50 protein-coding genes (2 of these 50 running past the window's edge) are annotated in these 57,671 nt (G+C 37.3%); 20 read left to right on the forward strand and 30 right to left on the reverse strand.

Annotated elements, in window-relative coordinates; genetic code table 11:
- A protein-coding gene (locus V0410_RS16235) for a TAT-variant-translocated molybdopterin oxidoreductase (RefSeq protein ID WP_330744877.1) crosses the window boundary here: on the reverse strand, nt 1-2,233 show its 5' portion. The gene continues 830 nt to the left of window position 1, outside the view; 2,233 of the gene's 3,063 nt are visible here — the first part of the coding sequence; its start codon is at nt 2,231-2,233; the stop codon falls past the left edge of the window.
- Between the two features lie 23 nt (nt 2,234-2,256).
- Complete coding sequence (locus V0410_RS16240; RefSeq protein WP_110009111.1) at nt 2,257-3,615, reverse strand: c-type cytochrome; 1,359 nt, start codon at nt 3,613-3,615, stop codon at nt 2,257-2,259.
- A 184-nt stretch (nt 3,616-3,799) separates the two neighbouring features.
- On the opposite strand from V0410_RS16240, the gene V0410_RS16245 reads away from it, so the two are divergent.
- Entirely contained in the window at nt 3,800-4,357 is a 558-nt protein-coding gene (locus V0410_RS16245; RefSeq protein WP_330744878.1) for an SPOR domain-containing protein, read from the forward strand.
- A 55-nt stretch (nt 4,358-4,412) separates the two neighbouring features.
- Here V0410_RS16245 and V0410_RS16250 read toward each other — a convergent pair whose 3' ends face one another.
- The 6 genes from V0410_RS16250 to V0410_RS16275 form a co-directional block, all read right to left on the reverse strand.
- A complete protein-coding gene (locus tag V0410_RS16250) occupies nt 4,413-5,690 on the reverse strand; it encodes a DUF6080 domain-containing protein (protein ID WP_330744879.1) in 1,278 nt (425 codons plus the stop codon).
- Between the two features lie 74 nt (nt 5,691-5,764).
- The gene (locus tag V0410_RS16255) at nt 5,765-6,580 is read right to left on the reverse strand and encodes a T9SS type A sorting domain-containing protein (protein WP_330744880.1); all 816 of its coding nucleotides are present in this window, start codon (nt 6,578-6,580) and stop codon (nt 5,765-5,767) included.
- An 86-nt stretch (nt 6,581-6,666) separates the two neighbouring features.
- Nucleotides 6,667-8,208: a protein adenylyltransferase SelO gene (locus tag V0410_RS16260; RefSeq protein WP_330744881.1), complete on the reverse strand. Its 1,542-nt coding sequence runs from the start codon at nt 8,206-8,208 to the stop codon at nt 6,667-6,669.
- Between the two features lie 75 nt (nt 8,209-8,283).
- Complete coding sequence (locus V0410_RS16265; RefSeq protein WP_330744882.1) at nt 8,284-10,662, reverse strand: transglycosylase domain-containing protein; 2,379 nt, start codon at nt 10,660-10,662, stop codon at nt 8,284-8,286.
- Nucleotides 10,663-10,668: 6 nt separating this feature from the next.
- Nucleotides 10,669-11,133: a gliding motility lipoprotein GldH gene (locus V0410_RS16270; RefSeq protein WP_047426948.1), complete on the reverse strand. Its 465-nt coding sequence runs from the start codon at nt 11,131-11,133 to the stop codon at nt 10,669-10,671.
- Nucleotides 11,126-12,520: a PSP1 domain-containing protein gene (locus V0410_RS16275; protein ID WP_330744883.1), complete on the reverse strand. Its 1,395-nt coding sequence runs from the start codon at nt 12,518-12,520 to the stop codon at nt 11,126-11,128. The genes V0410_RS16270 and V0410_RS16275 overlap by 8 nt, the downstream gene beginning before the upstream one ends.
- 462 nt (nt 12,521-12,982) lie before the next feature.
- Here V0410_RS16275 and V0410_RS16280 point away from each other — a divergent pair, with 462 nt between their 5' ends.
- From V0410_RS16280 to V0410_RS16300, 5 genes are all read left to right on the forward strand, one after another.
- Entirely contained in the window at nt 12,983-14,221 is a 1,239-nt protein-coding gene (locus tag V0410_RS16280; RefSeq protein ID WP_330744884.1) for an OmpP1/FadL family transporter, read from the forward strand.
- Between the two features lie 12 nt (nt 14,222-14,233).
- The gene (locus V0410_RS16285; RefSeq protein ID WP_330744885.1) at nt 14,234-15,694 is read left to right on the forward strand and encodes a G-D-S-L family lipolytic protein; all 1,461 of its coding nucleotides are present in this window, start codon (nt 14,234-14,236) and stop codon (nt 15,692-15,694) included.
- An 85-nt stretch (nt 15,695-15,779) separates the two neighbouring features.
- Nucleotides 15,780-16,718 (forward strand): ribose-phosphate pyrophosphokinase, encoded by a 939-nt coding sequence (locus V0410_RS16290; protein ID WP_110009120.1) that lies wholly within the window; start codon nt 15,780-15,782, stop codon nt 16,716-16,718.
- Nucleotides 16,719-16,774: 56 nt separating this feature from the next.
- Nucleotides 16,775-17,422 (forward strand): 50S ribosomal protein L25/general stress protein Ctc, encoded by a 648-nt coding sequence (locus tag V0410_RS16295; RefSeq protein WP_110009121.1) that lies wholly within the window; start codon nt 16,775-16,777, stop codon nt 17,420-17,422.
- 284 nt (nt 17,423-17,706) lie between these two features.
- Nucleotides 17,707-18,927: an aminotransferase class V-fold PLP-dependent enzyme gene (locus V0410_RS16300; protein ID WP_330744887.1), complete on the forward strand. Its 1,221-nt coding sequence runs from the start codon at nt 17,707-17,709 to the stop codon at nt 18,925-18,927.
- A 56-nt stretch (nt 18,928-18,983) separates the two neighbouring features.
- Here the strand turns inward: V0410_RS16300 and V0410_RS16305 are convergent, their stop codons facing one another.
- On the reverse strand, nt 18,984-19,109 hold the full coding sequence (locus V0410_RS16305; RefSeq protein ID WP_330744888.1) for a GNAT family acetyltransferase: 126 nt from the start codon (nt 19,107-19,109) through the stop codon (nt 18,984-18,986).
- Nucleotides 19,110-19,245: 136 nt separating this feature from the next.
- On the opposite strand from V0410_RS16305, the gene V0410_RS16310 reads away from it, so the two are divergent.
- Nucleotides 19,246-20,067, forward strand: a complete 822-nt coding sequence (locus V0410_RS16310) for a T9SS-dependent choice-of-anchor J family protein (protein WP_330744889.1) — start codon at nt 19,246-19,248, stop codon at nt 20,065-20,067.
- 77 nt (nt 20,068-20,144) lie between these two features.
- Here the strand turns inward: V0410_RS16310 and hemE are convergent, their stop codons facing one another.
- The 4 genes from hemE to hemA all read right to left on the reverse strand — a co-directional run bounded on the left by hemE (nt 20,145) and on the right by hemA (nt 24,135).
- Nucleotides 20,145-21,176 (reverse strand): uroporphyrinogen decarboxylase, encoded by a 1,032-nt coding sequence (gene hemE / locus V0410_RS16315; protein WP_330744890.1) that lies wholly within the window; start codon nt 21,174-21,176, stop codon nt 20,145-20,147.
- A gap of 41 nt (nt 21,177-21,217) precedes the next feature.
- Nucleotides 21,218-21,901, reverse strand: a complete 684-nt coding sequence (locus tag V0410_RS16320) for a uroporphyrinogen-III synthase (RefSeq protein ID WP_202841884.1) — start codon at nt 21,899-21,901, stop codon at nt 21,218-21,220.
- Nucleotides 21,902-21,965: 64 nt separating this feature from the next.
- Nucleotides 21,966-22,874, reverse strand: coding sequence for a hydroxymethylbilane synthase (gene hemC, locus V0410_RS16325; protein ID WP_110009127.1), 909 nt, complete (start codon nt 22,872-22,874; stop codon nt 21,966-21,968).
- Nucleotides 22,861-24,135, reverse strand: a complete 1,275-nt coding sequence (gene hemA, locus V0410_RS16330) for a glutamyl-tRNA reductase (protein WP_110009152.1) — start codon at nt 24,133-24,135, stop codon at nt 22,861-22,863. The genes hemC and hemA overlap by 14 nt, the downstream gene beginning before the upstream one ends.
- Nucleotides 24,136-24,527: 392 nt before the next feature.
- Between hemA and V0410_RS16335 the strand changes: the two genes are divergently transcribed.
- From V0410_RS16335 to V0410_RS16360, 6 genes are all read left to right on the forward strand, one after another.
- Nucleotides 24,528-25,553, forward strand: a complete 1,026-nt coding sequence (locus tag V0410_RS16335) for a rod shape-determining protein (RefSeq protein WP_002982450.1) — start codon at nt 24,528-24,530, stop codon at nt 25,551-25,553.
- Between the two features lie 28 nt (nt 25,554-25,581).
- Entirely contained in the window at nt 25,582-26,436 is an 855-nt protein-coding gene (gene mreC / locus V0410_RS16340; protein ID WP_330744891.1) for a rod shape-determining protein MreC, read from the forward strand.
- The gene (locus tag V0410_RS16345) at nt 26,429-26,935 is read left to right on the forward strand and encodes a hypothetical protein (RefSeq protein ID WP_002982456.1); all 507 of its coding nucleotides are present in this window, start codon (nt 26,429-26,431) and stop codon (nt 26,933-26,935) included. Before mreC ends, V0410_RS16345 begins: the two co-directional genes overlap by 8 nt.
- Nucleotides 26,932-28,977 (forward strand): peptidoglycan D,D-transpeptidase FtsI family protein, encoded by a 2,046-nt coding sequence (locus V0410_RS16350; protein WP_330744892.1) that lies wholly within the window; start codon nt 26,932-26,934, stop codon nt 28,975-28,977. The genes V0410_RS16345 and V0410_RS16350 overlap by 4 nt, the downstream gene beginning before the upstream one ends.
- Nucleotides 28,974-30,203: a rod shape-determining protein RodA gene (gene rodA, locus V0410_RS16355; protein WP_330744893.1), complete on the forward strand. Its 1,230-nt coding sequence runs from the start codon at nt 28,974-28,976 to the stop codon at nt 30,201-30,203. Before V0410_RS16350 ends, rodA begins: the two co-directional genes overlap by 4 nt.
- A gap of 87 nt (nt 30,204-30,290) precedes the next feature.
- Nucleotides 30,291-30,872 carry a pentapeptide repeat-containing protein gene (locus V0410_RS16360; RefSeq protein ID WP_330744894.1) on the forward strand — a complete coding sequence of 194 codons (582 nt, stop codon included), beginning with the start codon at nt 30,291-30,293 and terminating at the stop codon, nt 30,870-30,872.
- A gap of 185 nt (nt 30,873-31,057) precedes the next feature.
- Here the strand turns inward: V0410_RS16360 and V0410_RS16365 are convergent, their stop codons facing one another.
- Nucleotides 31,058-31,768, reverse strand: a complete 711-nt coding sequence (locus tag V0410_RS16365; RefSeq protein ID WP_202841871.1) for a C40 family peptidase — start codon at nt 31,766-31,768, stop codon at nt 31,058-31,060.
- 338 nt (nt 31,769-32,106) lie between these two features.
- Entirely contained in the window at nt 32,107-34,302 is a 2,196-nt protein-coding gene (locus tag V0410_RS16370) for a glutamine synthetase III family protein (RefSeq protein ID WP_137904454.1), read from the reverse strand.
- Nucleotides 34,303-34,606: 304 nt separating this feature from the next.
- On the opposite strand from V0410_RS16370, the gene V0410_RS16375 reads away from it, so the two are divergent.
- The 4 genes from V0410_RS16375 to V0410_RS16390 all read left to right on the forward strand — a co-directional run bounded on the left by V0410_RS16375 (nt 34,607) and on the right by V0410_RS16390 (nt 39,310).
- Entirely contained in the window at nt 34,607-36,298 is a 1,692-nt protein-coding gene (locus V0410_RS16375) for a DUF6909 family protein (protein WP_330744895.1), read from the forward strand.
- Nucleotides 36,299-36,344: 46 nt separating this feature from the next.
- A complete protein-coding gene (locus V0410_RS16380; protein ID WP_330744896.1) occupies nt 36,345-36,824 on the forward strand; it encodes a cysteine peptidase family C39 domain-containing protein in 480 nt (159 codons plus the stop codon).
- Between the two features lie 4 nt (nt 36,825-36,828).
- Nucleotides 36,829-37,299 carry a DUF1572 domain-containing protein gene (locus V0410_RS16385; protein ID WP_330744897.1) on the forward strand — a complete coding sequence of 157 codons (471 nt, stop codon included), beginning with the start codon at nt 36,829-36,831 and terminating at the stop codon, nt 37,297-37,299.
- Between the two features lie 172 nt (nt 37,300-37,471).
- The gene (locus V0410_RS16390) at nt 37,472-39,310 is read left to right on the forward strand and encodes a M1 family metallopeptidase (protein WP_330744898.1); all 1,839 of its coding nucleotides are present in this window, start codon (nt 37,472-37,474) and stop codon (nt 39,308-39,310) included.
- A gap of 46 nt (nt 39,311-39,356) precedes the next feature.
- Here the strand turns inward: V0410_RS16390 and V0410_RS16395 are convergent, their stop codons facing one another.
- Nucleotides 39,357-39,959, reverse strand: coding sequence for a hypothetical protein (locus V0410_RS16395; RefSeq protein ID WP_330744899.1), 603 nt, complete (start codon nt 39,957-39,959; stop codon nt 39,357-39,359).
- A 189-nt stretch (nt 39,960-40,148) separates the two neighbouring features.
- On the opposite strand from V0410_RS16395, the gene V0410_RS16400 reads away from it, so the two are divergent.
- Complete coding sequence (locus tag V0410_RS16400; protein WP_110009141.1) at nt 40,149-40,907, forward strand: type III pantothenate kinase; 759 nt, start codon at nt 40,149-40,151, stop codon at nt 40,905-40,907.
- Nucleotides 40,908-40,975: 68 nt separating this feature from the next.
- On the forward strand, nt 40,976-41,503 hold the full coding sequence (locus V0410_RS16405) for a GNAT family N-acetyltransferase (RefSeq protein WP_330744900.1): 528 nt from the start codon (nt 40,976-40,978) through the stop codon (nt 41,501-41,503).
- A 68-nt stretch (nt 41,504-41,571) separates the two neighbouring features.
- On the opposite strand, the gene V0410_RS16410 is transcribed toward V0410_RS16405, so the two are convergent.
- The 14 genes from V0410_RS16410 to V0410_RS16475 form a co-directional block, all read right to left on the reverse strand.
- Nucleotides 41,572-42,003, reverse strand: a complete 432-nt coding sequence (locus V0410_RS16410; RefSeq protein WP_330744901.1) for a nucleoside deaminase — start codon at nt 42,001-42,003, stop codon at nt 41,572-41,574.
- Nucleotides 42,003-42,620: a hypothetical protein gene (locus V0410_RS16415; RefSeq protein WP_330744902.1), complete on the reverse strand. Its 618-nt coding sequence runs from the start codon at nt 42,618-42,620 to the stop codon at nt 42,003-42,005. The genes V0410_RS16410 and V0410_RS16415 overlap by 1 nt, the downstream gene beginning before the upstream one ends.
- 53 nt (nt 42,621-42,673) lie before the next feature.
- Nucleotides 42,674-43,594, reverse strand: a complete 921-nt coding sequence (locus V0410_RS16420; RefSeq protein ID WP_137904446.1) for a helix-turn-helix transcriptional regulator — start codon at nt 43,592-43,594, stop codon at nt 42,674-42,676.
- Between the two features lie 117 nt (nt 43,595-43,711).
- A complete protein-coding gene (locus V0410_RS16425; protein WP_330744903.1) occupies nt 43,712-44,005 on the reverse strand; it encodes a hypothetical protein in 294 nt (97 codons plus the stop codon).
- A 188-nt stretch (nt 44,006-44,193) separates the two neighbouring features.
- Nucleotides 44,194-44,952 (reverse strand): hypothetical protein, encoded by a 759-nt coding sequence (locus tag V0410_RS16430; protein ID WP_330744904.1) that lies wholly within the window; start codon nt 44,950-44,952, stop codon nt 44,194-44,196.
- The gene (locus tag V0410_RS16435; RefSeq protein WP_330744905.1) at nt 44,949-46,826 is read right to left on the reverse strand and encodes a hypothetical protein; all 1,878 of its coding nucleotides are present in this window, start codon (nt 46,824-46,826) and stop codon (nt 44,949-44,951) included. Before V0410_RS16435 ends, V0410_RS16430 begins: the two co-directional genes overlap by 4 nt.
- A 71-nt stretch (nt 46,827-46,897) precedes the next feature.
- Nucleotides 46,898-50,719: a hypothetical protein gene (locus V0410_RS16440; protein ID WP_330744906.1), complete on the reverse strand. Its 3,822-nt coding sequence runs from the start codon at nt 50,717-50,719 to the stop codon at nt 46,898-46,900.
- Nucleotides 50,720-50,725: 6 nt separating this feature from the next.
- Nucleotides 50,726-52,909 (reverse strand): hypothetical protein, encoded by a 2,184-nt coding sequence (locus tag V0410_RS16445; protein ID WP_330744907.1) that lies wholly within the window; start codon nt 52,907-52,909, stop codon nt 50,726-50,728.
- Nucleotides 52,910-52,935: 26 nt separating this feature from the next.
- Nucleotides 52,936-53,553: a leucine-rich repeat domain-containing protein gene (locus tag V0410_RS16450; RefSeq protein WP_330744908.1), complete on the reverse strand. Its 618-nt coding sequence runs from the start codon at nt 53,551-53,553 to the stop codon at nt 52,936-52,938.
- 13 nt (nt 53,554-53,566) lie between these two features.
- Nucleotides 53,567-54,325 carry a leucine-rich repeat domain-containing protein gene (locus tag V0410_RS16455; RefSeq protein ID WP_330744909.1) on the reverse strand — a complete coding sequence of 253 codons (759 nt, stop codon included), beginning with the start codon at nt 54,323-54,325 and terminating at the stop codon, nt 53,567-53,569.
- Nucleotides 54,326-54,333: 8 nt separating this feature from the next.
- Nucleotides 54,334-54,975: a leucine-rich repeat domain-containing protein gene (locus V0410_RS16460; protein ID WP_330744910.1), complete on the reverse strand. Its 642-nt coding sequence runs from the start codon at nt 54,973-54,975 to the stop codon at nt 54,334-54,336.
- 227 nt (nt 54,976-55,202) lie between these two features.
- Nucleotides 55,203-55,373: a hypothetical protein gene (locus V0410_RS16465; RefSeq protein WP_167497887.1), complete on the reverse strand. Its 171-nt coding sequence runs from the start codon at nt 55,371-55,373 to the stop codon at nt 55,203-55,205.
- Nucleotides 55,374-55,608: 235 nt separating this feature from the next.
- Nucleotides 55,609-56,646 carry a patatin-like phospholipase family protein gene (locus tag V0410_RS16470; protein WP_110008331.1) on the reverse strand — a complete coding sequence of 346 codons (1,038 nt, stop codon included), beginning with the start codon at nt 56,644-56,646 and terminating at the stop codon, nt 55,609-55,611.
- Between the two features lie 190 nt (nt 56,647-56,836).
- Nucleotides 56,837-57,337, reverse strand: coding sequence for a M15 family metallopeptidase (locus V0410_RS16475; RefSeq protein WP_110008332.1), 501 nt, complete (start codon nt 57,335-57,337; stop codon nt 56,837-56,839).
- A 225-nt stretch (nt 57,338-57,562) separates the two neighbouring features.
- Between V0410_RS16475 and V0410_RS16480 the strand changes: the two genes are divergently transcribed.
- Nucleotides 57,563-57,671 carry the start of a Na+/H+ antiporter gene (locus V0410_RS16480; RefSeq protein ID WP_330744911.1) on the forward strand. 1,244 nt of this gene lie beyond the right edge of the window, so only the first 109 of its 1,353 coding nucleotides appear in the window; it begins with the start codon at nt 57,563-57,565; the stop codon falls past the right edge of the window.

Consider the following 57,671-nt stretch of genomic DNA (forward strand, 5'->3'; position numbering starts at 1 on the left):
TATCATCAAAAGCATCCCAAAGGTCTATTTTTCTCGCTGGAAGTGCTCCGCTGATCGTGTGGTATTCCAAAGGTTTGTTCCATCCTTTGTGTTCGTCATCGAAAGCTACGTTGATGAAATCTGCCAAAGGAACTTCCTTCGCGATTTCATAACGACCCATCAATGTATTTTGAAGCTGGATACCTGCGAATTCGTGATCTTCTCCTGTTTTCTCAATTTTAACACCTGAAAGCACAAGGTTAGAACCGTCAAATAAAGGATAAGCATTTACACCGGTATCAGCAGTTGCTCCTGAGTTTTTCTTACCATAACCAAGTGCAAGACCTACAGATCCTTCAGCTTGTCCTGGTTGTACGAATACAGGAACATCTTTTATTGTTACTCCGTTTACAGTAAGGTTTACAATAGAACCATCCAGCTGCATTCTAGCGTTAAGATCGTTATCAATTCCGAACTTTTCTGCGTCTTTTGGAGAAATTGTCAGATAGTTATCCCAAGACATTCTTGTGATTGGGTCAGGTAACTCTTGTAACCAAGGGTTGTTTGCCTGAGTACCATCTCCCATTGAAGTCTTAGTGTATAATACTAATTCTAATTCAGAAGCTTTAAAGTTTCCTAGTTCAGCAACAGCCTGAGCAGCGTTTCCACCTGCATAAGCTAAAGTAGTTGCGTTGGTAGAAGCGTTGATCCCGTTATACAATGCTTTGTTGAAAGAAGTACCACCTAGAAGAGAAGCAGAGTTTGCTTTTAAATAATCGTAGTAGTTGTTTGCTGCATTGTTTTTTCCATTCTTCCATACCAATAGAGATTCTTCAATCTGTCTTGATTTGTAGATTTTCTGGATCGTAGGCTGCATTAATGAATATACTCCTGTCTGTGGTTCGATATCTCCCCAAGACTCCAGCCAGTTGGCTACAGGAATTACAGCTTTCGCTGCTTTGTACATTTCATTTTTCTTATCTGCTACAGCAATTACGTAAGGAACTTTAGATAAAGATTTTTTGAAATCTTCTCCTTTTGGATGAGAATAGATAGGGTCTACGTTGTTGGTAACCAATACACCAACTTGTCCACCGTTTACCCATCCTAGGAATTCCTGGTATCTTGCTCCGTCAAATTCTTTAAGGAAGTTTGCTTTACCTGTGAAAGCTACTGAACCTAATTTCTGGTTGATTAAGTGTGCTAAAACCTGTGCTCCTTTAGAACCGTCAGCAAAAACAACAGCTTTGCTGCCTTTTGCTTTCAATTCGTTAGCAATTTTAGTTGCAGTCTTATCAGAAGTACCGCCACCTACGATTGCGTTGTAAACTTCAACTAAAGTTTTGTTTACAGCACTTGGTTTTAATCTGTATCTTGAGTCAGCATTAGCACCGGTTAAAGACATGTTAGATTCCACCTGAATGTGTCTCAACATGTTTGGTCCTGGCTTTCTAGCTGCTGCATAAGAAGTTTCTAAGCTTGAAGCGTTATAGTCTCCTAAGAAATCAGCCTGGAAAGAAACTACCAATTCAGAACCTTTAAGGTCATAAACAGGTAATGCTCTTTGTCCGAATACTTCCTGAGCTGCATCTAATCCTGCAGAGTAAGGGAAAGCATCATACGTTACTAATTCAGCTGTAGGATATTTAGCTTTGAATTCAGCGAATAACTTTTTGAAAGTTGGTGAAGCAAAAGAGTGTGATAAAACCACAATCTTTTTGCCAGACGCTTTAGCTTCTTCCAAACCTTTAATAACAAAACTGTCTACTTTATCGAAAGTTTCATCTTTACCATCCAGTTTAGGCTGCTTTACTTTATCATTATCATAAAGAGAAAGTACACTTGCCTGAGCTCTTGCGTTAGTTTTACCTAAATCGCCGCCAGCTGGGTTTGGTTCAATTTTGATAGGTCTACCTTCACGGGTTTTTACTAAAACACTAGCAAAGTCGAAACCGTCAAAATAGGTTGAAGCGTAATAATTAGGGATTCCCGGAATAATATCATGCGGTTTTACCACGTAAGGAATCGTTTTGATTACCGGAGCTTCGCAGGCAGCTAAGGTAACTGCTGCTGTAGAGAATCCTAGTAATTTAAGGAAATCTCTTCTTGAAGTACTTGATCCGTTTTTCTCAGCATCTCCAAGGAAATCTTCTACCGGAATTTCTTCCTGAAACTCTTTCTGAGCCAGCTTATTATTCAAAGCCGGATCTTTAAGTTCATGAATACTTCTGAATTGTATTTTGTTTGAAGCCATTTATACTTCTAATTTTTTAGTTATTAATAATGACATTTACCACACTCAAGACCTCCAATTGCATCTACAGTGATCTTACCTCCATCTTGTGGATATTGTTTTTTCAACTTGTCATGTAGATTTTTGAAGTACTCTTTATTATAACCGTTGTTCATATCAACTTCAGTCGTTCTGTGGCACTCGATACACCATCCCATAGTAAAGTCGTTAGCCATCTGAACAACATTCATTGTATCAATTTTACCGTGACAAGCTTTACATACAACATCAATTTTGTTGTTAGGATTCTTTTTGTTGAAAGAATTGATGATCGCCTGTTCCCCAGCAATTACGTGCTGAGAGTGGTTGAAGTAAACGAAGTCTGGCATGTTGTGGATTCTTGTCCATTCAACCGGTTGTGTTTTTCCTGTGTACTGTTGTTTTGCAGGATCCCAACCTGTTGCTGCGTAGATCTTCTGGATTTCACCGTCATAGAATGCCTTGTCTTTTCCAGGCTCCATGTAGTGATCTGCGTTGTATTCAGAAATTGTTCTGTGACAGTTCATACAAACGTTCATAGAAGGAATCTCTGATACTTTTCCGTATTTAGCACTGGAGTGACATAACTGACAGTCAATTTTCTGTTCTCCGGCGTGGATTTTGTGAGAGAAGTAGATAGGCTGTTCAGGTTTGTACCCTTTGTAAACACCGATCCACATTAGCCAGTTCCATACTCCGTAAGCAGCCAAAATAGCAAGGATTGCCAATAGACCTTTACCAATGAAGTGGAACTTCTCATACATTTCACTGAAAGAACGAACTCTTGTTTCATTAAGTCCCGCTAAATCTTCAGACTGACCCAGTTTTACCAATTGTCTTAGTTTAACCAAGATCCAAACCAGTAAACCTGCGATCGCTAAAAGTGAAATGATGACAACGTTTGTTGTAGTTTTGTCTGCAGGTGCTGCCGCAGCAGCGTCAGTTGCAGGAGTTGCTTCCGGCTTTTTCTCCTCCGGAGCAGGAGGGTTAGTTGTGAAAGCTAAAATGTCGTCAATATCCTTATCTGTAAGATTTGGAAAGACCTGCATTTCAGTCTTATTAAACTTTTCAAAAATCTCATTAGCGTATTTATCCCCAGAAGCTCTCAGAGCTTTGTTGTCTTTGATCCACTTGTGAAGCCAATCTTTGTCTACACCACCTTCTGTCTTTACTCGTTCTACAACCCCTTTTAATGGTGGTCCTACAACTTGTTTGTCCAGCGCGTGACATGCAGTACAATTCGCTTTGAAAAGTTTCTCTCCGTTTTTAGGATCGCCGTCTTGCCCGTAAAATGAAGCACTGGTTGATAGCAATAAGCCTATCGCGATCAACGTTTTTTTATAATGCTTTCTCCAACTAATCATTTAAATTATCTTATGTTAGTAAATTATTGAACATTCAATCAATTCCGCAAAAATAATATTTTTAACAGGAATTTAACGGTATATCGAAAAGGGAAAATATCATTTACGTTTAATTTGTATTGATTCTAAATAACCAGTTTGGTATAGTTTTTTAATTTGTATAAATTTGCGGAAACAAGTTTAAATGAGAAATCTAATCAAAATATTTTCGATATTATCATTATTTGGATTTTATAATATTGAAGCACAGCAAGTTGTTAAAAAGGATACCCTGTCAGGAACAGAGCTTGTAATGACAATGGATTCCAAAATAAATGCTGCTTTGGAAGGAATTGAAGGGAAATGTGCTAAAGCTGCGCCAACAAATTCTTCCAGAGATTTCAGTAATAATGATAGTGGAATTTCTACAGGAATAAGTACAAAACCACCTAAGATCTTTGTGCCAAGCAGAGAACTTACCAATGCTGAAATCTGTAAGAAAAATCCTAGAATTTTAGGGTTTAAAATTCAGATTACAACAGTGAAAAGTAATGAAGAAGCCAATGAGGTGAAGTCTTATTTCAGAAAAAGATTTCCCAACCTGAAAGTGGAAACAGATGCGTCTTTAAGACCCAACTATAAGATTTTGGCCGGAAGTTATTTCACAAAACAAAGTGCTGCCAGTGATCTTTCCAGAATCAGAGAATACTTTAAATCTGCAGTAGCAGTACAGTATAGAATTTTCTGTGCCGAAGCAAAATAAAAGAATTTATTTCAACATAAAAAACAAAAAGCTGAGAAAACATTCTCAGCTTTTTTTATTGGTAATAATGTTCCATAAACCAGAAAAATTCTGTCATTCTGAAAATATTACAGGCGAGCAGATAAATGAATAACACTACAACCGTTAACGTTAGCAATGACATGATTTTAGGTGATGATCTGTAAGCAAAAAAGAGCCATCCTAAAAGCAAAGGATATACAAAAACAAAATGTCCTCCGTAAATGTAGGAAGTATGAAGACCAAACCTCATCACACAGTGGATCGCAATGTCAATGAAAAATGAAATGGCAATCACCTGAACCCATTTATTTTTGAAATTTTTACAATAACTCCAAATGATCAGAATCAACAGCAGGATTACAAAAAAGTAAGGAAACACTGACGAATAAAGGTCCATGTAAAGGCCTTTGAAATTAAAGCCTTTCATATTATGCTTGTCTGACATAATAAATCCGGGGAAAAGAATATTACCTCCGAAAAAGAACGAAAGGATCATATCCCATGCCGGCATCGACTTTACATTGGAGAACTTTTCATATTGCTGGTTGGTTTTTGAAAAAATATTCTGATATTTAAAATCAATTCTGTTCAAATAAAGAAGTACAAAACAGATCATAGAGACTGTTACTCTAAGCGCTGCATTTCCGAATTTTTTCCAGTTTCTGAAAAGTCCTTTTTCAAACAAAAGTGGGATGAAAACTTTTACAATGTTTGTAATGGTAAGCCCTCCGATAGTAATCCCAGCCAGTGATAAGGCTGTTGCGGGGATTTTCTCTTCCTTCTTTAGTTTTATTGCTGCATAGTGGTTGTATAATGAGAGTAAAAATAAAGTGTAGGTAAAATTTTCCGGGGTGAATGACAAGATGATATTAGTGGAAAAAGCTCCAAAGAATAGGATGATTAAAAGGCATAACCATAAAGGAAGCTGAATGATATTCTTTACATATTTAAATACCTGAACAATATTCAATGTGATGATGATATTGCTGAGCCATGCCAGCGTGAGTCTGAAGCTGGCATCCATTTTTCCTCCTGAAATAAATAATGAAAATTCTCTTACCCAGTTAAAAAAGTAGTAGGACAGAGGGTGTCTTTCAAAGCTGCCTCCTGTCATAAGGATCGATTTATTATCAAAACTGAAATAAGCGTCCCATGGAATTCTGCTGTCAAAAATAATTCTGTAATGCAGGGCTATATAAGACCCTAATATTCCATAACAGATCATGAAAAACAGAAATATTGCCAGTTCGGTATAGGTGGATGGGAAAACCAGTTTTAAAAAATGGATAAATTTTGTTTTGATATAAGACACGTGTCAAATTTTTTGCAAAAGTAAAATAAAAAAACCACCAAAATTGGTGGTTGTAAAAGTTTGTATAAACGTTCTTACTGTTTGATTACTTTCTCGGTTTTGGATGTTCCATCAGAGAAGTCTACTTTTAGTAAGTAAGTTCCTTTTGGAAGTGACGAAATATCTAATCTTTCTGAAGCGTTATTGAGTAGGGATTTTCCGCTCGCATCAATCACTGTGGCAGATTTGATTTTTTTATCAGCTCTGATGTTGATTTCTCCTTTTGTCGGATTCGGATAGATGCTGGTAATGTCTTTTACTTTGGCATTTGTTTCCTGAGTAGATAATGTGCCATTTGCCAAAACCTGTACATCATCTATTGAAAGACTATCCGCGTCATTAGCTACATAATGGAATCTGAATTTGACATTGGCTTGTCCTGCATAAGGAGTTAAACTCACCGTAATTGCCAATGTTTCATAATCGATAAATAATCCATAATTTTCTTCAACCCATACCTGGTTCCATGTGGTTCCTCCGTCAGTGGACACTTCTACTTTTAAATCTCCATTAGGATTAGGATCAACCATGTATTCGTATCCTATTTTCGCGTTAAACTTTAGGACCGGGTTTGTTGTTCCCACTAAACTGAAAGAAGGACTTGTTAAGTGAGCATCCTGTGCCTGGGCAATCCATCCGATACCTGCAGATTTTCCATCTGTGATATTAAATGTTGCTTGTCCAGTTGCATTGAAGATTGTGGTGGTGAATCCCCAAGGTCTTGAAGCTACATTTGTTCCCGTTGTCCATCCTGTTGGAGGAAATGTCGTGCCCTGAAAAGTCTCTGAGAGAATCTGCGCATTTCCCAATAAAGAAGAGACTAAGAAGATGAATAGTAATTTTGTTTTCATTTGGTTTACGTTTAAAGTTGATAGTAAATGTAATAAAAAAATGAAAATAATTACATGTTTTTTAATTTTTTATGAATAATAATCAATTACGAACTGCATGAAAGTGTGGAACATCCCGCTGTATCATCATATCCCGACGGTCTTCTGACGGAGAATTCAGGGTAGATTTCCTGATATGGATTTTCAAGAGCTTTGGTAAGCTTTTCCAACATTTCCTTTTTACCGTTGCTGATCTCATCGATGCATTCGTAAAGAAGATAATTTCGAAGGATGAATTTTGGGTTTGTTTTTTCCATCATGGCTAAAGATTCTTCTTTGGAAATAGAGTTTAATTCTAATCTTGACCTATAACTTTTGATGAAATTATTAAGTTTTGCCAGCTTTTCTTCGTCCAAAATAATATAAGAGACCTCTTTAAAGTGCTCTGATATATTGGTTTCTTGAGTTGTTTTTACCAGTTGATTGAAAAACAGAGTATAATCCAGCTGAAGCTCTTGCATAAGACCTTGCCAGTTGGTGAAGAAATCCTCATCTTCTTTTCGCAGCTGATCAAATCCGAATTTTCTGCAAAGCATCTGGTCGTGGGCTTCCCAAAAATAGGTGCCAAAAGTATTTAAAGTATCTTCCAAAAACTTTTCATCTTTGATTAATGGATGAAGAGCATTGGCCAGCTGCCAGAGATTCCACTGAGCGATCTGTCCCTGTTTTCCGAAAGCATATCTTCTTCCGGGAAGATCTGTAGTGTTAGGAGTGAAATTCAAATCATATTCATCCATCATGGAATAGGGGCCGTAATCAATCGTTAATCCGAGAACAGACATGTTGTCTGTATTCATCACTCCGTGTACAAAGCCTACTCTGAACCATTCAACCATCAAGTCGGCAGTCCGGGTACATATTTTTTCAAAGAAGTCTCTGTATTTTTTGTCGTCAGTTGATGTAATTTCCGGATAATAGTTTTCAATGGTAAAGTCGGCAAGTTCCTGAAGATTGTTGTATTCTCTTTGGGCAGACATGAGTTCAAAATGTCCGAAACGTAAAAAACTTTCAGCAGTTCTGATAACCACTGCACCTTTTTCCGGTTTTGGATTTCCGTTATACATGATGTCACGCATTACATCTTCACCTGTGAAAGCCAGGCTAAGCGCTCTGGTTGTAGGAATGCCCAGATGATACATGGCCTCACTCATCAGGTATTCACGTACAGAAGATCTTAACACAGCTCTTCCATCGGCATGTCTGGAGTAGGGTGTTGCTCCGGCTCCTTTCCATTGAATCTCGGTCTTTTTTCCTGCCTCATTGATAATTTCACCGGCAAGAATGGCTCTTCCGTCTCCAAGTTGTCCTGCCCAGTTTCCGAACTGATGTCCTGCATAAGCCGTGGCATAGGTTCGGACGTTTTCCGGAAGGTTATTCCCCACCAGAAAGTCCAGGTCTTTATCTTCATATTTTCCCAAGCCTATTTCCTCTGATAATGCTTCGTTAAAAGCTATCAGTTCAGGTTTATCAAAGCCTGCAGGTTTAATGGTTGCAAATAAAACCTTTGGAGTGTTTCTCTGCATAGGGTTGTTGGAAAAATCACCGGGAAAAGTTTCAATAAATGGCTGTCTGATGCGTTCGATATTCATGCTTCAAAGGTATTAATTATAAAAGAAAAGACCTTCCAGATTATTGAAAGGTCTTGTATATTTCTAAAAGAGAATTTATTTATTGAAATCTACTTCATCATTAGAATGAAGGTTTTCATTGATATTATCCTCTTTCTTTTCTGTTGGTTTTTTAGGCGTTGGATCTACTGGCCTTGGATTTTTGATCTCATCAATGGTTTGAAGGCTTCCTTCGTCTCCATATCCTCCGCTTAATCCTTTAAGGTTTGAACATCCGTCTTTCCAGTCTGAAGGTTTTACGAACTTGTCATCAGGAGTTACTCCCAAGCTCTTATCAGCCCATACTTTCTTCATGAAAATTGCCCAGATCGGTAATGCCATTCTTGCCCCCTGACCTTCTCCTGTTCCAAAGAAGTGGGTGGCTCTGTCTTCCCATCCAACCCATGCTCCGGTTGCCAGTTTTGGAGTAATTCCCATAAACCATCCATCAGAGTTGTTCTGAGTTGTTCCTGTTTTGGCAGCAATTTCTACAGCCTTTGAAATTCCTCTTCTTCCCAGCTCTCCGGAAGCGGTTCCGTATTGTGCAACACCCTTCATCAGTTCAATCATGGTGTAAGCATACATTGGGTTCATTACTTCCTTAGGCTCCACGTTTACTTCTTTGATCACCCTACCGTTGGCATCTTCAATTCTCCAGATCATTTCTGGTTTGTTATAGTTACCATAGTTGGCAAAAGTACTGTAAGCACCAAGCATTTCGTAAATTGTAATGTCTGATGAACCTAAAGCAATTGTATTGTTTCTTGGAATATCTTCTGTTACTCCCAGATCTCTTGCCGTCTGGATTACAGCGTCCACTCCTGTCATTTCAATAAGTCTTGCGGCAACAGGGTTTTGAGAATGTGCCAATGCGTCTTTTAAAGTTAGCATTCCGCCTCTTCCCGGTACATGCCATCCGTTATGATCATAAGTTCCGTTAGAAACAGCTGAACAAGGGGTCATTCCCAGTTTCATAATCGCAGTGGCATATACGAAAGGCTTGAATGTAGATCCCACCTGTCTTTTACCTTGCTTGATGTGATCATATTGGAAGTGCTGCCAGTCTATACCTCCTACCCAGGCTTTGATCTCTCCGGTTCCCGGAACCATAGACATCAGACCTGCCTGTGCAATTTGTTTGTGATATCTGATAGAATCCCATGGAGACATTTCCACTTCTTCTTCTCCATTCCATGTGAATCGTGAAGTTTTGATTGGTTTCTTGAACTCCATCATAATAGAATCTTCAGGCATTCCGTCAGCTTTCAGTAATTTGTAACGGCCGGTTCTTTTCATTGCCTGAACCATCACATCATTGATTTGTTTGTCGTTCAGATAGTAGAAAGGTCTGTTCTTTCTTCCTCGCTGTTCTGCATCAAATCTTTTTTGAAGATCTGTTAAATGTTCTTTAATTGATTCTTCCGCGTATTTCTGCATTTTAGAATCAAGGGTCACATATATTTTTAAACCGTCTTTATAAAGGTTAAGTTTTTTACCGGTTTCTTTTTCATGAGCCTCAAGATATTTATCAATCTCTTTTCTCAGATAAAATTTGTAATAAGCAGAATATCCGTCAGTGATACTTTTAATAGGGTGGAAATCCACTTCTATCGGTGTATTGGCTGCTTTTTCATAGGTTGCCGCATCAATATATCCGGTTTTCTGCATTTGATCCAATACTACATTCCTTCTTTCTTTAGCCTTTTCAGGATACCTGTAAGGATTATTTTTTCTTGGGTTCTCAAGCATGGCTACAAAGGTTGCCGCTTCAGGTAATGTAAGCTCGGAAGTTTTCTTGTTAAAGTAAACTCTGGAAGCCATTTCAATACCATTGGCATTGAAAAGAAAATCGAATTTATTGAAATAAAGAGTGATAATCTCTTCTTTGGTGTATCTTTTTTCAAGGCTTACTGCTACAACCCATTCTTTCAGCTTCTGGAATGCTCTTTGAACTTTATTCTGAGAAGCATTTCCTGTGAAAAGAAGTTTGGCAAGCTGCTGGGTGATGGTAGAACCCCCACCACGTCCACCACCATAAGCTACCGCTCTGGCAACGGAATATAAATCGATTCCCGAGTGTTCTTTGAAACGCTCATCTTCTTTAGCCTGTAAAGCATAAATAAGATAAGGAGGAAGGTCCTTATAAACAATTGGCTGAGTTTTTTCTTTTTCGAATTTACCCAAGGTTACTCCGTCTGAAGAAATGATCTCAGAAGCAACAAAGATGTCCGGGTTTTCAAGTTCTTTTACATCAGGCATTTCACCAAGGAATCCCTGGGAAACCGAAAAGAAAAGTCCTGAAATTCCAAGAACTACCGCAATGAGTCCTATCCAAATAAATGAAACCCATTTTCTCCAGGAGGTATCTTTCTTTTTCTTGGGAGGCAGAGGAAATGTTTTCCCCTTATTTCCTGCATTTTTTTTGTTTTCTTCCATTTATGGTTACGGTTTAGCCGTTTCTATTTTTACCCCAATGTCCTCAATTCCCGGAAGGTTGTCGTTTCTCATCGCCTGGGTAAGGCCGATTTCATATTTTCCTTTTCCCGGAAACTGGTAATTTACTTTATACTGAAATAAAGTTTCCTTCGTATCACCAAACCCTGTACCAAGCCATTCTCCGTTGGGTTTTGCCAGAACATAATTCAAGGTGTCTGTTTCCTTTTTTTTGTTCTGGAGATTGGTGAAATTCACTATAAACCTTATATTGCTGTAAGGATAATTGTTGTTATTTCTTACAACAAATATAATATTTTTAGGATTCTGCGGATCTGAAATTTCAAGATTAAATTTTTGTTCACTTTTCTTATTCCATTTGTTATCAACGGAATTCATAATGATGTCTCCTCCTGAGGAAGAGTTACAGCTAAAGAAAAGGATAAGTGACAGTAATCCTAAAATTTTATGCATTATTATCTTTTTTTGGAGGATATCTCTTTTTGAATTTCTTCTTGTTTGGATTGCTCTGTGGCTTCTTATCAGCATCAGAATTATTCACTGCTTTTTCCACAGGTGCTTTTTGCTGTGGGTGCTGCTTTTGAGGTCTTGGCTGATTGGCAGACTGGGCATTTGGGTTTTCGGTCTTTTCAGATCTTTCGGGCCTTTCGTTTTTGTCCGGTCTGTTTCTTTTCTGTCCTTGTCCCTGGCTCTGGTTTTGTGATCCCTGTTGTCCGTTATTCTGCTTATTCCTGTTTCTGTTTCCTCTGTTTTTCTTCTCAAATCGGTCCACATTATTTTCCTGGATCAGGTCAATGGTATGAGTAGAGGCTTCCGGCTGTTTCAAATCTTCAAGAGGAAGCGTTTTTTCTCCTCTTTTGTTTTTTGAAATCAGTTTTTTAACAAGATCAATATCGAAATCATACCATGCAATTGAACTATCCACATAAGCAAACCACATTTTCTTTTTGAACACGTCAATTTTGATACAGAATGCTTTTCCTTTCTCTGTTTCCAAAGTAGTTGAAGAAGAAGGGAAGTTGCTTAACGCATCCAGATAGCTGTCAAGCTCATAGTTAAGACAGCATTTAAGCTTACCGCATTGTCCTGCAAGTTTCTGAGGGTTGATGCTCAGCTGTTGATATCTTGCAACGTTGGTGTTTACAGACCTGAAATCTGTAAGCCATGTAGAACAGCAAAGTTCACGTCCGCAAGATCCGATTCCGCCCACCTTGGCTGCTTCCTGTCTGAAACCAATCTGTTTCATATCAATTTTAGTACGGAAAGCTCCAGCATAATCTTTGATTAATTGTCTGAAATCCACCCGGTTATCAGCGGTGTAGTAAAAGGTGATTTTTGAAGCATCCCCCTGATATTCCACATCAGTAACTTTCATTTCAAGGCCTAATCTTTGTGCAATTTTTCTTGCTTCAAGCTTTACGCCATCTTCTTTTTTTCTTGCTTCCTGCCATACCTCAAGATCTTTTTGGTTGGCCTGTCTGTATATTTTAAGTGCCGATTCTTCAGAAAACTTTTTCTTTTTCATCTGAATCTTTACTAATTCTCCCGTAAGGCTTACTACGCCTACATCGTGTCCCGGACTTGATTCTACTGTAATTACGCTACCTATATGTAAAGGAATATTATTTACATTTTTATAAAACGATTTTCTGTCATTTTTAAACCTAACTTCTACAAAATCACACCTGTTAGGTGCCGGATTGTTGATGTTAGAAAGCCAGTCAAAAACACTTAATTTATAACTATTCCCGCAGGTATTTACATTTTCACAGCCATTTGCGGTTTTTTTAGGGCCGCAAGAATGTGCAGAATCGCCGGATGTTTTACATCCACAACTCATATTTTCTATTATTTATAATCTGCAAATTTATGTATTTTTATCTTTATGCGATTCTAAAATACTTAAATAAGCTGAATTCGGCATAAAACATTTCCATATTTTGACTAAGAATGATGGCTGTAGACGTAATCAGAGGCTTTATAAAAAATAAAAATGCAGATTTTTAATATTCTATTTATTCTATTTTGTTTCCTTTAACATTTATTGTCTTTTTACTTTTCTGTATTGCTTTTTTAGAGCATTATTGTTTAGTTTTAAACAAATGTTTAAAATTAAACAATGAATATGGCTTGGTTTGTCACCTGTTTTAAATAGTTAATAATGATTGTTTTGCATTTTATTTTATTCGAGGTGTTATTTTAAACATAGTTTTCTTTTACAATATTGTTTAAAATATTAGGAAATATTAACAGACGTATTCAAAATAATTTTATATTTGGCTTATATATATAATAATAGTCTATGAAAAAAATATTAGTATCAACTGCTTTATTGGCGGGAGTTCTATCTTATGCAGGGGGCTTCAGAGTTTCTCTGCAGGGGGTAAAACAATTGGCAATGGCTCATACTAGTGCTCATGCCGAAGACGCGAGTGTGACATTCTTTAACCCGGCGGGTATGTCATTTATCCCTTCCAAGCTGAGTGTAGTGGCAGGAGGGTTTGGTGCAAGTAATAAAGTTACTTTTCAAAACTTTAATACTTTACAAAGTGCAGAAACAGATAATCCTATAGGAACACCTCTATATGCTGCAATTACTTATAGACCCATAGAGAAACTTACCGTAGGGTTCAGTTTTTCAACGCCTTTTGGAAGTACAATCAAATGGCCTGATAACTGGGAAGGTAAGGAATTGGTACAGAAAATGGAACTGAAAAGTTTCTATTTCCAGCCAATGGTCTCTGTAAAACTGGCTCCATGGGTATCTTTTGGTGCCAGCTATATCTACGCAAGAGGAAAAGTGGATTGGGACAAGGCAGTGACTCAGTTTGACGGAAAGGTTAATATTAATGACGATAATGCAACCGGACACGGATATGGATTCGGTTTCTATTTCAGACCTGACCCGAAATTAGATGTGAGTATTGCATATCGTTCAGCAATCGATATGAAAGCTAAATCAGGAACTGCTACATTCCAGTTCCCGTCTCAATCTGTTTATAATCAGCTAAAACTGAATGCTGCAGGACAAGATGGTTTCTCAGCAACGCTGCCACTGGTTGAAGAATATACCATTGGTTTAACTTATAAGATAACACCGAAGTGGCAGGTTTCTGCAGACTTTAACTATCATGGATGGGAAAGATACAGCAAGCTTACATTGGATTTCGAGAATGCGCCTATCGGAAACAATCCGTCAGATCCAACGATTCTTACCAATCCTAAGAACTTCAAAAACTCCAAAACTTTCAGACTGGGAACCCAGTATGCATTCACCAATATGATCTACGGACGTTTGGGAGCTTATTATGATGAAGCACCTTATACTACAGATAACTTTATCCCGGAAACTCCTTCATACGATACCTATGTGGTTACAGGTGGGGTAGGCTTCAAGCTGAAGCAGTTCGGAATTGATGTTGCCGGAGGATATGCAATGCCTCAGTACAGAAAGGTAAATAATGTTAATATAGGGCTTAACGGACAATCAAAGGCAACTGCTTTCTACTTTGGTCTAGGTTTCTCTTATAATCCATTTTAATTTTAGAAGACTATGAAAAAAATTATAATATCGACAATGGCAGTTTCTGCACTTCTTTTTACAGTAAGCTGTAATACGGATTTCGATACGGATGTGAAAGATATCCCGGTAACAAAAGGAGACGCAGACTTTTCAAAATATATATCGTTAGGAAACTCATTAACTGCTGGTTATAGAGATGGGGCACTTTACAGCAGTGGACAGAATGAATCTTATCCAAGCATGATTGCTGCGCAGATGCAATTAGCAGGTGGAGGAGCTTTTAAACAGCCAATGATGCCTAATGACACAGGAGGGTTTACCAATTTATTTAACCCAGCAACAGGGGATTTTGCAGGTAAATATGTGTTAAGTGTTGTGAACGGAGCATTAACTCCCGGCCCAACAGCTCCAGGAGCAGCATTGGATAATGTTTCTGCTGGTGGTCCTTACCAGAATATGGGAGTTCCGGGAGCAAGAGTAGCGCATTTACTGGCTCCAGGATATGGGAATCCAGCCGGATTAATCTCTACGCCTGCTACTGCAAATCCATATTTCGTAAGGTTCGCATCATCAACAACAACTTCAGTAGTAGAAGATGCGCTAAAACAAGACCCAACCTTCATTTCTTTATGGATAGGAAATAATGATGTTTTATTATATGCAACTTCAGGAGGAGCTGATCCAAATGTTCCGATTACCCCAGTAGATGGTACTGTAGGGGTAGGGTTCAGTAATACCTATGCTTATTTAGTAGATAAACTATTCCCGGCCGGTACAAAAAGAAAAGGTGTTATTGCTAATATTCCAACAGTTACCAATGTCCCTTACTTTACGAGAATTCCTGCTATGCCTCTTACGGGTTTGACAGATGCTCAGGTGGCTCAGCTGAATACAGGATATGCTCAGTATAATGCAGGATTACTTCAGGCTAAAACCTTAGGAGCGATCAGCGATGCTGAATATCAGAGAAGATTAATTAAATTTACTGCCGGAGCAGCAGTCAACGGAGCTGTAATTGTAGATAAAGATCTGTCAACTGTTCCGGGACTTCCAAAATACAGACAAACAACAGCCAAGGATTTAATTCTTTTACCAGCTAGTAAAGTTCTAACTCCACAGGCTGGAGGAGGTACTTCAGTACCATTAGAAGATAAGCTTGTCCTTACTGAAGCTGAGACTGCAAAAGTTCTTGCTGCTACTGCAGGGTATAATACAGCGATAAAAAAAGCCGCAACAGACAAAGGTCTTGCCTTTGTGGATATGGATGCTAAAATGATGGAATTGAATTCTAAATCAGGAATTATTTGGGATGGAGTAAAATATACTGCAACATTTGTAACTGGCGGAGCGTTCTCTTTAGACGGAGTTCACCTGACAGGACGCGGATATGGTATTGTTGCTAATGAATTTATTAAATCTATTAACGCCAAATACAATTCTACACTTCCACAGGTAGATCCGAACAAATATTCAGGAGTTAAATTCCCTTAATAATTGATAAAATAAAAACTTAGAAACCACAGGAGTAAATCTTGTGGTTTTTTTTTAAATTTGCAAAATCTTTTAAAAAGTAAAAATGGCCGATCAGTTAAGTTATCTATTTTGTACAAGAACCAGCAGGGACTTGGCAGAGAAAATTGCCCAGAATTATGGGAAAGAATTAGGAAAAATCAACTTTCAGGAGTTCAGCGATGGGGAATTTGAGCCTGTTTTGGACGAATCTGTAAGAGGAGGAAGAGTTTTCCTGATTGGATCTACATTCCCTCCTGCAGACAATCTTTTGGAACTTCTTCTAATGATTGATGCAGCAAAAAGAGCTTCTGCAAAGAGCATCACCGTAGTAATTCCTTACTTTGGTCTTGCCAGACAGGACAGAAAAGACAAACCAAGAGCGCCGATCGGTGCAAAATTAGTTGCTAACCTTCTTACTGCAGCAGGAGCAACAAGAATCATGACAATGGACCTTCATGCAGATCAAATCCAGGGATTCTTCGAAATTCCGGTAGATCACCTGTATGCCTCTACTATTTTCGTAGACCATATCAGATCTTTGAATCTTGATAATCTTACCATCGCTTCTCCGGATATGGGAGGTGCGAAAAGAGCGAAAAACTATGCCGGTCACCTGGGTGCTGAAGTAGTAATTGCTTATAAGGAAAGAAAAAAAGCAAACGTTGTAGAAGAAATGTTCCTTATTGGTGATGTTACAGGTAAAAACGTAATCCTTATTGATGATATGATTGATACTGCAGGTACACTTTGCAAAGCTGCAGATATCTTAATTGAAAAAGGAGCAAAAACAGTAAGAGCTATGGCTACTCACGGAGTGCTTTCTGGAAAGGCTTACGAGAATATTGAGAACTCAAAATTATTGGAAGTTATTGTAACTGACTCAATTCCTGTTAAAAATAATTTGTCATCTAAAATAAAAGTGCTATCTTGCGCCCCGTTATTTGCAGACGTTATGACAATGGTTCATGAGCATAAATCAATTAGCAGCAAGTTTGTTATTTAATTGATTTTAAAGAGATTGCAAATTAAAATTAGAACAATTTTTTAAATTTTTTATAAATGAAATCTATTACAATTCAAGGTACAAAAAGAGAAAGCGTGGGCAAAAAGTCTACAAAAGCTTTACGTGATGCTGAATTAGTTCCTTGTGTTGTTTATGGAGGTGAAGCACCTTTGAACTTCTCTGCTGAAGAGAGAGCTTTCAAAGGATTAGTATACACTCCTGAAGCACACACGGTATCTATTGAGGTTGACGGAAAAACAATTCCAGCTGTTCTTCAGGATATTCAGTTTCACCCGATTACTGACAAAATTCTTCACGTTGACTTCTATCAGTTATCTGATGATAAGCCAGTGATCATGGAAGTTCCGGTAAGAATTACAGGACGTTCAAAAGGTGTTGTAGCTGGTGGTGTTTTACGTCAGTCTTTCAGAAAACTAAAAGTAAAAGCTATCCCTGCTAACCTACCTGACGAAGTAGTAGTTGATGTTACTCCATTAAGAATTGGTAACAAACTTTACATCGGTGGTATCAAAACAGAAGGATATTCTTTCATGCACCCTGACAACGCAGTAGTAGTTGCTGTTAAGATGTCTAGAAATGCAATGAAAGGAGGTGCAGCAATGCAGGATGATGATGAGGATGAAGAAGTTGCAACAGAAGAAGGTGCAGCTCCTGAAGCAGCAGCTGAAACTGCAGCAGAATAAGAATTGCTTATTTAAACAATATAAGAACCCGTCAGTTATGGCGGGTTTTTTATTTGATAACGAGTAAGCAGGATACCTGAACAATCTGGTAGGCTGCTTTCAATTTTGTCTTTTTGCCCTTTAGTAATTTCATCTTTTGTTTTATTGGCTTTCTTCACCTTGCCCTATTGAATATTTCTATCAACAGATAGCGATCAGTACCCAACCCCATGCTTCCTTTCGGAAAAAAAGCCGTAAATTTGAAGAGTTCTAAATAAGGACGTTTTAATTTAAAAAATAAATAAATGTTTGACATTCAGGAAATAAGAAGCCAGTTTTCTATATTGGACAGAGAAGTGAACGGTAAGCCTTTGGTTTATCTGGATAATGCAGCTACATCCCAAAAACCAAATTCAGTTTTGGAAGTCTGTCACGCATATTATACAGAACTTAATGCTAATGTTCACAGAGGAATTCATACGCTGAGCCAGCTGGCAACAGAAGAAATGGAGCTTTCAAGAAGAAAGATTCAGAAATTCATTAATGCTGAACATGACTTTGAAGTGATTTTTACCAAGGGAACAACAGAAGGGTTGAACCTCATCGCTTATATTTTAACACAGAAACTGCAGAAAGATGATGAAATCATTATTTCATATCTGGAGCACCATTCCAATATTGTTCCATGGCAGATGCTGTGTGAAAGAACCGGAGCGAAACTGCGCGTGATTCCTATTGATGAGAACGGAATCCTTCAGATGGATTATTTTGATCAGTTTTTGAGTGAAAAAACGAAGGTTGTTTCTGTAAACCAGGTTTCCAATGCATTAGGTATTGTGAATCCGATTGAAGAGATTATTGCCAAAACAAGAAAAAATACGGATGCTTATGTTGTGATAGACGGAGCTCAGTCTGCTCCGCATTTCAATATTGATGTACAGAAACTGGATTGTGATTTCTTCGTATTCTCAGGTCATAAAATGTATGCTCCTATGGGAACGGGTATTTTATATGGAAAACAAGAAATATTGGAAGCGTTACCGCCTTTTCACGGAGGAGGAGAGATGATTGCAACATGTTCTTTCGATGGTACCACTTATGCAGGTCTTCCATTCAAATATGAAGCAGGAACGCCGAATGTAGGTGGAAATATTGCTTTAGGAGCTGCTGTTGATTTCATGAATAAAATTGGTCATACCCACATTCAGAATCATGAAAATGCTTTATTGGAATATGCGCAAAGACAGCTTTTGGAAATAGATGGTATTAAAATCTATGGTGAAAAAGCAAAGAGAACAGGTGTTGTTTCCTTTAATTTAGAAGGAGTAGGAATTGCCTCCGATGTAGGGATGATTCTCGATAAAATGGGGATCGCTGTAAGGACAGGACATCACTGTACACAGCCTATTATGAACTTCTTTAATATTGCCGGAACAGTGAGAGCAAGTTTTGCTGTTTATAATACTTTCGAAGAAATTGACGCTCTGGTGGAGGGCGTTAAAAAAGCACAGAGAATGTTGAGCTAATCAATATTGGAGTCAATTATATAAAATTAAAAGCAGCTGTTGAGCTGCTTTTTTTATTAGTCAATAGGAACACAGTAGCACCGGCCTTCAATAATGACCTGATAGTAGCCGATAGCACATTCCAGACAGATTTCTCCTCCTGCCATAATGCTTTTCATCTTTTCTTTGTTGAGTTTTTTCATATGATGTAATGTAAAGGTTAAACATGAAATTCTGATCTTTTTAATAATTTCATGTAATGTATTGATTTTATATATAGTTATTAATGTTTTATGAAAAATATTTAGCTAATTTTATATAAACATCAAATATTTTATTATGAAAAAATTCTTTATTCTATTATTATCGATTTGTGGTCTGTGTGATGCACAAGTTTTTTCTGAAAATTTCAACGGAAATTCTTTGCCGGCCGGGTGGACGGTAGAGAATCCGGATAACTCTTTTAACTGGAATGTGGGTGCACAGAATGGTTTCGCTGGCTTTCCCGATGGAGCAGCTTTTTTTGATGATGATGATGCAGGACCATCCGTAGTTAATACGAATGCCAGACTGATTTCTCCTGTAATTAATCTGACCGGAGTAGTAAATCCAAAGCTCTCGTTTAATTATGCCAATATGATTGATAATCTTGATTCTACTTTAAAAGTTGAAGTTTTCAATGGAACTTCCTGGATTCAGGTTTTTACTTTTTCAGGTGATGCAGGAATATGGGATCTTGATTTTAATACTTTTACATTTGTAGTAACGAGTTATGATACTGCCGCCAATATAGATCTGACACCCTATGCTAACGCGGCTTTTAAACTAAGATTTGTTTATGATGATGCCGGAGATTATTCTTACGGTGTTGTAGTAGATAATGTAAAGATTACAAGCGGCCTCCTGGCAACCTCAGAAGTTTCGTATGCAGATCATATAGATGTATATCCGAATCCGGTTAAGGGGGATTTTTATATTAAACAAAGCTCTCAAAGTAAGTTTGAAAAGATTTCTGTGATTGACCAGTCAGGAAAACTTGTGAAAACATTTAATAAAGCATCTGATTCCTATGACTTATCAGATCTGCCAAAAGGAGTCTATATTATAATGATCAGTAATCCTGATGGAAAAGTTATTAAAAAGAAAGTGATGAAGGAATAATCATTAAAAAGTAATTCTAACAAAAAACCCTTATAGATTGCCTATAAGGGTTTTGTATATTTTCAAAAGAAATAATCTTATACATTCGGTTTCCAGTCAACCACTGCTCTGATGAATGCTTCGGCATTTTCCACAGGAACATTCGGTAGAATTCCGTGACCTAAATTAGCAATGTATCTGTCTTTTCCGAAACGGTTGATCATTTCATTCACCATTTTCTTAATGGTTTCAGGGGTTGAATGAAGTCTTGCAGGATCAAAATTCCCCTGTAGCGTCATCGTATGGTTTGTCAAAGTTCTTGCGAATTCCGGCTTAATAGTCCAGTCAACTCCAAGAGCAGAAGCCTTAGACATTGTCATATCTTCCAGGGCAAACCAGCATCCTTTTCCAAATACCACAACATGAGTAAGCGGGCTTAATGCTTCAACAATCTGATTGATATACTGCCATGAGAATTCCTGATAATCCGTAGGAGAAAGCATTCCTCCCCATGAATCGAAAACCTGTACAGCAGAAACTCCTTTTTCTACTTTTCTCTTTAAATAAGCGATTGTAGTATCTGTGATTTTCTGTAATAATAAATGTGCTGCTTCAGGCTGTTGGAAACAGAAAGATTTTGCAATATCAAAAGCTTTACTTCCTTTTCCTTCTACACAGTAACAAAGAATAGTCCATGGAGAACCGGCAAAACCGATCAATGGAATATCATGGTCCAGCTTCTGAAGGGTAAGTTCAATAGCATCAAAAACGTAACCTAAAGTGTCATTCACGTCGGGAGTTTCAATATTCTGAACCTGCTCCATTGTTCTGATAGGAGTATCTAACCATGGGCCAACAGATTCTTTCATTTTGAAATCAATTCCCATTGCCTGCGGCACTACCAGGATATCAGAAAACAGAATCGCGGCATCCAGAGGAAATCTGCGGATAGGCTGCAGAGTAATCTCAGCGGCAAGTTCAGGAGTCTGACATCTTGTAAAGAAATCATACTGATCTCTTAAAGCAATGAATTCCGGCAGATATCTTCCAGCCTGCCTCATCATCCAGACAGGAGGTCTTTCAACGGTTTCTCCGCGAAGTGCTTTTAAATATAGGTCGTTTTTTATCATAATCTATTGTAACTAATATTACCGGCATCCGGTAACAGATTCTAAATCCTACTTCCGATTTCTTTTCTGATCAATGCAAATATCGATGTCAGGGTATTTTCTTCCGAAGTAAAAATTTCTTCCTGCGTATAATTTCTCAGCTCACCGGAAGTGGTTTCGCCAATGGAAAAAAGCTTCATGCCTTCCAGAGAATTTCGCCTTGCAAAACTACGAACTCCGCTCGGACTAAAAAATACTGCAGCATGATATTTTTCAGTTATTACAGGATGAGTTTCCTCAGTATTATAAATGGTAACTTTTTTGTACTTAATGTTTTGTAACGGAAGGTCTTTGTCCAGAACATTGATGGCAAGATTGCCACAGAAGTGCAGGAATTGCTCGTGCTGGCATTTTCCGATAATGAATCGCGAAAGAGTTTCAGCATTTTTCAGTACCTTAAATGTTCCAAAACCATGTTTCCTCAGCTCTCTCTTGGTCTTTTCACCTACACAATAGATTTTGTTATAGTTTTTTGCAGTAAAATCTTCATTGGGTTTGAATCTGTTTTTAAAAAAAGAAGCAACTCCATTGACGCTGGTAAAAATCAGAGAGTAGTTTTTCAGATCAAAAGGATTGATCATAATAGGGCTGGTCTTAATTACCTCAACACAGTCAACCAAAATATCCTCTCCTAATTCTTTGGATATAATAGATGGGTCTATATTTTTGGTAAATAAGATTTTCATGTCTGTAAAATTAAGAAAATGAAAAAGTGTGGCTAAAGGAATATAAAAATGTAAATCTGAACTATCAGATCTGGCTTTTGATTTCTGCCATTAATTCTTTTCCTCCGTTCTCAAGAACAACTTTTGCAAACTTTTCTCCAAAATTCTCATTTGGAGTATAGACAAAGTTTTCATCTACAGCAATACAGTTTTTACCGTCCAGAGAGCAAAGTGCTGCTTTGAAGCGGATCTGGTCGCCGATAATTTCTGCAAAAGCCCCGATAGGTGCAGTACAGCCACCTTCCAAAGTGCTCAGGAAGTTTCTTTCAATCTCTACACAGATCTGAGTCTGTTGATGATTGATCTGGCGCACAATTTCATTGATCTCCGGTTTATCGGTATGTCCGGCTACAGAGATTACGCCTTGTGATGGGGCAGAGATCATTAATGGAAGCATTTCATAATCAATTTCCATTTTCATTCTTTTGATGCCTGCCAAAGATAAAATCGTAGCATCGAAATCTCCTTCTTCCAGTTTTTGAAGTCTGGTTTGAATATTTCCCCTGATATCCGAAAACTCAGCGGTAGGATAATTTCTCAGCCAGAAAGCTCTTCTTCTCAAACTGCTGGTGGCAAGTTTAAGCTCATGGAATTCTTTATTCCTTGCAGATTCTTTTCTGATCAGAATATCCTGTGGATAATCTCTTTCAAGATAAGCGATCATCTCAATATTTTGAGGCAATTGAGTGGGAACATCTTTTAAAGAATGTACGGCAATATCAATTTCATCATTCAATAGGGCAATATCAAGGTCTCTTGTGAAAACCCCGGTAATTCCTAAAGAATAAAGCGGCTGATTAAGGTTCTTATCGCCGGAAGAAACGATAGGAACAATTTCCGTTAAATAATTGTTGTTCTGAAGGTGCCTCGCAACCTCTCTAGCCTGCCAAAGTGCAAGTGCGGAATTTCTCGTTCCGATTCTAATGCTTTTCATTGAATTCGTTGTTTGGTTGTTCAACTAATATTTCGTGCATTAATTTACTAATTTCTTCGGCTTTTAAAGGATTATCGATGATATATTTTGCAAAACGGTTGGTGATTTTCTGGATCATTTTATCAGAAAGTTCCATGTCCGTGATGTTTATGTATTTATTTTTTTTGTAGAAATTATGCATTTCATTACGTTCCATGTTCTTGAGAACGGCTTTGAAATGATGAATATTGGGTGCCAGCTTTCTCTTTTTCTCCCATTCAATAAAGTCTTTCATCAGTTCCTTAATGATTTTTTCAGCTTTCGGGATTTCTCTTTCGCGCTGTTGAATCGTTTCCTGAATCTGTTTTGAAAGCTCATCCACATCAATCAGAGTTACGTTTTTATTTTCAGTAACATTCTTTTCAACGTTATGAGGAATGGAAAGGTCAATGATCAGTGTTTCTTTTCCATTAGGGAAATGAGACCGGTTGACAATAGGATGCTTGGCTCCTGTTGCTACAATAAGAATATCTGTATTTTTTAATTCCTGGTCAAAATCAGAATAATCAACATGAGGAATATTATATTTCTGGGAAATCTTTTCGGCTTTCTCCTGAGTTCTGTTGGCAATTTTAATTTTCGGCTGATAGACATGCTTTACCAGGTTTTCAACGGTATTCTGTCCTATTTCGCCAACCCCCAAAAGAAGGATGTTTTTTTCAGTAATCCTTTTCTGGTTGTTTAAAATATAATGAACGGCAGCATAAGAAACAGAAGCTGCACCATTCGAAATGCCGGTTTCATTTTTTATTCTTTTCGAAATCTGAATCGCAGCATTGATGGCTCTTTCCAGATAAGGATTGGAATTTTGTCTTTCTTTTTTGAAACGGCTGTATGCTTTTTTAATCTGCCCGATAATTTCAAAGTCTCCGATAATCTGGCTTTCAAGGCCTGCCGCTACTCTGAAAAGATGAATCAAAGCTTCCTCTTTGGTAAGAATATTTGCAAACTGAAGAAAATCGGTAAGTTGTACTCCAATCGTTTTGCAATACTCTTCCGCTACTAAAAGATAATTGGGAGAAGTGGTATAAATTTCGGTCCTGTTACAAGTGGAAACCACAAATGCATCACCCAGATCTTCCTGATGGACTCTGGAAACAAAGTTTTTGATGTTCTCATCAAAGAATGCAAACTTTCCTCTCGTTTCTACGTCGGCTTTCTCGTAGCTTATTGAAAGCACGGCAAAATTTGACGTTCGATGAATGTTGGAATACTGTAACATAAGCAGTGGCAAATTTACGATTTTTTTCATTAACCTTTCTCAGATAGTGTATATGATAATTATCGTAAAAAACTATAAAAGGGAATGCCGCAAAAGGCGAAACTCTAAAAAGTCAAAAATGGCATGTTGCTTAAAAGCTGTTACGCTTTTTAAGTTTTACTGATGCCTTTTTTGTGGTACCTTCTCAGGCTTTTTACCCTTTTGCTAATTCGCTTTTCAGCCCTTTTAACATCCCATGAATTTTAGTTGAAATCAAACTCTGTAAATGTCTAAACTAAAACTTAATAAAGAATTATAAATTTTAATAAAATTTTAACCAAATTAAGTTGGTGGGAAATTTCTTTACTAGTGTTAAATTTATATCTTTGTAATCTTAAAATCAGAAGAAAAATATGAGTTTATTTGATATGTTTACGCAAGAAATTGCGATAGACCTTGGAACTGCTAATACCCTAATCATCCATAATAATAAAATTGTTATTGATCAACCTTCAATTGTTGCAATTGAACGTTCATCGGGTAAGCCGATTGCCGTCGGAGAGCAGGCCAAGCATATGCAGGGTAAAACTCATGAGGATATCAAAACCATCCGTCCTTTGAAAGACGGGGTTATTGCTGATTTCCACGCTTCTGAACACATGATCAAGGAATTCATCAAGAAAATTCCTGGAATCAAAGGTAAATTCATTCAACCGGCATTACGAATTGTAATCTGTATCCCTTCTGGTATCACTGAAGTTGAAAAAAGAGCAGTAAGAGACTCTGCTCAGAAAGTAAATGCAAAAGAAGTAAGATTGATCTATGAACCAATGGCTGCCGCAATTGGGGTTGGGATCGACGTACAGAAACCTGAAGGCAACATGATTATCGATATAGGTGGTGGTACTACGGAAATTGCGGTTGTTGCTTTAGGGGGTATCGTATGTGATAAATCTGTGAAGATTGCAGGAGACGTATTTACCAATGATATTGCTTATTATTTAAGAACTCACCATAACCTTTATATCGGGGAAAGAACAGCTGAAAGAATCAAAATTGAAGTAGGTTCTGCAGTAGAAGATCTTGATGTAGACATCGAAGACATCCCGGTACAGGGTAGAGACCTTATTACAGGTAAGCCTAAAGAAATTATGGTTGGATACAAAGAGATTGCACGTGCATTAGACAAATCGATCATCAGAATCGAGGATGCTGTAATGGAAACATTATCTCTTACTCCACCGGAATTGGCTGCTGATATTTACAAAACAGGTATTTATCTTGCTGGAGGAGGAGCGCTATTAAGAGGTCTTGCGGACAGAATTCACAAGAAAACAGGTCTTCCTGTATTTGTAGCTGAAGATCCGTTGAGAGCTGTAGTTCGCGGAACAGGTATTGCCCTTAAGAATATGGATAAGTTCAATTTCTTAATTAAATAATTTTAACTTTTTACGACTTTATATCTGAATGGGATTTTTGCTGAGATTATTTTCGAAGAATACTCTTTTCGTCTTCTTTATATTCCTGCAAATTATTGCTCTGGTTTTGATATTCTCAAGAAATGCCATGCAGAGATCCTGGATTGCGGGCCAGACGGCTGCGTTCAATTCCTGGGTTTCCGGATATATTGACGAAGGAGTTTCTTATCTGAAGCTAAAACAGATCAATGAAGATCTTGTGGTTCAGAATAAAGCCCTTATGACTGAGCTCTATGGAAAAGACGGAGCGAAAAATCCGGTTTTCAAAAGAGTTCATGATACCATTGGTGGAGGGCAGATCTATACTTTTGTTGATGGAGAGATTGTTTTCAACAGTATCAACAGAAGAAACAACTATTTTACAATCAACCGCGGCCGTAGAGATGGAGTCTTTCCTCAAATGGGAGTAATGGCGCCGAGAGGTATTGCGGGAATTGTAATCAATTCTACAGATAGTTATGCATTGGTTCAATCCGTGTTAAGTGTTAACAAGATCAGAATTAATGCAGCACTTAAAAACTCAGGGTATTTTGGTACTTTAACATGGAACGGAGATAACTCAAGGGTAATGCACCTGGCGGATATTCCAAAATATGTGGCCCTGAAAGTAGGCGATACTGTTGTTACAGACGGTAAATCTGCTATTTTCCCTAAGGGAGTAACAATCGGTACCATTGCAGGATACTCTGTAGATAATAAAACCGGCTTCTGGGATATTTCCGTTGAGCTGAGTGAAAAAATGGGAGCGTTGAATAAAGTGTATGTAGTGAAGAATCTTAAGAAAGCAGAAGTGCAGAAGATTCAGGACACTATGCAGGCTGTAATAAAAAAGGAAAATGATTAGCAGGACTTTATTTACCGATATATTGATCATGATCTTTCTTGTTGCATTACAGATATTTGTATTGAACAGGATTACTCTTTTCGGGAAATATACTCCGGTATTATATCCTGTATTTGTCATGTTCTATCCGTTTTTCAGAAATAAATTTCAGTTCCTGGCATTGAGCTTTTTAATAGGATTGTCTATTGACGGTTTTCTTTATTCGTGGGGAATCAATGCATTTGCAACAACGTTAATTGCCTATTTCAGAACGTTGATCTTCAGGACTTCCACAGATACGTCTACGGACTTTTTCTCATTTCAGTCCCTTCAATGGGCGCAGTTTTTGCTGTTTTTATTTTCAAGTATTTTCCTGCATCAGCTTTTAGTACAATATATCGAGTTCTTTAAGTTCAGCAGGTTTTTTGAAATATTATTTAATGTGTTGGTAACAAGTGTAATTTCATTTATCTTTATAGTCATCTACGCATTAATATTTAAAATCAAACAAAAAGTTTGAACACACGTTATTTAAAAATTTTTTCCATCCTCGTTATCATCGCCCTTATTTTTGTGGCGAGACTTGCCTATTTGCAGCTGTTTACAGACCGTTACGCGCTGAATGCGGCCAACACCTCCATTAAAACAGAATATGTTATTCCACAGCGTGGGGTAATTTTTGACAGAAATGGTAAAATCATGGTGGGTAATCAGCCTGCTTATGAAATTTCGTTTACCCAGGCTTTGATGAAACCTGACTTTGATACACTGGCGTTTTGTAGTTTAATGAAAATTACAAAACAGGATTTTATCAATAAAATCAATGTGATCAAAAAAGAAAAATATTATTCAAAGCTGACGCCGATGACTTTCATTAAGGACCTCAGCAGAGAAGATATTGCCAGAGTTCAGGAAATTATTTTTAAGTATCCAGCATTCAACATTGTATCCAGACCTCAGCGTCAGTACGAAGTTTCCACATCCGGGAACCTTCTGGGGTATACCAGTGAGGTGAATGAAAGAGATATTAAAAAAGATTCACTATACTATTTACCGGGAGATTTCATTGGAAAAACAGGGGTTGAAAAATCCTACGAAAAAGAACTTCGTGGCGTAAAAGGTGTGAAATATATCCAGAAAGATATCAGGCTCCGGAATATAGGCTCTTATAAAAACGGTGCCCTGGATAAAGACGTCATTACGGGTAAAGATATCACATTAACGATTGATTACGATCTTCAGAGGACCGCTGAAGAAATGCTGGTCAATAAGCATGGTGCAATTGTAGCTTTAGATCCTAATAACGGAGAAGTTTTGGTTTCTGCAACCGGACCGGACATTGACCCGAACCTTTTTACAGGCCCTAATAAATCAAAAAACCTATATGCCCTTTCAAAAGATACGCTTTATGAAAATAAACCTACTTTTGACCGCGCGTTACAGGCTGGATATCCTCCGGGATCCACTTTCAAACTATTGACTGCCTTAGCGGCCATGCAGATGGGGGTAATGGATGAAAAAACTATTTTTCCTTGTGGCGGCGGATTCTTCTATAAAGGAAAAAGAATTAAAGGCCATGGTGGAGCAGATCCGCTTATCCCATCCATCCAGGTTTCGAGTAACTGTTTTTTCACTTACGCATTTATTGCCATTATCAAAAAATATCCGGGAAACCCTTCAAAAGGTGTTGATGAGTGGAAAAAAATCATGAGCAGTTTCGGAGTTGGAGAATTCTTAAATAATGACTTTGCTGTTGGGGCAAAGGGGAGAATACCCTCAGGAGATTTTTACGAGAGAAGATTTAAAGCGATCATGAAGGCAAGCGGTTCCCAGAGAACTGATTTTAAAAACTGGGATGAAATGTCTACGGGTGCCATTTATAACGGAATGGGACAGGGGGATGTTTTGGTAACTCCTATTCAGCTGGCCAATTATGTAGCGGCTATTGCTAACAGAGGATGGTATTATACTCCTCATATCGTAAAAGCAATTGACGGAAAGCCAAATCCAGACCCAAGATTTAAAGTGAAACACAAAACTCTGGTTGATCCAAAACATTTTGAGCCTGTTTTAAAAGGAATGGAAGCTGTAGTTTTAAGAGGAACTGCAAGAGGGCTGAAATCCAATGATTTTACCCAACTGGCAAAAACAGGTACCGCACAGGTACCGCAAGGAAAAGATAATTCCATCTTTGTATTGATTGCCCCTGCTGATAAGCCTAAAATTGTTGTAGTAGCGGTAATGGAACATGCGGGATTTGGAGCGACCTGGGCAGGGCCAGCCTGTACCGTGATTGCTGAAAAATATATTACAGGTGATCTGAAAAGAGAACATCTTTACAAAAAAATGATTACCTCGAGTTTCATGCCTGAATACAAAAGGCAGTGGATTGCTGATTTGAAACGTAAAGGTTTATATATTGATCCTAAACCTGACTCAATCAGACAGAAAAGAATAAAAGATAGTCTGGAGCAGGTAAAACAGCAAAAGGCTAAGCTGCAAAAGAAAATAAACGAAGAGACTAAAAAGAATAACACTGCTAAAAAAACTGCGAAGCAATGAAATGGACAGAAGGAATAGATAAACTTGGCCTTGGGCTGTATTTCCTGCTTTGCATTTTCGCGATTGCAAATATTTACAGTGTGGACCAGAAACTGGGTGAGAAACAGTTGATCTTTTTCTGTATCTCATTATTTGTGGGGCTTATCATCTTTGTCAGCAGAAGTAAATTCTTCGAGAATATGGCAGGGATTATTTATATTGGCGGTGTGTTGCTGCTGATAGGGCTTTTCCCGTTTGGTAAAGAAATCCTTGGCCAGAAGAACTGGTATAAGTTCGGAAGTTTTACCATGCAGCCCGTGGAGTTCGCCAAAATAGGAACCGCTTTAATGCTCGCTAATTATGTTTCAGGACCTGATTTTAATCTTAAAAACAGAAAGTCTTTATGGACTACTTTAGCCATTGTTGGTATTCCGGCAGCAGTAGTTCTTGCTATTCCGGATGTGGGCTCCATGCTTGTATTTATTGCATTTTTCATTGCTTTATATAGAGAAGGGCTGAGCGGGCTTTTATTTGGTATAGGATTTATTTTTGCCGGAGTTTTCCTGATCTCACTGGCTATTCCTCCTGTTTATGTTGCGGTTGCAGTTTTGCTGATTGCCGGTGTGCTGATTGCAATGAATTATCATAGAATGTCATGGGATGTGATTTCTATCTCAGGAATTGCAGGCTCTATTCTTTTACTGTGCGGACTCGCTTTCGGATCTCCTTATATTTTAGAGAAACTGCCCAAGCACCAGAGAGAAAGAATTGAAGTTCTTTACAAAGGGGAAAAGGCATTCAGAGATACTTCGGGATACAATCTTTTATATTCCAAAACAGCGATCGGATCCGGCGGGCTTTGGGGAAAAGGATACCGTGAGGGCTCTGTAACCCAGGGGAAATTTGTACCTGAGCAGGAAACCGATTATATTTTTTGTACAGTTGGGGAAGAATGGGGCTTTTTAGGAAGTGCAATTCTTATCTTTTGCTATATGGTCTATATCGGAAGGATATATTATCTCGCAGAGCAGCAGAAATCTACTTTTAACCGTGTATTCGGATATTGCTTTGCCTCGATTCTGTTGATGCACTTTTCAATCAACCTGGGAATGGTTATGGGGCTTTTCCCGACAGTTGGGATTCCGCTTCCTTATTTCAGTTATGGAGGTAGTTCTTTACTGGCATTCTCTATGATGACTTTTATTTTCTTTAAACTTAATTACTCTGATAAGAACAGTTTGGTCTAAAAGAGGGAGGTTGGAAGCTGAATGATGGAAGTTTCTCATTGTTCTGCTGATCATTCGTCATCAAAATTAACTTCATCAACAATTTTTATGAAACAATCCTATTTCTCAGACGAAGATTTCGAGAGCAGAGATTTCACGCAACTTCCTTTAGAAAAAAGTGAGTACGAAAACTGTACGTTCAGAAACTGTAATTTTGAATACGTAAATCTATCCGGTTTCAGTTTTACAGACTGTGAATTTCTCGGGTGCAATCTCAGTATGGCAAAACTGATCAAAACAGCTTTTCATGAGGTTGTTTTTAAAGAATGTAAAATGTTCGGGCTTCAGTTTAATGATTGCAATGCATTCGGATTATCCTTTACATTTGATGGAAGTTCATTAAACAATTCCGTGTTTTATCAGACATCCGTTAAAAAAACTGTTTTCAAAAATTCAAAATTAATTGAGGTGGATTTCAGTGAATGTGATCTGTCCAATGCAGTCTTCAGTAACTGCGATCTGTCGGGCGCCGTTTTTGACGGTACAAACCTGGAAAAAACAGATTTCAGGACTTCGGTTAATTATTCGATAGATCCGGCTTTAAATAGGCTTAAAAAGGCCAGATTTTCGCTTTCTGAGATCCATGGACTGTTGTATAAGCTGGATATTGAAATTGATAAGAACAGCTGATGTCTTTGGTTAAGTTCTGTTTGTTTATAAATTATCAATATTAAAAATAATGGGAGAGGGTTTTAGCCCGTTTTTCTCCTTCATATATCTTCACCTGCCTTAGCCGGAATTTAATTGAAATAGCGTATATAAAAAAGCCATCAGGATTCTGATGGCTTCATTATTTAAATCAATTATTTATAAAATTAAAAATTTGCGGGTGTAGGAAGAGTAGCTGCGGCTAAGTTATTGTAAGCTTCTCCTTCTTCGTTGATCACTCTTTTTGCGAATCTGAATTTAGGTCCCCAATAAGAATCATTCAGTGAAGAAATCATTACTCCTTTTGATGTTGCTGCGTGGATAAATTTAATCTCACCTTCTTCAGTAACACTTTCTACAATACCTACGTGAGAAATTCTTCTTCCATGAGAAAAGAAAATCAAATCTCCCTTCTGTAGTTCTCCTCTTTCTACTCTTTCACCTTCCTGAGCCTGAGACGCCGCTACTCTGGGTAAGCTAAGACCTGCTGCTGCTCCGAATACAGAAAGAACAAAAGCTGAACAATCTATACCGTTTCTTGTAGTTCCTCCATATCTGTAAGGAGTTCCAAGGTATGTTTCAGCTTCTTCAAGGATACCGTCAATGGTTTTATTATGTTTGATTGCTTTTGCAATCTCAGAATTCTTAACTGCTTTTTTAGCACTAGCGATAGATGCCGCCTTTTCAGCAAGGAATGAGTCGATAAGTTTTTGCTTATCCTGCTCCATTTTTTTGTTATCTATAGAAGCTAGTTTGGCATCTGTTTTGTATTCTTTTGTGTAAGTTGCTGGTTTTGAAACCACATAATTTGTAGCACACGATTGCAATGAAACTGTAGAGACTAAAGCAACTAAATAAAACAAAACTCTTTTCTTCATATATATTTGATTATCCGTGTTAAAAAGGAATATTTATTTTCAAAAGCAATACAAAAGTAGAGATTCCGAGCAAAAGACCCCTGATATGATAATTGTCAGGATCTTATTTTAACACATTTTAACATATAATTTACATATGTTAAAGAAAAATAAACCGCAACAGCCTTTTTTTGGTAAGTGTGCGGTTTTTTTTATTAAGATTCTTTAACAAACTTCTTCGATTTTCTTCTATATATCACGTTTTGTGATTCAAAGTCCTAATTTTCAGTGCTGTTAAAAAAACAAAAAAATTCCCCGGTTTTCCGGGGAATTTAAACTAATATGGAACTTTACAGGTGTTATTTGGTAAACAACATTTCTCTGTATTTTGTCATTGGCCAAAGCTCATCATCCACCATCATTTCCAAAGCATCAGAAGCTTCTCTGATAGGATCAAATAATGGTTTTACTTTGTTACAATAGTTTTCTGCCTGTTTTTGGCTGTCTGATATGGTTTTTGCAGCCTCTCTTGCTTTGATAAGGTCTTCAACACCAAGCTTAATTTTAGAAACATTTTCAGAAATGCTTGTAATTAAACTCATCTGCTCTTTTGCCAGCGTTTTAAATTCTTTATCACCAAAGATATCTTTAAGACCTTTTACGTTTTCAATTAATCTGTTCTGATAATTTAATGCAGATGGAATGATGTGGTTTCTTGCGATATCACTTAACACTCTTGCTTCAATATCAATTACAGTAGAGTATTTCTCTAATTTAATCTCGTTTCTCGCTTCAACTTCTCTGTGGTTGAAAATTCCCATCTCTTCATAAAGGTCTAGGAATTTCTTGTCCATTTCCTGTTTTAAAGCTTCAGGAGTCGTCTTAAGGTTGTTCAATCCTCTTTTCTTAGCCTCTTTCGCCCAGTCATCAGAATATCCGTCACCTTCAAACATAATGTTTTTACACTGCTTGATGTATTCTCTCAATACATTAAAGATCGCTTCGTCTTTCTTAAGACCGGTTTCAATTAAAGCATCCACTTCTTTCTTGAAATCATTAAGCTGTTTAGCTGCAATCGTGTTCATTACGGTCATAGACTCTGCACAGTTTGCAGAAGAACCTACCGCTCTGATCTCAAATTTATTTCCTGTAAATGCAAATGGTGAAGTTCTGTTTCTGTCTGTGTTATCCAGCAGGATTTCAGGAATTTTACCAACTACATTTAATTTTAATTCTGTTTTCTCTTCCGGAGATAGTTTTCCGTTGGTTACTTTTTCAAGTTCTTCCAATACACTGAACAGCTGGCTTCCGATGAATACGGAAATAATTGCCGGCGGCGCTTCGTTGGCACCAAGCCTGTGGTCATTGCTTGCAGAAGCGATACTTGCTCTTAGAAGATCTGCATATTCGTGAACCGCTTTAATGGTGTTAACAAAGAATGTCAAGAACTGTAAGTTTTTCTTTGGGTTTTTTCCAGGGCTTAACAGGTTTTCACCAGTATCAGTTGCTAAAGACCAGTTGTTGTGTTTTCCGCTTCCGTTTACTCCTGCGAATGGTTTTTCGTGGAAAAGAATATGGAAGTGGTGTTTGTGTGCTACTCTTGCCATGATGTCCATCAACAAAGAGTTGTGGTCTACAGCAACGTTAACTTCTTCAAACATTGGTGCAAGCTCGAACTGGTTAGGGGCAACCTCGTTATGTCTTGTTGTTGCAGGGATACCCAATTTCATACATTCGATTTCCAGCTCTTTCATGAAGTTCATTACTCTTGTCGGAATAGAACCGAAATAATGGTCATCCAGCTGCTGTCCTTTTGCCGGAGAATGTCCTAATAATGTTTTACCTGTTAATACAAGGTCCGGACGTGATTGGTATAATGCTGAATCAACAAGGAAGTATTCCTGCTCCCAACCCAAAGTAGGAGTTACCTTCGTTACATTTTTATCAAAATACTGCATTACATTCGTTGCAGCTTCATCCACAGCGTTCAAAGCTCTTAAAAGAGGAGCTTTATAATCTAACGTTTCTCCTGTATAAGAAATGAAGATAGAAGGAATACATAATGTAGTTCCCATAATGAATGCCGGAGATGTAGGGTCCCAAGCTGTATAACCTCTTGCTTCAAAAGTATTTCTGATACCTCCGTTAGGGAAAGACGATGCGTCCGGCTCCTGCTGGATAAGCATGTTTCCGCTGAATCTTTCGATGGCTCTACCTCCTTCGATTGGAGTGAAGAAAGAATCGTGCTTTTCTGCAGTAGTACCCGTCAAAGGCTGAAACCAGTGCGTATAGTGTGTTACACCTTTGCTCATTGCCCAGTCTTTCATCGCTACAGCTACCTGATCTGCGATATGTCTCTGGATTTTAGTTCCTTTTTTAATCGCATCCATGATAGAACCGAATGCTTCTTTTGTTAAATATTCTCTCATGGTTTCTTCTGAGAAAACATTTTTACAGAATAGCTCTGATAATTTCGCAGGGATCTCAACAGAGTTGTCTTTTCTGAAATCCTTAAATGGAAGGGTTTCTAATGCTTTGAATCTTAAGGTTGACATAATTGGGTTGATTTTTTACAGCGCAAATTTACAAAAAAAATGAATTGAAAACATTTTACCCCTAAAAATTTTAGGGGTGGTTTGAAAATTTATATAATCTAAACAAATGTTTAGCGTTTTTTAAGAGGGTTGTTTTGTGATTTAATATTTAGGATGTGAGAATTCACGCGTGTTTTATAGATGTTAATGTAAATATACTATATATTGTGCAAATTAAAATAATACGATGGGATTAAACGACTTGTTAAAAGACAGTTAAAATAAAGTGGGCAAAGATTTTGTATATTTGTGTGAAATTTATTTTATGACAAATTCTAGAGCAAGAGAAACAACAGAGGCTATTGAAAGACTATACATCTCTATGAGACACTTATTTTATAGAGGATTTTTCAAGCCGGGCGGAGTTTCAGGAGAAAGTATCAGAAGTTTGTTAAAGACCATCAATCCGGAAATTTATGGAACTATGAATATTCCAAGCAAATTGGAATTAGACGGTTTGATGTATGTACTGGACAGACTTCCGGAAGGAATTGAAGAATGTGCTTTTATTCATCTTACATCTGATGAAGGGTTTGATAAAGGAAGTTTCGAACCTATTGTTCCCAAGAAAAGAAGAAGAAACTGTTATAGAATAGACGAACACCAGATGAATATTGAGGTTCTTTTGGGCCGTTCCGAAATTTATGACATTCTTACCCACCTTACCTTCCTGTTTATAGAAGCTGATAAAATCCGTAATCTGGCATTCATCCAGGATGAAAACTGGAAACCGACACGTGCCTTCAAAATTATTGAAGAAGTAGTGAAGGGAGAAAAAAAATTCAGCAGAAAAGAAAAAGAAGTGGCACTTATTCATCTTTCTTCTTTAATAGGAAGATCTTTTGATGAAACTTTAAGAGCTTATAATACTTTTGGTGACGATCATAATCCTGACCGTCTGTTCAAAATCATTTACAACTTAGGAAAAGTAAGTCTTGATGATGCAAAAGGTAGCAGAGAAAGAGAAATTCATTTCAGTTCTATATTGAAAGAAAGAGTAGGGCACCATTATTTTGGAGAAAAATGGGCAAACAAAGTGAAGGAAGTTTTATTTGAAAACAATCTTCATATGCGTCCTTTACACATTATTTCAGCCAATATGCACTCGGTGAAAAATATGCTGTATGCCAATAATGCCCTTAAAAAGAAGCAGCACCACGAGGTGGATTATAAACTGTACGAAGAGATCTCCAACAAGAAAGAACTTCGTGATAAAGTTTTAAAATATGCTTTGGAGGAAGGGATGATTCATATTGCTGACAAGAGTGGAAGTAATATTGACGTTCAGATTATAGACCTCAGCAAAACAGATTTGAAAAATACACCATTTGCAGACATCAAGTTCTCAAGTGATGATGTAGTAATGGTTTTTGACTATGCCTTCGGAGAGCAGGCTTTCGAAGTAATGGACGAATTGCTGAGACCTTTTGAACATAAAGGAGAAGTATACATGATGCATGTAAAATCTGTTTCCATCATGGGTAAAGCAGGTATTCTTACCGGAGCGAAAGGTGATATCATGATCCCTACTTCTCATATTTTCGAAGGAACTGCAGATAACTATCCTTTTGAAAATGCCTTAAAACTGGAAGATTTTAAAGATGATGAATTAAAAGCTTTTGAAGGACCAATGATTACGGTGCTGGGAACCTCTCTCCAGAATAAAGATATCCTTTCCTATTTTATGAATACTTCATGGAAAGCAATCGGTCTTGAAATGGAAGGAGCACACTACCAGAAAGCTATTCAGGTAGCATCCAAGATCAGACACCATATTTCACCGGATTTGTTTGTCATGTATGCTTATTATGCATCGGATAATCCGTTGGAAACGGGAAGCACACTGTCTTCAGGAGGGCTGGGTCTTACAGGAGTAAAACCAACGTATCTCATCACTTTAAGAATCCTTGAAAAGATTTTAAAAAGCGGTAAGAAAGAAGCTTCTGCTAAAAAATAATTACATTTTTAAGATGACTTTTCTTTATAAATTAAGAAATAATTTCATGAGCGTATCTTTTATGCTCATGATTTTTTTTGTATCAAGTTGTAATGTAAAAGAAGAACAAAATTTTCCTTTTTACCAACAAACGAATGAAAATAACTGTGGCCCTGCTTGCTTAAAAATGATTTTTGAGTATTATGGAAAAATATATTCAGAAAAGTATTTGGGCGAAATGACTCATGTCAATAGTAATGGAACAACTATGCTTGAATTATCTGATGCCTCGGAATCGCTGGGATTTAAACCTATAGGACTAAAGGTTGATTTTCTAAATCTGAGTAAAAATGTAAATTTACCATGTATTGCTTATTGGAAATCTAAACACTTCGTAGTAGTTTATAGGATAGAAAATTCAAAAGTTTATGTAGCAGATCCAGAAGACACCTTAAAGGTTTATGATAAGGATGAGTTTTGTAATTTGTGGGAGGATCCTCAATATATTGGTGAAAAGACTGGTTATATTTTAGAAATTAATAAATAAAATTATGAGCCAAATCTTACAATTATCAAAAAGATTCAGAGAAGTTTTGCTGGATGGTTTCTGGATCGCCAATACCAATTTTAAAGATCAGCTTTCAGAGGTGACTTGGGAACAGGCGGTAACAAAAGTAGATACTTTGAATACCATTGCGATGCTTACTTTTCACATCGATTATTATATTGCAGGGATTATTAATGTCTTTGAAGGAGGAGCTCTTGAGATTAAAGACCAATTCAGTTTTGATCTTCCTCCCATAGAATCTCAGCAACAATGGGAAGACTTGCTGAGTAAACTCTGGACGGATTCCGAAAAGTTTGCCACATTATTGGAACAGATGCCGGATTCCCAACTGGATGAGGTTTTCGTTGATGAAAAATATGGAACTTACCGAAGAAATATCGATGGAATGATTGAACACAGCTATTATCATCTGGGACAGATTACTTTAGTTAAAAAACTGTTGAAAAACAGCTGAAATTACATATCCTATCCTCAAAAAATATCCTTGCAAAGAGCTCAAAAAAAGAATTTAACCATCCATATTAAAATCCATCTAAAACCATAACAAACAGAATAAAAACCTCAGAATAACTCCTATTTGAGGTTCTTACTTAAATTAACTACCTTTAGAAAAAATAAAATTTTAAATGAGAAAATCGGCTGCAATCATTTTTGCGTTTATCATTTCACAATTTCAGGCTCAGCAAGGAGCTTATTATCAGCAGGCTGCGAAGTACAAGATGGATATAGATGTCAATGCTGAAAAATTTACCTATCAGGGAAAACAAACATTAGAATACACCAACAATTCGCCCGATGAGCTGAATGTGGTTTATTTCCACTTATACTGGAATGCTTTTAAACCTAATTCCATGATGGATCAGAGAGTGGCTTCCCAGGGAAAAAATGGGGACGGGAGACTGCAGAAAGATGGTATTTCAAGACTCGCTTCCATTCCAAAAGATCAGGAAGGAGCTCAGAACATTCACTGGATTAAACAAAATGGGAAAGACCTGAAGTTTGAAGTTCAGGAAACCATTATGAAAGTGTATCTGGCAGAACCGATCAAGCCTAATTCTACGACTACTTTTACAATGGATTGGGATGCTGTGATTCCTATGCAGATCAGAAGAAGCGGAAGAAACAACAGAGAAGGAGTAGACATGACCATGACGCAATGGTATCCGAAAATTGCTGAATACGATTATGATGGCTGGGCCACTTTCGATTATCTGGGAAGAGAATTCCATGCACCGTTCTCCGATTTTGATGTTACCATTAAAATCAACAAAGAGTATATCGTAGGAGCAGGAGGAATTCTGGAAAATCCAACAGAAGTAAAAGGCTACGATGCCAATGCCAAAATAAAAACAGAAAAAGACAAAAAAGCGGTCTGGAAATGGACCGCAAAAAATATCCTTGATTTTGCATGGAGTGCAGACAGAGATTATTCTGTAGAAAGCTTCAATGTTCCGGAAGGTCCGAAAGTATATCTGGTGTATCAGAAAAATGATAAAACGAAAGCATGGGGTGAATCTCAGCCTTATATCACGAAATATTTCCAGATCATGAATGCTCACTTCGGGAAATATGTATATCCTACCTATGCCTTTATCCAGGGCGGAGACGGCGGAATGGAATACGGGATGTGTACCATGATTTTAGGAGAAGCTAAAAGTGTTAAAGATTTGATGGGATTAATGGCTCACGAAGGAGCCCACTCATGGTATCAGCAGATGCTTGCCACTAACGAATCTGTACGTCCGTGGATGGATGAAGGTTTTACAAGCTATGCGGAAGGCTATACCATGTATCAGTTATTCCCTGAAGATCTTCCGAATCCTTTTGTTGAAAGATTGGATGCCTACAGAAACTTCGTTAAAAAAGGAATTGAAGAACCTGCCGTTTGGTTGGGAGATCATCATGATAACGGTACATCTTACACCTATGCATCCTATGTAAAAGGTGAATTGTATCTGGTGCAGCTTGGATATATTATGGGAGAGCAGAATCTTGCAGAAACCTTAAAGCAATATTATGACCTGTGGAGTATGAAGCATCCTTCAGACAGGGACTTCCTTCACATTGCACAGAAAGTTTCAGGGATGGATCTGAAATGGTTCCATAATTACTGGATCAATACGACAAAAACTATCGATTACGGAATTAAGGATGTAAAGTATGATGCGAAATCTACCACCATTACCCTGATTAATAATGGTCAGGTTCCGATGCCAATTGATTTTGGTGTGATGACGACCGATAAGAAAGTCGTTACCTATCAGATTCCGATGAATATGACCCATACATGGAAAGAAAAGGATATCTATGGTGAGTTTAAAACAATGCCTTACTGGCCATGGACTCAGAAAGAATATACCCTTACTATTCCTTATACAAAATCTCAATTGTCTGTCCTGGGAATCGATTTCAGCCAGAGAATTGCAGATGTGAATATGGAAAATAATTTTGTAGAGGTGAAATAATTATAAATATATCACATAAAAATCCACAGATGAGTCTGTGGATTTTTTATTGTATTCCAAATTGCTGTACCATCCAGTGATTGGGATGATTTTGGATAAGATCTTTCCTCAAAGTTTCATCTTTGGTATTTAGATAATTGTAAACCTTTAAAGGAACAGAATCCGGATATTCTTTTAAGCCGTTTGCAACTGTAATTTGTGCTTCTTCCTTTTTTGTGCCGCTCTCCAAGGCCTCCGCTTTAAAAATGTAAATAATTGCCGGGAGCTTTCCATATACTTCTTTTGTTTCACTTTCCAGAAGATTCATGGTTTCAATCTGAAACACGGGATCAGTTTTTTTTCCTTCTGCCACGGCCTGGCTGATATGCTGCTGATACATCAAAAAAAGATAAAGCAGGTGTATATTCTTGGTATTTGAATCCGAAACTGCTTTTTGAAGTTTGTGGGTAAACTCGGGAGTCATTTCATCATTGTCAGCCTGAAGATTTTTTTGATAAAACTCATCCATCAGATCATAAACTGCTTTATCCTGAGTATCAATTTTTGACTGACTTTTTATTTTTTGTAAAATGCCTGCCATTGAATTGCCGGATTGTGCAAAAACAGAGATGCTGAGACATAGTAAAGTACCGAGGATCAGTTTTTTCATGAGATAGTCAGAATAATTATAATGTGTTATTAAATATACTGATTTGTTCCGGAGAAAGAAAAAATAAGTGAGCCATTGTAATTTAGTCTGATTATGACAGGTTCTTTTTTTTAAAATTATTAAATTTAGTGCCTCAAAAATAAGCAGGATTTCAATTTGTGTAATGAATTTCTTCTGAAAAATATGTCAATGAATTCAATCGTAATAAACGTAGGAAACAGCAATATCAGATTTGGTCTTTTCAATGGCGATAATTGTGATATTTCGTGGGTTATCAATACAAAACCTTACAGAACAGCAGATGAACTTTATGTACAGATGCTGATGCTCTATCAAACCTATAAAATTGATCCGAAAGAGATTGATAAGGTAATTATCGGATCCGTAGTACCTCAGCTTACCAAAGTAATGAGCTCAGGGATCAAAAAAATTCATGGAACAAATCCTGTGATTGTTGACAGAAATACTCCTTCCGGAGTACAGGCAAAATCTAAGCAGATGGGAACAGATATCTATGCCAACCTTGTAGCTGCACACAATCTTTACCCGAACAGAAAGAAAATTGTCATAGATTTCGGAACAGCCCTTACAGCAAGCTGTGTAGCTGAAACAGGAGAAACCTTAGGGGTAATTATTGCTCCGGGAATTGTTACGTCTCTGAATTCGCTGATCAACCAGACTGCACAGCTCCCGGATATCGAACTGAAGAAACCCAAATCTGTTTTGGGACTGGATACGGTAACCTGTATGCAGAGTGGTATGGTATATGGCTTTCTTGGAATGGTAGAAGGCTTTGTCAGCCGTATCAACGAGGAAGTGAATGACGATTGTTTCGTAGTAGCAACGGGAGGTGTTTCCCATGTTTACAAACCCCTTACGGATAAGATCCATGTGATGGACAGGCTCCATACATTGAAAGGTCTGTATTTCCTCGGAAAAGATTTATAAATTTAAATGATTAAGGTTGAGGTTGGATCCAGCTGATACTTTAGTTCCTCAATCTTACAATTAATATAATGGAAAAATTTCCCGTACTACAAACCGAAAGACTGATCCTTTCACAGCTGGAAGAAAAGGATATTCCTTTTATCGTTGAACTTCTTCAGCATAGGATTTTTTCTGATCTTACTTCCAATATTCCTTATCCATACGTGGAAAATGATGCCAGATCCTGGGTGAAAATGTCAAAAGAAGCTTTTGAAAATAATACAGGGTATACGTTTGCTATCCGGAATAAAGAGGATCAGATCATAGGAGCTATCGGGCTGCATGACAGAGATGATGATAAAGCTGAACTTGGCTACTGGATAGGCATTCCTTACTGGAACAAAGGGTATGTAACCGAGGCTGCAAAAGCAATAATAGATTTTGGCTTTAAAGAATTGAAGCTGAATAAAATTTTTGCTACTCATTTTCCTCACAATCCTGCTTCCGGAAGAATTATGGAGAAAGTAGGAATGGAGCAGGAGGCTGTTCTGATAAAAGAAGTGAAAAAGGACGGAGAATATTTTGATCTGGTGAGATATTGTATCTTAAAAGACTAAAGAGATTGTCTTACTATTATAAAATTGAAAGCCGGAGAATATCACTATCCTCCGGCTTTTGTTTTTAATTATCTTTTACTTTTAAAAAATTCTTTAACAATAGAAGAGCATTCCGATTCCATGATTCCCGTAATAACTTCTGTTTTAGGGTGGAGAGAAAGATGTTTATTGATAAAACCTCTCTGCTCATCACGCGCTCCAATCACTACTTTGGAAATCTGAGACCAGGAAAGCGCTCCTGAACACATCACACACGGTTCCATCGTTACGTAAAGCGTACAGTCTTTCAGGTATTTCCCTCCCAGAAAGTTGGCAGCAGAGGTGATGGCCTGCATTTCTGCATGGGCGGTCACATCGTTCAGTGTTTCAGTAAGATTATGGGCCCTTGCAATAATCCGGTTGTTGGAAACCACTACACATCCGATAGGGACCTCATCTTTTTCTAAAGCGGCCTCTGCCTCCTGCAGCGCCATTTTCATGTAATATTCGTCGGTAAACATTAATCTGTTATCGTTAAAGTTAAAGGAAGTTTAAAGCGGTAAATAGTAGGGTCGCCCTTCAGCATTGCCGGGGAAAATTTTTCCGCCAGGGAATATAAAGCAATTTCTGCCTGTCTGTTAAAGGTAAAATTATCTCCCTGTGCATGAACATTGCTGACTGTTCCATCTTTTTCAACAATAAAATCCACATCCGTTTTTATCATCTTCTCTTTAGAATATACTCCGTCAACATACAGCAGATTGGCGACTTCCTGCCTTAAAGAATTGATACCTCCGGGATAATCCGCAATCTTTTCAGCATCTGCAAACTTTTCAGATGAGGTGAGCCTGGGATTTTTGATGGTTTGAAGGTCCTCCAGATTCCTGACTTTTAATAAAGCTCCAATCAGGGCATTGTTTTCAATGCTATCCATTTTTTTCATGAAAAAAAGGAAGTCTCCCTTTATCGCAGCTTTTTTTACCGTATTGGATTCTGCATCAAATTTCTTTTTAAACTCTTTATTCAGCATATTTCTGTGCTGGTTATAATAACTCTTTACAAGTCTGAACTCTTCTTTCTGCTGTGCGAGAAAAGAGGAAGAGATAAAGTAGCTGATGCCAATGAATAAAGTTTTCAATAAGGGTATATTTATGTAAATATAACAAAAAATATGAAATATATTCCTGATGATCAGCTTTCAAGATAACGGTTCAAAGATTCCTGCAAATGATTGCGGATCTCTTCAACTAAGGTTTTCGGTTCCAGAACGGTTACTTCTTTTCCGTAAGAAAGAATCTCCTGCATGAAATCATAAGTAGGGTGGAGGAAGAACTCAAAATAGATCTCTTCCGGCGTTTCTTTGGTTTCTTTCTGAGACTGATGAAGTGGGAAACTTCTGATGTACTCTCCCTGATGGCGGCTGCATTTCAATACAATGTTCTGAGGATTCTGTTCTGTCAGGTTCATCACTCCGAATGCATTTTTAAAGTGCTCTCTGAAGTTGTATTTGTATTTTTCCCTGAACTGATTTTTAGCCACATCAAGATAATTGATCCTGTCAAGCCCGAATGATTTTAAAACTTTGTCTTTGGTATCAATAGCAATAAGATACCATCGGTCTTTAGATTCTTTTAAAGCCAAAGGATGAACCTTTCTGGAGGTCATCAGTTTGTTCTTGTAATTGTAGTGTTCAAAACTCACAACTCTTTTATTCCGGATCGCAAAGAACAGATCATAAAAATGTTCTACACCGGTGGGTTTACGGCTTTCAAAAAAGATAAAATCTGAAAAGTCCGGATGAAGATTCAGGGCGTTGCTCACCTGGAAGGATTCAAGAAGTTTTTGATTGTATTCATCCACTTCCATAATCGGGCGGCTCTCGATATAATACCGATTGTCACCCTTTTTTTTGTTGTGAATAGAGAGGTTGAAAAGATCGGAAATCTCCCGGATATCCCTCTGCAGGGTACGGATAGAGTAGCTCTTGATTCCTGCATCCTGGAATTCAAAAGAGTTTAAAAGATAGTCCTCCAGCTGTGAATAGGTAGCCGGAGAACTTTCTAATCTTTTAATTATTAAGGCATATCTTGTCAGATAAAAATCTTTCTTCATTTCTCTATTTTTTAGGGTGCAGCAACGCTGCATTCATGGTAAAGTTTTATAAGACAAATATATGCGGTTAATGCGACAAAACGTGTCGTGTTTTATTTTTTATTTATTCTATTTTTATTAGAAGGATGCCGTCAAATTACCATTTTCATCCCATTTTTTATAAGTCCCGTCGTATTCTACGTTGTTATGGGCTTTGTATTCTGTGTATTTTTTACCGTTTTTATGATAAGATCTGAACCATCCTTCCTGATAGCCATCTTTATATTCCTCTTCGCAAAAAAGCTCGCCAGTGTCATAGTATCGTAAAACAATACCTGTAAAAGGGCTGCCATTGTGATAATATATAGGAACTCCTCCGCCGTCTAAACGGTTACATGTTAACTCGCTTTCTTTTATTGTTAATACTTTCATACGTTTAATTGGTTCCCATTTTTTGCATGTGATGAAGATAGCAAGAATGTGATAGTTTTAAAAATATAAGCCACAGTATTGCTGTGGCTTATCAATTAACGTATTCTACTTTTTGTATAGTTTCAAAATGTAATATCTATACATTATTTCTGCAAAATTTTTTTAAGTATTACTATTAGGAATCAGTTTTAAATTTTTTTGAAATCCTGTTCTTGAAAGTCCTTATCATTAATGTTATTGTAATTAATATTATAGCGTTTTAAATAATCAATTGCATCTTCCTTATTCCCTTTTATAATTGTTTTTCTCATTAAAAGATTCATTTGCCTATCAACCTTCTCATAAATAGTAATTTCAAACTTATTTTTATCGCTGTTAGAGGTTAATGATAAAGTGTTGTAATACAATATGTTGATTATTTTAAAATCTTTGTTAATATCAATATAATCATTAGATATCACATGGGTTTTGCATAGGAAACTTTTTGAAATCCATGTTTTTGTGTTATCATTATCACAACTACTACTTAGAATAAAAGAGTTTAAATATGTATTAATATACTTAACTCCTGAATTATCTTTTTGTGATTGTATAAATAATTTATTTGTATCAATTTCTAAAAAATTCAAACAGTTTTCCTTGGTGTTTTCATATTGATCAAATTTGAATTTTATATTATATTGATTGGGGAAATCTTCAATTTTTATTGTGTAGTTTTTATTTTTACTTTCTTTATGCTGAGTTGCAAACTTTAAAGGTAGAATATCAGACTGAATATATTCTTTGGAATTACTATTATAATTGGTTACAGCTTCTTGGAAAGCCTCGTATAGAGAACCTTGAAAAACATAATTCACCTGTTTTTTAAAATCGTACTGTAAAGCGCTCTGAGCTGAAAAATGTAATGGGATAAATATAAAAAGTATAAATTTAAATAGAGTTTTCATAATTTATTTAAAGTTTTGGTAATTTCATTAGCAAAAATAGTCAAAATTTTATCACTAGAATTTCTAATTTCTGAATAATCACCATTATATTTTTTTTCCATTGCTCTCATGAGGAAGTCCATTAAATTTCTGCTATAGTCCCATATATAACCTGTTTCTTTAGTAAAATCGACGAGACCGGATTGGTTTCTGTCGGTATGTTGTTCAAAGTTAAGTTCTGCAACTGTATTTACACGCGAAGAAACACTCTCTCTTATTTTATCCCATTGGTATTTAATAAAAGACCTTCTGTCAGCATCACCATTCTTAGGGTAATCCATAATATTTTCAAGGGTTTTTTGCTGAGGAAGTTTCAGATCCCCTATTTGTGGACTGCTTCCTGGAATATCAAAAGTATGTCTAACACCGAAGCAGTGTGCAATTTCATGAGCTAAAGTCATTGTTTTTCCAATAGCATTATTTGGAATAATGATTTCTTTTGCATCGAGAAAAGCCATTGCTTCATCACGGGAAGTAGTTGAAGTAGTTGCTGTTGAAGTTGTCGTTACTTTTGTTTCGATATTATGACATATAAATGCAAAAAGATAATTTATTTTAAATTCATAATGTAAATAACCATATAATCGATCTTTAATAAAATCATATCTTTTCATAACACTACCTCCTGAATTGAAAGGCTTTGTAATATCCAGGTCATCTAATACTCCCTTTAGTGAGGAGGATGGATCAATTAGCTTTCTTGTAGCAGTTCCGTCGTTTACATCGAGATTTTTTAATTCTGTTTCAGTATTTATTATAATTTCATTAATTATTTCTTCATAGAATCTTGACGTTATTATTCTTAAAGCTTTATTTAAATCATTGAGCTCATATGGCTTTCCAGCTCCCTTATTTGTCAAAATATTGGAAATTGGCTGCCCGTCATATTTCCCATCTACAAGTTCCTGATCATTAGCTTTAATAAACATTGTTTTATTTGCTCCTCCGGAAATTAATTCTACAGACGATTGATTTAAAGCTTTTATATTTAAATCATTTATCATTGTTGTACCATTGAAGGGAGCAGTTGGAGTCGTCGTATTATAAAAAACATCAATAAAGAAGGATTTTGCTTTTAATAATTGATTAGGTAATAGATTAATTTTGCCTATTTCCAATTCTTTTCCTGTGCTATCATTGATAAAAGCTGTTACTGTTGTTTTGTCAGCAATAAATTCGCTAGCCTTAGTTTTAATAATAAAATCTAAAACATCCTCGTTATTATTAAATGTAAGAGAGGAGGTAAAAGTTTCAATGCCTTTATTATTAGATAATTTGAATGAAACAATAGCTCCTAATTTTGAAGCATTATCTGTGTCGAAAAATTTGGCAGACAATACGACTTGTTGACCTGGCTTAATAAGTACATTGGGAATATAATAACTGATATCTGTCATTTTTTTGTTCCTTTTTGATAATGTGTATGTCTCATCAATAAAGTAAGATACTGGCGGAGATTTTGGGTCTTTTAATTCATATGTTAGATTAGGATCTTTTTCATAAAAAGACTCAAGTTTTCCTACAATTTTTTCTCTTGATTTGTCGTCAACTGTTTTTCCGCCAACAACCTTTTTTTCATAGTATCCATTTTTGTAGACATCAGTATTATTACCATATAGATGCTGGCAAAACATATCAAAACCAAATGATTGATTATATTTCATATCGTTGTTTTTACCAGATGAATCTTTAGGAAGGCCCTTAGCCTGATCTGAAGATCTAAAAAACATTAATAACTTGGGAGATGTGGCACTAAATTTCCTATGATTAGTCTTATAGACATCCACATCTGCCAAACCAATCTTTGTTAGGTTTCTAATATCTATATTTTTCATTTCTTAAGTTTTTTGAAATTAAAAATTGTAAAAAATAGCGGTGATATTTCACACCGCCATTAAGGTAAATTCTATCCAACAATTGTTGTAGGCAATGTTGTAGCTCCGTCACTATGTGACAATTGTGCATCTTCATCTAATCTGAAACTTGTTTCAAACTCCAGTTCTGATGGGTTTTCACAATTCTCAGGGGCATTTTCAGGGAAAATCGGTAATGGCTGATTTACCGGAAGTCCTGTAGATTTATCCTGAAGGATCGTTAGGGTAGTAGGGATTCTGGTAATCCAGTATTTACCCTGAGGCTCTCCGGTTGGCTGTCTCATTTCGTCCACGATACTCATGTACATTGGATCTCCGATTACCGGAACAGAACCGCCATTCCAGATCAATCCTGTTTCAAGGAAGAACTGAACAGCTGCTTCGAAACCTGGTTTTACGGTAACGATAATCCTTGCCATACCTGCCTGCAGGAAACTTCTGAACAATGGGTCCATACTTTCGCTGATATAGAATTCCTGCCAGCTCTTACGGTTGGCCCAATAGTAAGGATAGAAGGTATAATCCATGATTTCCCATTCAAATGCCTGCTCCATGAACTTGGCAAGGGCTGTATATCTGTCCAGATTTTCATTCAGGTATACCTGGAAATTATCCATGGTTGTTTTCTCATCAGCACCATTGGTTGTTTCCTGGCCTAATGTATAAAGGTAATCCTGTAATAAATAAGCGATACAGTTGTGCTTTAAGACATCATGTTCCATATAACGGTAGAAAGTATCCTGTCTTTCTTTAAGCTGAGCTTCTTTTTCTTTTTGCTCTGCATCCAGCCTTGCCTGATCTTCCTGGAATTTGGCATAAGCAGCTTCATAGGCTTTAATAATATCATTAAAACTGTCTGTTTTCCACTTGTTGATAAAGGCATCGCTCAGCTCACAGTTCACAACAACTTTGATGGTATAACTTCTTACGTTGTGGCCCTTCACCTGGAAAGATACATTACCTGTGATATTGAAACCAGATGACCCATCGTCAAAATTAAGGTCTCCACCACGTTCAGAACGGCCAATCATATCTCCTTTTAAGTTAGAGAACATCACTTCAGAATAACGTGACCCTGACCATCCACCACCTCTGTTTCTGGTTGATCTGCAGGCAAAGCTTGCATTTTTTCCGGCATAATTGTCCGGGATGGTAAACTGTGTATAGTCAATTCCAAAATCATCATTTGTCTGAGGAACGCTGGAAGCAGTATGAATTACTTGTTTGGTTGCTTCCGGGAATGCCTCTAAAGTTACTCCGTATTCCTGAGCCCAATGCTGGATCTGTACAATCGTTGCAGATTTTGGATCTGCCATTAACCATGGTTCCGGTGCTTTTCTTGGATCTACAGGAGCTTTAAGTACCTGAGCTTTGGCAACAGTAAGAGCCAGACGGTGTAATCTTGAAGGTTCAGGAACCATAAATTCAAACATCGTACGCTTACCATAGTTGTAGATCTGGTTTTTCATTTTCTTGTCGATCCATCTGTAAACTCCGGTAATGTGTTTAGGCTGTGCAGCTTCAGCATTATCAGTGTTGGTTACCTTCCCTCTGTTATCATATTCATGAACATTGGTTTCCGTATATTCCTTGATGATTTTCTGAACTCTTTCTTCTGAAATTTTAGTAAGAACTCTTTCCATTGCTCTTTCTGTAATTTCCTGAGATTTCATTACGGCTTGTCTTGTACTGTCGTGCTGTGCTGAGTTATTGGCATAATCTGCTCCGATTTCAAACTTCATGGCACTGTCATTTCCATAGCTGAATCTTGTGTAGGCAGAAATACTCTGCTGCTTTTCAATTTCTTTCGCAACTTCGGTCTGCATATCCGTTCTGGAAGTTTTGGAAGTGTCTGACATCTTCTCTGTTTCCTGAGATTTGGAAGTTGTATCTGTAATTTCAGAGTACTCTCTGGAAACAGAAGACTTATGTCTCAGTTCGCTTGCCATAACGTTCTCAATATTGGAAACCTCTCCCGGAACATAAGCATGAACACTTTGCACGACTTTCATATAATCTGCTACTCCCAATCTTTTGATCCCGAAATTTTTACGTTTTTGGGTTGTACCTGGTTCAGGTGTTCCTGGGTTTTCCACTGCTGCACGCTTCAGAGTCAGCATTCCGGTAAGGTTTAAGTCTTCTTTCAGATATTGTGTGGCAATCTCTCCATAAGCCTGGCTTCCGTTATCAAAAATAATTTCTATTTTGAAACTAAAGCTGGTTCTGAATCTGTTTACTAAAGCCGCAGGTAAGGTAATTTTATTATCAACTACAGAAATATTGCTGTAATTTTCTTCGAAAGTTCCGGCAGCATCTGTTGTAGCTGTAATTTTAGCATTGGCAACGCTCCACGAAACATCTTCAACTTCAAAAGAAAAATTAACAAATCCTCTGCTGCCTGCTACTACGTAAGCACTGTGAGCATATAAGCTGTATGCCATCGGTGTTCTGGCTGTATTCTGAATAAGAGGTATTGAAGCTCCGCCGATATTGGCATACTGTTGTTCCGGAAGAGGACTATTTTGAAGTGCGGTCTCCATGGAAGCAGAGATATTGTTTCTTACAACAAATAAAGCATCAGCATAGCTTTCAATCTCATCATCAAGAACAATGGTCTGAGCGCCCATTCTTAAGGTGTCGTGCGAAAGGATCTGAAGGTTGTCTGTATCTTCTGCTACAGAAGTTAAGCTGGTTGTAGATTCACCGAAAAGTTCTACAAAAAGGTCGAAAGATTCCGGAGAAAGCTTTGCCTGCAAATCTTCCAAATTGATTTCATTTTTGTACGTAAATACGAAAGGAGCAACTTCATATTCTTTCAAAGTGCTGTAAAGGCGTTCTTTTTCTTCTTCGGACATATCCGGAGTGATTTTACTGTCTACTTCGGCCAGCTTTCTGTCATACAGTTCCAAACGCTCTTTGTTTTCTGCCATATATTTGGAATACTCATCTTGATAGGCCTGATATCTGGATTTATAGAACTTTTTCTGAAGCTTTTCCAGCTCGGAATTCAGTGTGTTCAGAGATTCTTTTCTGTGGATCGCTTTGCTGGATACAAAAGAAGCTCTTGCTTCAGACTCTAATCTTTGAACCGTTCTTGCTGCCAAAGCCGGTTCGGAACCTTCAGCGTTTGCAGATGAAACTAAAGATGCTGTTTCTGTATCCTCTGAAAATAGAATGGTAGGAAGTATAATTTTTCCATCCATTGCCTTTTCCAATGGTTTTTCTCCATTAATTTTGATGATTTCCTGATCTGTAAGGTCCTGGTTGCTGGCAAAACCAAGCTGAATAGCCATTAAAATGTGGCTGATGGCTTCTTTAATATAGAAATCTCCCTGGGTAACAATCTGATAAATATAATTATTCCAAAGCTGGGAAAATATAGCAATTCCTTCTGCGTTCAGCTGTCTGTTGGTATTAATAAGGCTTTTGTAATAATCTGTAACGAACGTCCAGTCAGTGCTTTCTAATGTTTCTTTTTTAGAAAGCTTTCTTCCGATCATCAGAAGATCTTTAAATGCTCCTTCTTCGATTTTCTTCTCGCTTTCGAATCCGGAATTGTTAAACTCACCGGCAGCCCTTTTCATGGCTGTAAATTTTAAAGTTTTGGCAGGTCTTCCAACGACTGCTGTATCAAAAACACCGGTTACTCCTTTAGGCCTGTGGATAAATCCTAAGTTTTTGTCTTTAATTTCTGTCAATTGCGGGTTTCTCAGACTTACAAATCTGAAAAGTGATTGTGATGCGTTATTGGTATTCATAGGGTTTGTTTCTTTGTAGTTAATAATTCCTTCTCCTATTAAGGATTTTCCGACAGTAAATGCGGATTTTACTGTTGATGTATTATTTGTTGACATGGTTGCTTATTTTTTTGTGTATTCAAGGGTTAGGGTAAATGAATTGATAAGAGAATAATTGTAATCAGGTACATTCAACAGCTCAATAATAGCTCTTTCTCTTTCGATTGTGATATAGGCTTTTGTTCTCCATTGGTTGCCTGCAAATGCCGCTTTAAGATCATCCCATTCTGTAAACATTTCGTTGGAGATAATGGTTTCAAGATCCGGGAATTCAGGTATTAAATCGATTTCACCTGTTCTCGGAATCTGATTCAGATACAAGGTCTTTTTATAAACAGGCTTACCGTTGATCCATTTTCCGCCTGTCAGCTCTTCTTTGGTACTGTAGGAATGCTGTTTGTCTGCATATTGTTTCTGGATGTAATCATTTTCCTGTGCGTTGTCTCCAAAATAAGTTTTAGAACTTAATCCTCTGGCATTTGATACCTGATGTTCTACCATAACAGGTTCATCTGGATAATTGCTTACCATGATTCCTTTTCCGTCAGAATGAGCGGTAAAGCTCGTTAAAGAAGCTCCTGCATTACTTAAACTAAGTTTTGCACCATAAGCTCTTGCCAATACACCGTAATCTTTACTGACATCTAAATTCGATTGTATAGAATTATCTACACTGCCTGATGTGATCAAAACTCCGCTTGGAAAGAAACCTACCTGGTTTTTAATTCCGTCCTGAGTATTGATTTTATAAAGAAGAGATTCAATTTCCGGTGCTTCGGCATTCTCAAACTGGATATGACCGGAAACGGGATTGTTCACTTCTGTTCCTGTGAGAGGAATGCAGTTTTGGAAGTCGGAAAGGTTTTTATACCCAAATACATTATTGGCATTCAGAACAGCTACTTTTGTATAAGTACTGTCGGCGAGAGGGGTTCTTCTTGCAGAAACAACAGCGTCAAAATCCAATGTTCTTGCGGCAAAATCGCCACCAATTAATGGAGTGACAAGATCGTGACGTCTTGCTACCGGATTGGATTCAATCACCAGCTTGTTGAATATTGAACCTCCTAACGGGGCATTACAGCCGATAACGACATTGTTATCTCCCCAAACACCCATAGCATGAGTAGTAGAGGCGGCATTATATCCGATAAAAGTATTGGAGCCCCATGCGCCTGAAGTTGTCGCTTTACCATGAACATACCCGGCAAAAGCACCTAAAAAAGTATTCTGGGTTCCATTAGTTAAGGAATAAGCGGCTCCAAGACCCAGCGCAGTGTTATTGGTTCCGGCAATATTTTTGTTTCCTGCCTCATCTCCGATATACGTATTTCCGTTTCCTGTTGTTGTTTCAGTTCCCGCCTGTGTTCCAAAAAAAGCATTGAAATTACCCGTGGTAAGTTTAGCTCCGCTTGAAACACCGGTTGCTGTGTTCCATCTTCCTGTAGTGGTTTCATTTAAAGCGTAAGAACCAAGTGCTACGTTATTTGATCCTGTAGTTAACTTTGATAATGTATTATAACCAATTCCCAGTCCGTAAGCTCCGGTATGATCCGTGTTCAAATTTCCAAACCAGAAGGAATACGTTGTAGGACTGAAATTGATTTCGCCTGCTCTGCCCTGGCTTGGCTGAAAAATAATAGGTTTGGTTGTTCCGTTACCTCTGTCAATGACATTTTGTAAATTATCATTCCCGCTAAAAGTGGGTTTGTCAGAAAGGTCATTATAACTGCCTGTTACAGCTACTTTTTTCAGGATAACTTTTTCCTGTCCTTCCTGTGACAATGTAACACTTCCATCTGCATTGGTGGTGGGAATGATACTGAATTCCGAAAGATTAATCTGAAAGGCAGTGCCGTCATTCTGGTTAATGGTAATAATATTTTGAGAGGCATCATATGAAGCATTCTCAATACTGATATCACGGGTTACCAAGCTGCTTAAATCTACGGATTTGCTTTGCTGAACTCCATTCTCACCCGTATAAAATACCGTTAAGACGTTTCCATTCAATTGCGGAGCCTGAATAGTTGTTTGAGTTTCAATTTTTTCTTTCCAAAGCTGAGCATTCTGGGGATTTATATTGGATGCATTTGCATCTGCTTTTTGTGACAGATCATAATCTAATTGAGCCGCAGGAATCTTTTCATCTTTGTGCCAGTATGAATCATGCCATTCCCAGAATTCTTCCTGTACCGGAATATCTCCGTTTTCGAAATATTTTTTTAATTCTTCTTTTGTTTTCATTTGCTTAAAAATTTAACTGATTGGGTTTATCTGTATGTAATAATTCCGATTGGAATACCTGATCTGCTCAGATCTAAACCTTGTGGTGCAGAGACTGTTTGTAGTGAAGGAATGGCAAATGCATTTTCTCCTACAGAGGTGACTGAATCTGGAATATATAAAGCTGTTAGGTCGTTGCTTGTTGATAACTGAAATGCTGATGATTCAATAGTTTCTACTCCCTCTTCTAATATTATTTTTGATATCCGGGCGTTACCACTTGCAAAAGCGAATGTTTCTATTGTTTTACATGAACCAGGAATTGTTATGGTTCCCTTTAGGTATTGAGAGTTAAATGCTCGAGCTTTTATCCTTTCAAGAGATTTAGGAAAAATAATTTTTGAAATGCGTGGTACGGATACTGAAAAGATAAAACCTCCAATAGTTTTTATACCTTCAGGAAAAACAATGATATTATCAGTTCCAATAATTTCTGTACTATCCATTGGCGAATAGGCAAATTCTGTATAAACAGGCAGATCAAGTGAAGTATTGTTTAGTTTCTCGTCTTTATGCCAGTAAGAGTCATGCCATTCCCAGAATTCTTCCTGTACCGGGATATCTCCGTTTTCGAAATATTTTTTTAATTCTTGTTTTGTTTTCATTTTTCTAAAAATTTTAATTGATGAGTTTTCCTCCCACGATTTCTACTGTGCTGTCAAAAGAATAAGGTAAATAGGTCGTTTCCGGGCCTAGTGTTACTTTTGTAAGCTGGTTATCTCTGAAAGCATTGTTTTCAATCTTGAGAACACTATCGGGAATAATCACTGAGGTGAGCTGATTACTGACAAAGGCATCAGATCGAATTTCCGTTACTCCATTGGGAATCTCAACAGATGTGAGTTTATTGACAGAGAAGGCACCTTGTGAGATAACTGTTATTCCTTTAGGAAGGCGGAGCTGTGTCAGCTGATTGGCTGTGAATGCCTGTATTCCAATGTTGATAATGCTGTCCGGAATAACTAAAGACGCCAATCTGTTATTATAAAAAGCCCAATTGGGAATTTCGGTTACCTTTGGAGGAATTGTAATGGTCGTTAAGCCTCCGTTACTAAATGCTCTTTCCTGGATACTTGTTACAGAGTCAGGGATTTCTACATCAGTTACCTGCAGACCTGCGGTGAAATTTTGGGGAATAGTGAGTGTTCCTTCTTTTATCACAATTTTTCTCTTTGAAAAGAAAGCTAATGAAGCATTTTTATCAGCATCTATTTCAGCATAGAGTATGTTGAATGTACCATTCTCCAGACCTGCAATCTTGCGCATGTCAATTTTCTCATCCTTATGCCAGTAAGCGTCCTGCCATTCCCAAAAATCTTCCTGTTTTGGGATATCTCCGTTTTCGAAATAGAGTTTTAATTCTTGTTTTGTTTTCATAATGTTATTTACATGTCAATGATTAAACTTCCACCCACAACTGTTGTTTGGGCATCAAAAGCATCAGCGTAATATAGGGTTGAGTGCTCCAGCCTTACATACCGTAAATCAGGATTGTTGCTAAATGCTTTGGAACCAATCATGGCAACCGAAGAGGGAATAGACAAAGAGCTGATTTTGTTATAGCTAAAAGCTGAATTTTTAATTTCTATAAGCCCTTCAGATAAGGATAATGTTGTGATCTGATTGTTAGAAAATGCATTATCATAGATGGTTTTAACCTGAGCGGGAAGATGAACAGATTTAATAAGGTTATTGCTGAAGGCCTCTTTCCCAATGGTAGTAACGCTGTCAGAAATTGATATTTCTGATATCCCTGTATTAAGAAGAAACCTGTCGGGAATGTATAGTGTTCCTGCTTTAATAAATATTCTTTTGACTTGTAAATGAGCCAGGGAAGCATTTCCATTTTCATCTATCTCAGCATAAAAGTCATTAAAACGGGGTAATCCGTTTTCCAGACCTGCGATTTTTGCCATATCGATTTTCTCATCCTTATGCCAGTAAGCGTCCTGCCATTCCCAAAAGTCTTCCTGTTTTGGAATATCTCCATTTTCAAAATAGAGCCTGAGTTCTTCTTTTGTTTTCATAAAACGTTGTGTGATTTGTTGGTTAATAAATTGATTATTGTATCCCTTTTTTAGTGGAGGATGCACTTTTGCTATATTTTCAGACATAGTTCTGGCTGTCCAGCATTTTGTGAATGGTGAATTCAAGGGGGTTCGGGGTTGTTTAATGAGATTGCTGTGCGTGTATTACAGAGATTTAAAGGTAATGTCGGACAGCGTCAGAACTTGTCGTGTTTTTTTAATTTTATTTAAAAAATATCTTCTTCAGGTATTCCTTTTTCAAAATCTTCTCTGAAGAAGTTTTCAATGTCGTTGAGATAGTTTTCATAATCCATCTCAGCATTTTCGATATCACTCCATTCTATCGTATAGAGATCTTCATCGATGAGTATATCTGTATTGTGATCTGGTGTTTCCATGTTTTGTGTGATAAGGTGTTGGTTATATTTTTTTGAACATATTTCAGGCTGTTCAGCATAGGGAAATGTTGAATTCAAAGGCTTTTTAAAGTTTTTTAGATTGTTGTTCTGTGTCTTTTTTGATACTCCAAAGGTAGTGGGGCGAAACGACAAAACTTGACGTGTTTAAAAAAGATTTTTTAATTTTTAAATATAATCTTAATAACTTATATAAGGTAGTTATAAGGTAAAAAGCTTATATTTTATTTTTGATGAGTTTCTGAACAATCTGGTTCAAAGTTTCTCTGTTATCATCAATATAGCTCAGTCCGGCCTGTATCAGATTCTCAATATTGGACCTTCTTACATTATCCATGGCGGGAGAAGCATTTTTTAGTGAAGGATTCAAACGGTAATAATTTTTTTGATTTCTAAGTCCCAGTGTCTGAAACATCTGTTCCAGCTGGTAATCCACTGTTTCTGCATTGGCAGACATCAGAATGTCAACAATAGGGCTTACCCAGCCAATTTTTCCTGCTTTTTCCAGTCTTTTAAAAGAGTAGGGCCTTGCTTCGATCCCTGTTCCGATAGAAACCATTATCATATCGTTTACCGTGGGACGGTTAGCTTTCTGATGATTTTTTAAAACTTCTGCAAAAGGAATCTTTCTGGCCTCTGCATAAGCACACAATGCGGGATTATTGGCAAACATACCGCCATCAATCAGACTGAAAATCTGGCCATACATTGATTTAATCTGAACAGGACTAAAATAGGTAGGAGCCGCTGAAGTCGCTCTGCAGATATCCCTCACATAGAAATTGTCTGTGCTGAGGTTGGCCTTCCAAGAGTTGAAAAGCTTTGCTCTTCTGTTTTCTATATCATAACTTGTTATCAAACATGGTTTTATTAATTCTTTTAATTCTAAATTTCCAAAGAAATCATGTAAATTTTTTTCCAGAGCTTCCTGGGAAATTTTTTCATTCAATAATCCGAATGGATTAACCAGTTTTTCCCAAAAGGAAACCTGGAAGATGTCGCCGCCCTTTTCAGCATATAATTCCAATCCTTTCTGAATAGAATATTTTGCTTTTCGGGTTTCATCAGGAGAGAGAATAATAGAAGCAATCAGACCTCCGGTGCTGCTGCCAGCTACCAGATCAAAATAATCTCCCAGCTTGGCGGAAGGCTTATCATAATACTGGAGCTGTTCTTCTATGTAACGCAGAATAATGCAGGTTACGATTCCCCTTATTCCACCTCCGTCCAAAGAAAGAATGGTTGTCTTTTTCATGTGATATTTTTAATGGTTTGTTAAAAGGACACATGCAATCTTACATCTACAGAATCTGTTGAATATTTTAAAAATTGTGGAGATTCTATACTTAGATTTCATTGCTTTTTTGTTGTTTTCTTATAAAGCAAAGGTAGTCTGGGGAAGCGACAGAACGTGTCGTATTATATTTAATTTCAAATAAATGAGACTAAAAAATAACGTAATTCTGCTGGTCTTTTGGCATCTTCAAAAGCGTTCTCCAGCTGGTTTTTACAGGTCCTTTTTTAGAGGGAATTGTCTTTTTTTCAAAGTGGGGAAGGTCTTTAAATGTTTTCCAGTTTCCGCCCCAATCCCAGCCGTGGCGGGCAAAGATTTTTACACATTCGTACCAGTCTGCAACGTTGTCATTATCCCAGTCTTTTGCCGTATCCCAACTTGCTGTTTTTCCGTCAATCATAAGACAGATGTCTACCGCAAGGCCATAATTGTGAATGCTTTGCCCTGCCTTGGCATTGGTTACTTTTTTTCCTGAAGTAATTCTTCCGATTGCATAAAGCTTTTCCTGCTCTTCAAAAGATCTTAATCCCTGAGTGATCCGCACTTTAGCTCTTCCGGTAAGTGCTTCATCACATTCCTGTATAATTTGCTTCACTTCATCTCTTACCAACGGGTGAAGTTTCTGAATCCGTTCTAAGGTTACTTTGTCCATATTTCTTATTTTCTTGTAGGACAAAAGTATAGCGCGGATGCGACGAAACTTGACGTGTTATATTTAAAATTTTATAAATATTCAACCTGAGGTGAAAAACATTTAGGAAAAAGATTGGGAAATGGTTAAATTAATCTGTATAACTAAAAAATAAAAAAAAATTGTTTTTAAATTTTTAAAAATCAAATAGAAGTGGTAAATATGATGGATAAAACACAATAGTACATGCATACGATCCTACCTTTTTTATTGGCCATGGTGGCAGCCATTGTGCTGCTCAATATGTGGGCTGCCAAATTAAAAATTGCTTATCCTGTTTTACTCGTTGTATTCG

It is taken from the genome of Chryseobacterium sp. CP-77 (genome assembly GCF_036362765.1).
Lineage (GTDB): Bacteria > Bacteroidota > Bacteroidia > Flavobacteriales > Weeksellaceae > Chryseobacterium > Chryseobacterium cupriresistens.

Bases quoted from the DNA above. Each gene is read 5' to 3' on its own strand.
- V0410_RS16305 (WP_330744888.1), bottom strand. From the start codon at position 19,109: ATGAAAAAACTCAACAAAGAAAAGATGAAAAGCATTATGGCAGGAGGA.
- V0410_RS16420 (WP_137904446.1), bottom strand. From the start codon at position 43,594: ATGAAGAAAGATTTTTATCTGACAAGATATGCCTTAATAATTAAAAGA.
- V0410_RS16445 (WP_330744907.1), bottom strand. From the start codon at position 52,909: ATGAAAACAAAAGAAGAATTAAAAAAATATTTCGAAAACGGAGATATT.
- V0410_RS16425 (WP_330744903.1), bottom strand. From the start codon at position 44,005: ATGAAAGTATTAACAATAAAAGAAAGCGAGTTAACATGTAACCGTTTA.
- V0410_RS16335 (WP_002982450.1), top strand. From the start codon at position 24,528: ATGAGTTTATTTGATATGTTTACGCAAGAAATTGCGATAGACCTTGGA.
- V0410_RS16265 (WP_330744882.1), bottom strand. From the start codon at position 10,662: ATGGAAGAAAACAAAAAAAATGCAGGAAATAAGGGGAAAACATTTCCT.
- V0410_RS16270 (WP_047426948.1), bottom strand. From the start codon at position 11,133: ATGCATAAAATTTTAGGATTACTGTCACTTATCCTTTTCTTTAGCTGT.
- V0410_RS16390 (WP_330744898.1), top strand. From the start codon at position 37,472: ATGAGAAAATCGGCTGCAATCATTTTTGCGTTTATCATTTCACAATTT.
- V0410_RS16450 (WP_330744908.1), bottom strand. From the start codon at position 53,553: ATGAAAACAAAACAAGAATTAAAAAAATATTTCGAAAACGGAGATATC.
- V0410_RS16475 (WP_110008332.1), bottom strand. From the start codon at position 57,337: ATGGACAAAGTAACCTTAGAACGGATTCAGAAACTTCACCCGTTGGTA.
- V0410_RS16455 (WP_330744909.1), bottom strand. From the start codon at position 54,325: ATGAAAACAAAACAAGAATTAAAACTCTATTTCGAAAACGGAGATATC.
- V0410_RS16320 (WP_202841884.1), bottom strand. From the start codon at position 21,901: ATGAAAATCTTATTTACCAAAAATATAGACCCATCTATTATATCCAAA.
- V0410_RS16285 (WP_330744885.1), top strand. From the start codon at position 14,234: ATGAAAAAAATTATAATATCGACAATGGCAGTTTCTGCACTTCTTTTT.
- V0410_RS16430 (WP_330744904.1), bottom strand. From the start codon at position 44,952: ATGAAAACTCTATTTAAATTTATACTTTTTATATTTATCCCATTACAT.
- V0410_RS16440 (WP_330744906.1), bottom strand. From the start codon at position 50,719: ATGTCAACAAATAATACATCAACAGTAAAATCCGCATTTACTGTCGGA.
- V0410_RS16410 (WP_330744901.1), bottom strand. From the start codon at position 42,003: ATGTTTACCGACGAATATTACATGAAAATGGCGCTGCAGGAGGCAGAG.
- V0410_RS16310 (WP_330744889.1), top strand. From the start codon at position 19,246: ATGAAAAAATTCTTTATTCTATTATTATCGATTTGTGGTCTGTGTGAT.
- V0410_RS16260 (WP_330744881.1), bottom strand. From the start codon at position 8,208: ATGAATATCGAACGCATCAGACAGCCATTTATTGAAACTTTTCCCGGT.
- V0410_RS16465 (WP_167497887.1), bottom strand. From the start codon at position 55,373: ATGGAAACACCAGATCACAATACAGATATACTCATCGATGAAGATCTC.
- V0410_RS16400 (WP_110009141.1), top strand. From the start codon at position 40,149: ATGAATTCAATCGTAATAAACGTAGGAAACAGCAATATCAGATTTGGT.
- V0410_RS16380 (WP_330744896.1), top strand. From the start codon at position 36,345: ATGAGCGTATCTTTTATGCTCATGATTTTTTTTGTATCAAGTTGTAAT.
- V0410_RS16365 (WP_202841871.1), bottom strand. From the start codon at position 31,768: ATGAAGAAAAGAGTTTTGTTTTATTTAGTTGCTTTAGTCTCTACAGTT.
- V0410_RS16280 (WP_330744884.1), top strand. From the start codon at position 12,983: ATGAAAAAAATATTAGTATCAACTGCTTTATTGGCGGGAGTTCTATCT.
- V0410_RS16470 (WP_110008331.1), bottom strand. From the start codon at position 56,646: ATGAAAAAGACAACCATTCTTTCTTTGGACGGAGGTGGAATAAGGGGA.
- V0410_RS16360 (WP_330744894.1), top strand. From the start codon at position 30,291: ATGAAACAATCCTATTTCTCAGACGAAGATTTCGAGAGCAGAGATTTC.
- V0410_RS16345 (WP_002982456.1), top strand. From the start codon at position 26,429: ATGATTAGCAGGACTTTATTTACCGATATATTGATCATGATCTTTCTT.
- V0410_RS16290 (WP_110009120.1), top strand. From the start codon at position 15,780: ATGGCCGATCAGTTAAGTTATCTATTTTGTACAAGAACCAGCAGGGAC.
- V0410_RS16295 (WP_110009121.1), top strand. From the start codon at position 16,775: ATGAAATCTATTACAATTCAAGGTACAAAAAGAGAAAGCGTGGGCAAA.
- V0410_RS16275 (WP_330744883.1), bottom strand. From the start codon at position 12,520: ATGAGTTGTGGATGTAAAACATCCGGCGATTCTGCACATTCTTGCGGC.
- V0410_RS16385 (WP_330744897.1), top strand. From the start codon at position 36,829: ATGAGCCAAATCTTACAATTATCAAAAAGATTCAGAGAAGTTTTGCTG.
- V0410_RS16255 (WP_330744880.1), bottom strand. From the start codon at position 6,580: ATGAAAACAAAATTACTATTCATCTTCTTAGTCTCTTCTTTATTGGGA.
- V0410_RS16375 (WP_330744895.1), top strand. From the start codon at position 34,607: ATGACAAATTCTAGAGCAAGAGAAACAACAGAGGCTATTGAAAGACTA.
- V0410_RS16300 (WP_330744887.1), top strand. From the start codon at position 17,707: ATGTTTGACATTCAGGAAATAAGAAGCCAGTTTTCTATATTGGACAGA.
- V0410_RS16245 (WP_330744878.1), top strand. From the start codon at position 3,800: ATGAGAAATCTAATCAAAATATTTTCGATATTATCATTATTTGGATTT.
- V0410_RS16395 (WP_330744899.1), bottom strand. From the start codon at position 39,959: ATGAAAAAACTGATCCTCGGTACTTTACTATGTCTCAGCATCTCTGTT.
- V0410_RS16240 (WP_110009111.1), bottom strand. From the start codon at position 3,615: ATGATTAGTTGGAGAAAGCATTATAAAAAAACGTTGATCGCGATAGGC.
- hemE (WP_330744890.1), bottom strand. From the start codon at position 21,176: ATGATAAAAAACGACCTATATTTAAAAGCACTTCGCGGAGAAACCGTT.
- V0410_RS16405 (WP_330744900.1), top strand. From the start codon at position 40,976: ATGGAAAAATTTCCCGTACTACAAACCGAAAGACTGATCCTTTCACAG.
- rodA (WP_330744893.1), top strand. From the start codon at position 28,974: ATGAAATGGACAGAAGGAATAGATAAACTTGGCCTTGGGCTGTATTTC.
- hemC (WP_110009127.1), bottom strand. From the start codon at position 22,874: ATGAAAAGCATTAGAATCGGAACGAGAAATTCCGCACTTGCACTTTGG.
- V0410_RS16435 (WP_330744905.1), bottom strand. From the start codon at position 46,826: ATGAAAAATATAGATATTAGAAACCTAACAAAGATTGGTTTGGCAGAT.
- mreC (WP_330744891.1), top strand. From the start codon at position 25,582: ATGGGATTTTTGCTGAGATTATTTTCGAAGAATACTCTTTTCGTCTTC.
- V0410_RS16370 (WP_137904454.1), bottom strand. From the start codon at position 34,302: ATGTCAACCTTAAGATTCAAAGCATTAGAAACCCTTCCATTTAAGGAT.
- hemA (WP_110009152.1), bottom strand. From the start codon at position 24,135: ATGTTACAGTATTCCAACATTCATCGAACGTCAAATTTTGCCGTGCTT.
- V0410_RS16460 (WP_330744910.1), bottom strand. From the start codon at position 54,975: ATGAAAACAAAAGAAGAACTCAGGCTCTATTTTGAAAATGGAGATATT.